This is a genomic window from Streptomyces sp. NPDC090445, from assembly GCF_044769385.1.
In the GTDB taxonomy this organism is placed as follows: domain Bacteria; phylum Actinomycetota; class Actinomycetes; order Streptomycetales; family Streptomycetaceae; genus Streptomyces.
On the sequence record NZ_JBIVXV010000006.1, the window covers coordinates 110,787 to 166,765 of the forward strand.

The 55,979-nt window shown below is 75.0% G+C and carries 49 protein-coding genes (2 of these 49 cut by a window edge); 31 read left to right on the plus strand and 18 right to left on the minus strand.

The genetic code is table 11. The annotated features are described in order from the left end of the window. The 5 genes in view from ACIQUT_RS15600 to ACIQUT_RS15620 are tightly spaced (each overlapping or abutting the next) and all read left to right on the plus strand, a layout consistent with a single transcriptional unit that may run on beyond the window. A protein-coding gene (locus ACIQUT_RS15600) for a DUF4132 domain-containing protein (RefSeq protein WP_403563376.1) crosses the window boundary here: on the plus strand, positions 1–1,005 show its final stretch. Its footprint begins 2,679 nt before the window's first position; 1,005 of the gene's 3,684 nt are visible here — the last part of the coding sequence; its start codon lies off the left edge, out of view; its stop codon occupies positions 1,003–1,005. Continuing rightward, on the plus strand, positions 1,002–2,150 hold the full coding sequence (locus tag ACIQUT_RS15605; protein ID WP_403563378.1) for an AAA family ATPase: 1,149 nt from the start codon (positions 1,002–1,004) through the stop codon (positions 2,148–2,150). Before ACIQUT_RS15600 ends, ACIQUT_RS15605 begins: the two co-directional genes overlap by 4 nt. Next, positions 2,147–4,585 (plus strand): DUF5682 family protein, encoded by a 2,439-nt coding sequence (locus ACIQUT_RS15610; protein ID WP_403563380.1) that lies wholly within the window; start codon positions 2,147–2,149, stop codon positions 4,583–4,585. Before ACIQUT_RS15605 ends, ACIQUT_RS15610 begins: the two co-directional genes overlap by 4 nt. Beyond that, on the plus strand, positions 4,582–5,730 hold the full coding sequence (locus ACIQUT_RS15615) for a VWA domain-containing protein (RefSeq protein ID WP_403563382.1): 1,149 nt from the start codon (positions 4,582–4,584) through the stop codon (positions 5,728–5,730). The genes ACIQUT_RS15610 and ACIQUT_RS15615 overlap by 4 nt, the downstream gene beginning before the upstream one ends. Then, entirely contained in the window at positions 5,727–7,895 is a 2,169-nt protein-coding gene (locus ACIQUT_RS15620) for a hypothetical protein (protein ID WP_403563384.1), read from the plus strand. Before ACIQUT_RS15615 ends, ACIQUT_RS15620 begins: the two co-directional genes overlap by 4 nt. A gap of 42 nt (positions 7,896–7,937) precedes the next feature. Here ACIQUT_RS15620 and ACIQUT_RS15625 read toward each other — a convergent pair whose 3' ends face one another. Together ACIQUT_RS15625 and ACIQUT_RS15630 are read right to left on the minus strand one after the other, a co-directional pair. Continuing rightward, positions 7,938–8,873 carry a 5'-nucleotidase gene (locus tag ACIQUT_RS15625; RefSeq protein WP_403563386.1) on the minus strand — a complete coding sequence of 312 codons (936 nt, stop codon included), beginning with the start codon at positions 8,871–8,873 and terminating at the stop codon, positions 7,938–7,940. A gap of 156 nt (positions 8,874–9,029) precedes the next feature. After that, positions 9,030–9,869: a class II glutamine amidotransferase gene (locus tag ACIQUT_RS15630; protein ID WP_403563388.1), complete on the minus strand. Its 840-nt coding sequence runs from the start codon at positions 9,867–9,869 to the stop codon at positions 9,030–9,032. Positions 9,870–10,245: 376 nt separating this feature from the next. Here ACIQUT_RS15630 and ACIQUT_RS15635 point away from each other — a divergent pair, with 376 nt between their 5' ends. The 6 genes from ACIQUT_RS15635 (at position 10,246) to ACIQUT_RS15660 (ending at position 16,534) form a co-directional block, all read left to right on the plus strand. Beyond that, the gene (locus ACIQUT_RS15635) at positions 10,246–10,698 is read left to right on the plus strand and encodes a DUF6325 family protein (RefSeq protein WP_403563390.1); all 453 of its coding nucleotides are present in this window, start codon (positions 10,246–10,248) and stop codon (positions 10,696–10,698) included. Between the two features lie 45 nt (positions 10,699–10,743). Continuing rightward, a complete protein-coding gene (locus ACIQUT_RS15640; protein WP_403563392.1) occupies positions 10,744–11,052 on the plus strand; it encodes an SHOCT domain-containing protein in 309 nt (102 codons plus the stop codon). 155 nt (positions 11,053–11,207) lie between these two features. After that, complete coding sequence (locus ACIQUT_RS15645; protein WP_403563394.1) at positions 11,208–12,191, plus strand: hypothetical protein; 984 nt, start codon at positions 11,208–11,210, stop codon at positions 12,189–12,191. A gap of 129 nt (positions 12,192–12,320) precedes the next feature. Further along, the gene (locus ACIQUT_RS15650) at positions 12,321–14,861 is read left to right on the plus strand and encodes a discoidin domain-containing protein (RefSeq protein ID WP_403563396.1); all 2,541 of its coding nucleotides are present in this window, start codon (positions 12,321–12,323) and stop codon (positions 14,859–14,861) included. Positions 14,862–15,018: 157 nt separating this feature from the next. Beyond that, entirely contained in the window at positions 15,019–15,876 is an 858-nt protein-coding gene (locus tag ACIQUT_RS15655; protein ID WP_403563398.1) for an RICIN domain-containing protein, read from the plus strand. A gap of 103 nt (positions 15,877–15,979) precedes the next feature. Continuing rightward, a complete protein-coding gene (locus ACIQUT_RS15660) occupies positions 15,980–16,534 on the plus strand; it encodes a YbaK/EbsC family protein (protein ID WP_403563400.1) in 555 nt (184 codons plus the stop codon). A gap of 35 nt (positions 16,535–16,569) precedes the next feature. Here the strand turns inward: ACIQUT_RS15660 and ACIQUT_RS15665 are convergent, their stop codons facing one another. Further along, positions 16,570–17,157 carry an alpha/beta fold hydrolase gene (locus ACIQUT_RS15665; RefSeq protein ID WP_403563670.1) on the minus strand — a complete coding sequence of 196 codons (588 nt, stop codon included), beginning with the start codon at positions 17,155–17,157 and terminating at the stop codon, positions 16,570–16,572. On the opposite strand from ACIQUT_RS15665, the gene ACIQUT_RS15670 reads away from it, so the two are divergent. Beyond that, complete coding sequence (locus ACIQUT_RS15670; protein ID WP_403563671.1) at positions 17,084–17,410, plus strand: GNAT family N-acetyltransferase; 327 nt, start codon at positions 17,084–17,086, stop codon at positions 17,408–17,410. The two genes, ACIQUT_RS15665 and ACIQUT_RS15670, sit on opposite strands and share 74 nt — an antisense overlap. A 620-nt stretch (positions 17,411–18,030) precedes the next feature. Here ACIQUT_RS15670 and ACIQUT_RS15675 read toward each other — a convergent pair. The 4 genes from ACIQUT_RS15675 to ACIQUT_RS15690 all read right to left on the minus strand — a co-directional run bounded on the left by ACIQUT_RS15675 (position 18,031) and on the right by ACIQUT_RS15690 (position 22,461). Then, positions 18,031–18,726 carry a hypothetical protein gene (locus ACIQUT_RS15675; RefSeq protein WP_403563402.1) on the minus strand — a complete coding sequence of 232 codons (696 nt, stop codon included), beginning with the start codon at positions 18,724–18,726 and terminating at the stop codon, positions 18,031–18,033. Positions 18,727–18,814: 88 nt separating this feature from the next. Beyond that, on the minus strand, positions 18,815–19,945 hold the full coding sequence (locus ACIQUT_RS15680; RefSeq protein WP_403563404.1) for an NAD(P)/FAD-dependent oxidoreductase: 1,131 nt from the start codon (positions 19,943–19,945) through the stop codon (positions 18,815–18,817). A 52-nt stretch (positions 19,946–19,997) separates the two neighbouring features. Then, complete coding sequence (locus tag ACIQUT_RS15685; protein WP_403563406.1) at positions 19,998–21,629, minus strand: LodA/GoxA family CTQ-dependent oxidase; 1,632 nt, start codon at positions 21,627–21,629, stop codon at positions 19,998–20,000. A gap of 55 nt (positions 21,630–21,684) precedes the next feature. Continuing rightward, positions 21,685–22,461: a hypothetical protein gene (locus tag ACIQUT_RS15690; RefSeq protein ID WP_403563408.1), complete on the minus strand. Its 777-nt coding sequence runs from the start codon at positions 22,459–22,461 to the stop codon at positions 21,685–21,687. 162 nt (positions 22,462–22,623) lie between these two features. Between ACIQUT_RS15690 and ACIQUT_RS15695 the strand changes: the two genes are divergently transcribed. The 4 genes from ACIQUT_RS15695 to ACIQUT_RS15710 all read left to right on the plus strand — a co-directional run bounded on the left by ACIQUT_RS15695 (position 22,624) and on the right by ACIQUT_RS15710 (position 26,057). After that, positions 22,624–23,442 carry a hypothetical protein gene (locus tag ACIQUT_RS15695; protein ID WP_403563410.1) on the plus strand — a complete coding sequence of 273 codons (819 nt, stop codon included), beginning with the start codon at positions 22,624–22,626 and terminating at the stop codon, positions 23,440–23,442. A 338-nt stretch (positions 23,443–23,780) separates the two neighbouring features. Then, positions 23,781–24,722, plus strand: a complete 942-nt coding sequence (locus ACIQUT_RS15700; protein WP_403563412.1) for an AEC family transporter — start codon at positions 23,781–23,783, stop codon at positions 24,720–24,722. Positions 24,723–24,777: 55 nt separating this feature from the next. After that, positions 24,778–25,215, plus strand: coding sequence for a tyrosinase family oxidase copper chaperone (locus ACIQUT_RS15705; RefSeq protein WP_403563414.1), 438 nt, complete (start codon positions 24,778–24,780; stop codon positions 25,213–25,215). Next, the gene (locus ACIQUT_RS15710) at positions 25,212–26,057 is read left to right on the plus strand and encodes a tyrosinase family protein (protein WP_403563416.1); all 846 of its coding nucleotides are present in this window, start codon (positions 25,212–25,214) and stop codon (positions 26,055–26,057) included. The genes ACIQUT_RS15705 and ACIQUT_RS15710 overlap by 4 nt, the downstream gene beginning before the upstream one ends. A gap of 122 nt (positions 26,058–26,179) precedes the next feature. On the opposite strand, the gene ACIQUT_RS15715 is transcribed toward ACIQUT_RS15710, so the two are convergent. The 4 genes from ACIQUT_RS15715 to ACIQUT_RS15730 all read right to left on the minus strand — a co-directional run bounded on the left by ACIQUT_RS15715 (position 26,180) and on the right by ACIQUT_RS15730 (position 29,480). Further along, the gene (locus tag ACIQUT_RS15715) at positions 26,180–27,124 is read right to left on the minus strand and encodes a YhjD/YihY/BrkB family envelope integrity protein (protein WP_403563418.1); all 945 of its coding nucleotides are present in this window, start codon (positions 27,122–27,124) and stop codon (positions 26,180–26,182) included. Positions 27,125–27,249: 125 nt separating this feature from the next. Beyond that, positions 27,250–28,059 carry a hypothetical protein gene (locus ACIQUT_RS15720; protein WP_403563420.1) on the minus strand — a complete coding sequence of 270 codons (810 nt, stop codon included), beginning with the start codon at positions 28,057–28,059 and terminating at the stop codon, positions 27,250–27,252. Next, positions 28,056–28,325, minus strand: coding sequence for a protealysin inhibitor emfourin (locus ACIQUT_RS15725; RefSeq protein WP_403563422.1), 270 nt, complete (start codon positions 28,323–28,325; stop codon positions 28,056–28,058). The genes ACIQUT_RS15720 and ACIQUT_RS15725 overlap by 4 nt, the downstream gene beginning before the upstream one ends. 57 nt (positions 28,326–28,382) lie before the next feature. Beyond that, the gene (locus ACIQUT_RS15730) at positions 28,383–29,480 is read right to left on the minus strand and encodes a M4 family metallopeptidase (protein ID WP_403563424.1); all 1,098 of its coding nucleotides are present in this window, start codon (positions 29,478–29,480) and stop codon (positions 28,383–28,385) included. A gap of 344 nt (positions 29,481–29,824) precedes the next feature. Between ACIQUT_RS15730 and ACIQUT_RS15735 the strand changes: the two genes are divergently transcribed. From ACIQUT_RS15735 to ACIQUT_RS15745, 3 genes are all read left to right on the plus strand, one after another. Next, entirely contained in the window at positions 29,825–30,385 is a 561-nt protein-coding gene (locus tag ACIQUT_RS15735) for a hypothetical protein (RefSeq protein ID WP_403563426.1), read from the plus strand. Further along, positions 30,346–31,110, plus strand: a complete 765-nt coding sequence (locus ACIQUT_RS15740; RefSeq protein ID WP_403563428.1) for a ricin-type beta-trefoil lectin domain protein — start codon at positions 30,346–30,348, stop codon at positions 31,108–31,110. The genes ACIQUT_RS15735 and ACIQUT_RS15740 overlap by 40 nt, the downstream gene beginning before the upstream one ends. Before the next feature lie 158 nt (positions 31,111–31,268). Then, complete coding sequence (locus ACIQUT_RS15745; RefSeq protein ID WP_403563430.1) at positions 31,269–31,691, plus strand: secondary thiamine-phosphate synthase enzyme YjbQ; 423 nt, start codon at positions 31,269–31,271, stop codon at positions 31,689–31,691. 21 nt (positions 31,692–31,712) lie between these two features. Here ACIQUT_RS15745 and ACIQUT_RS15750 read toward each other — a convergent pair whose 3' ends face one another. Beyond that, on the minus strand, positions 31,713–33,131 hold the full coding sequence (locus ACIQUT_RS15750) for a chloride channel protein (protein WP_403563432.1): 1,419 nt from the start codon (positions 33,129–33,131) through the stop codon (positions 31,713–31,715). A 269-nt stretch (positions 33,132–33,400) separates the two neighbouring features. Between ACIQUT_RS15750 and ACIQUT_RS15755 the strand changes: the two genes are divergently transcribed. Further along, complete coding sequence (locus tag ACIQUT_RS15755) at positions 33,401–34,144, plus strand: RDD family protein (RefSeq protein WP_403563434.1); 744 nt, start codon at positions 33,401–33,403, stop codon at positions 34,142–34,144. Positions 34,145–34,244: 100 nt separating this feature from the next. Here ACIQUT_RS15755 and ACIQUT_RS15760 read toward each other — a convergent pair whose 3' ends face one another. The 4 genes from ACIQUT_RS15760 to ACIQUT_RS15775 form a co-directional block, all read right to left on the minus strand. After that, positions 34,245–34,826 (minus strand): hypothetical protein, encoded by a 582-nt coding sequence (locus ACIQUT_RS15760; RefSeq protein WP_403563436.1) that lies wholly within the window; start codon positions 34,824–34,826, stop codon positions 34,245–34,247. A gap of 111 nt (positions 34,827–34,937) precedes the next feature. Next, on the minus strand, positions 34,938–35,954 hold the full coding sequence (locus ACIQUT_RS15765) for a zinc-binding alcohol dehydrogenase family protein (protein WP_403563438.1): 1,017 nt from the start codon (positions 35,952–35,954) through the stop codon (positions 34,938–34,940). 174 nt (positions 35,955–36,128) lie between these two features. After that, a complete protein-coding gene (locus ACIQUT_RS15770) occupies positions 36,129–37,169 on the minus strand; it encodes a hypothetical protein (protein ID WP_403563440.1) in 1,041 nt (346 codons plus the stop codon). After that, complete coding sequence (locus ACIQUT_RS15775; RefSeq protein WP_403563442.1) at positions 37,166–38,473, minus strand: FAD-dependent monooxygenase; 1,308 nt, start codon at positions 38,471–38,473, stop codon at positions 37,166–37,168. Before ACIQUT_RS15775 ends, ACIQUT_RS15770 begins: the two co-directional genes overlap by 4 nt. A gap of 190 nt (positions 38,474–38,663) precedes the next feature. On the opposite strand from ACIQUT_RS15775, the gene ACIQUT_RS15780 reads away from it, so the two are divergent. Further along, positions 38,664–39,449 (plus strand): hypothetical protein, encoded by a 786-nt coding sequence (locus ACIQUT_RS15780; protein ID WP_403563443.1) that lies wholly within the window; start codon positions 38,664–38,666, stop codon positions 39,447–39,449. A gap of 132 nt (positions 39,450–39,581) precedes the next feature. Here ACIQUT_RS15780 and ACIQUT_RS15785 read toward each other — a convergent pair whose 3' ends face one another. Beyond that, positions 39,582–40,775 (minus strand): cytochrome P450, encoded by a 1,194-nt coding sequence (locus ACIQUT_RS15785; protein WP_403563445.1) that lies wholly within the window; start codon positions 40,773–40,775, stop codon positions 39,582–39,584. Positions 40,776–40,938: 163 nt separating this feature from the next. Between ACIQUT_RS15785 and ACIQUT_RS15790 the strand changes: the two genes are divergently transcribed. The 6 genes from ACIQUT_RS15790 to ACIQUT_RS15815 all read left to right on the plus strand — a co-directional run bounded on the left by ACIQUT_RS15790 (position 40,939) and on the right by ACIQUT_RS15815 (position 49,840). Beyond that, positions 40,939–41,715, plus strand: coding sequence for a TetR/AcrR family transcriptional regulator (locus tag ACIQUT_RS15790; RefSeq protein WP_403563448.1), 777 nt, complete (start codon positions 40,939–40,941; stop codon positions 41,713–41,715). 36 nt (positions 41,716–41,751) lie between these two features. Beyond that, on the plus strand, positions 41,752–42,285 hold the full coding sequence (locus ACIQUT_RS15795; protein WP_403563450.1) for a hypothetical protein: 534 nt from the start codon (positions 41,752–41,754) through the stop codon (positions 42,283–42,285). A 111-nt stretch (positions 42,286–42,396) separates the two neighbouring features. After that, positions 42,397–43,173 (plus strand): MerR family transcriptional regulator, encoded by a 777-nt coding sequence (locus ACIQUT_RS15800; RefSeq protein ID WP_403563452.1) that lies wholly within the window; start codon positions 42,397–42,399, stop codon positions 43,171–43,173. Further along, positions 43,170–44,381, plus strand: coding sequence for a glycosyltransferase (locus tag ACIQUT_RS15805; RefSeq protein ID WP_403563454.1), 1,212 nt, complete (start codon positions 43,170–43,172; stop codon positions 44,379–44,381). Before ACIQUT_RS15800 ends, ACIQUT_RS15805 begins: the two co-directional genes overlap by 4 nt. A gap of 550 nt (positions 44,382–44,931) precedes the next feature. After that, a complete protein-coding gene (locus ACIQUT_RS15810) occupies positions 44,932–46,155 on the plus strand; it encodes a cytochrome P450 (RefSeq protein ID WP_403563456.1) in 1,224 nt (407 codons plus the stop codon). Positions 46,156–46,537: 382 nt separating this feature from the next. Beyond that, entirely contained in the window at positions 46,538–49,840 is a 3,303-nt protein-coding gene (locus tag ACIQUT_RS15815) for an amidohydrolase family protein (protein ID WP_403563457.1), read from the plus strand. Positions 49,841–49,963: 123 nt separating this feature from the next. Here the strand turns inward: ACIQUT_RS15815 and ACIQUT_RS15820 are convergent, their stop codons facing one another. After that, positions 49,964–51,085 (minus strand): ArsR family transcriptional regulator, encoded by a 1,122-nt coding sequence (locus ACIQUT_RS15820; protein ID WP_403563459.1) that lies wholly within the window; start codon positions 51,083–51,085, stop codon positions 49,964–49,966. Positions 51,086–51,194: 109 nt separating this feature from the next. Here ACIQUT_RS15820 and ACIQUT_RS15825 point away from each other — a divergent pair, with 109 nt between their 5' ends. From ACIQUT_RS15825 to ACIQUT_RS15840, 4 genes are all read left to right on the plus strand, one after another. Then, positions 51,195–52,421: an MFS transporter gene (locus tag ACIQUT_RS15825; RefSeq protein WP_403563461.1), complete on the plus strand. Its 1,227-nt coding sequence runs from the start codon at positions 51,195–51,197 to the stop codon at positions 52,419–52,421. Positions 52,422–52,524: 103 nt separating this feature from the next. Continuing rightward, positions 52,525–53,940 (plus strand): hypothetical protein, encoded by a 1,416-nt coding sequence (locus tag ACIQUT_RS15830; protein ID WP_403563463.1) that lies wholly within the window; start codon positions 52,525–52,527, stop codon positions 53,938–53,940. A gap of 437 nt (positions 53,941–54,377) precedes the next feature. Continuing rightward, positions 54,378–55,325 carry a virginiamycin B lyase gene (locus tag ACIQUT_RS15835; RefSeq protein ID WP_403563464.1) on the plus strand — a complete coding sequence of 316 codons (948 nt, stop codon included), beginning with the start codon at positions 54,378–54,380 and terminating at the stop codon, positions 55,323–55,325. A gap of 33 nt (positions 55,326–55,358) precedes the next feature. Further along, a protein-coding gene (locus tag ACIQUT_RS15840) for a hypothetical protein (RefSeq protein ID WP_403563466.1) crosses the window boundary here: on the plus strand, positions 55,359–55,979 show its 5' portion. Its footprint extends 105 nt past the window's final position; only the first 621 of its 726 coding nucleotides appear in the window; it begins with the start codon at positions 55,359–55,361; its stop codon lies off the right edge, out of view.

Genomic DNA, 55,979 nt, shown 5'->3' on the forward strand with positions numbered 1-55,979 from the left:
CTCAAGGCCCGCGCCGGCGAGAAGATAGCCGAGGTCGCCGCGGGTCTCGGCCTGACCGGCGAGCAGCTGTCCGACCGGCTGGTGCCCGACTTCGGGCTCGACGCGGACGGCACCACCACCGTCGACTACGGCAGCCGCCGCTTCATCGTCGGCTTCGACGAGCAGCTGAAGCCGTACGTGGCCGACACCGCCGGCAAGCGCCTCAAGGACCTGCCCAAGCCGGGCGTGAAGGACGACCCGGAGCTCGCCCCCGCCGAGCGCAAGCGGTTCGCCGCCCTGAAGAAGGACGTCCGCGCCATCGCCGCCGACCAGGTGCGCCGTCTGGAGGCCGCCATGGTCGACGGCCGCACCTGGACCGCCGAGGAGTTCCGGATGCTGTTCGCCGAGCACCCGCTGGTGTGGCACCTGGCCCGCCGCCTGGTGTGGCGGGCCGTCGACGGCGATGCGACCGCCGAGTTCCGGATCGCCGAGGACCGCAGCCTCGCCGACGCCGAAGACGACACGTTCACGCTCGGGGCGGACGCCGTCGTCAGCCTGCCACACCCGCTGCACCTGGGCACCGACACGGTCGCCGCCTGGTCGGAGCTGTTCGCCGACTACGAGATCCTCCAGCCGTTCCCGCAGCTCGGCCGGGCCGTGTACGCGGTCACCGAGGAGGAGGCCGCCGGACACCGACTCACCCGTTTCGAGGGCATCACCGTCCCCGTCGGCCGGCTCCTCGGCCTCACCAAGCGCGGCTGGGAGCGCGGCAGCCCCGAGGACAACGGGGTGGAGCGGTGGATCTCACGCCGTCTCGGCAGGCAGTGCTACCTCGTCATCGCCCCCGACGAGGGCATCGCGGTCGGCATGGTCGACACGTACCCCGACCAGACGCTGGAGACCGTCTGGCTCGACACGACGCCCGGCGACTACTGGTGCAGCCACAGCCACCCGCTGACGTTCGCCGACCTCGACCCGGTCACGGCCTCCGAAGTGCTCACCGACCTGACGGAGCTGACGGCATGACCGCCTCCCCCACCCATCCCGGTCAGGACATCTCCGGGGCGGAGCGGCACCGCATCCAGCGGCCGCCCGCCGAGGTCCGGTACGCCGAGGAGCTGGCCGCGCTCCGGGCCGCCGACGACGCGCCCCGCCCGCCCGGCTGGCAGCTCAGCCTGCGGGCCGCGCTCCGGTTCATCACCGGGGACCCGGAGACCGGCATCAGCCGCAAGTTCGTCGGCGACACCTCCCTCGTCGAACGGGCCCTGGTGGCCCTGGCCACCAACCGGGGCCTGATGCTCGTCGGGGAGCCCGGCACCGCCAAGTCGCTCCTGTCCGAGCTGATCGCCGCCGCCGTCAGCGGCGACTCCACCCTGGTCGTCCAGGGCGGCGCCGCGACCACCGAGGACCAGATCAAGTACTCCTGGAACTACGCCCTCCTGGTCTCCGAGGGCCCGTCCGAGCGCTCCCTGGTGCCCGCGCCGGTACTGCGCGGCATGCGGGAGGGCCGGCTCGTCCGCTTCGAGGAGATCACCCGCTGCCCGCCGGAGGTGCAGGACTCCCTGCTGTCCCTGCTCTCCGAGCGGGTCGTCACCATCCCCGAACTCCCCGGGGAGGCGGGGCTGTCCTTCGCCGCCCACGGGTTCAACGTGATCGCCACCGCCAACACCCGGGACCGCGGGGTCAACGAGATGAGCGCGGCTCTCAAGCGCCGCTTCAACTTCGAGACGGTGTTCCCGATCGCCGACCGCGATGCCGAGGCCGCCCTCGTCGAGGCCGAGGCCACCGCCCTGCTGCGCGCCTCCGGCGTGGCCGTCGCCCCCGACCCGGACATCGTGGACGTCCTCGTCACCACCTTCCGGGAACTGCGGGCCGGCGGCCCCGGAGGGGACGGCCCGCACCACCGCGGGCACGGCGCCGACCGGATGAGCGCGGTCATGAGCACCGCCGAGGCGGTCGCCGTCGCCCACGCGGTCGGCGTCCGCGGCTGGTTCCTGCGCGGCGAGCCGGGCAACGCCGCAGACCTGGTCACCTGCCTGGCCGGTACGGCGGCCAAGGACAACCCGGAGGACCTGGCCCGGCTGCGCCGCTACCTGGAGCAGCGCGCCGCCAAGCACACCGGGCCGGCCTGGCGGGAGCTGCACGCCGCCCGGCACCTGATCGCGGGGTGAGCACCCTGACGGCCCACTTCCTCGGCGTCCGCCACCACTCGCCCGCCTGCGCGCGGCTGGTCTCCCGCACCATCGCCGCGCTCCGGCCCAGCCACGTACTGGTGGAGGGACCGGCCGACCTCAACGACCGGCTCGGCGAGCTGCTGCTCGGCCACCGGCTGCCGATCGCCGTGTTCAGCCACTACCGCGACGCGGAACGCGCCGCCACCTCGTGGACCCCGTTCTGCGACTACTCCCCCGAGTGGGTGGCGCTCACCGAGGGCCGGGCGGCCGGCGCGCAGGTCCGCTTCATCGACCTGCCCTCGTGGCATCCCGCGTTCGCCGGCCGCAGCAACCGGTACGCGGACGCCGAGGCCCGCTACGAGCGGGCCACCGCCCGGCTGTGCGACCGGTTCGGCGTGGACTCGGCCGACGCCCTCTGGGACCGGATGTTCGAGGCGGCGGAGCCCGGCGGACAGGACGACCAGGCCCTCGCCGAACGGATCGCCCTGTACTTCGACGTGGTCCGCGGCGACACCGGGGCGGATGCCTCGGACCGGGCCCGCGAGGAGTACATGGCGTCCTGGGTCCGCGCCGCCCTGGCCGAACCCGGTGCGGGACCGGTCCTGGTCGTCACCGGCGGCTTCCACCGTCCCGCCCTCGTCTCCCTCACCGGGGCCGCGGACCGGCGGTCGACGGGCCCGGGGGCGGCGGGCCCCGAGACGGGCCCGGAGGCGGGGAGTTCCGTCTCCGCCTCCGCGGACGGGCCTCCGCCGGTGCCGCAGCCCGCCGCGGACGCGCTCGTCGGCAGCCATCTCGTCCCGTACTCCTTCCGCCAGCTCGACTCCTTCACCGGCTACCAGTCCGGCATGCCCTCCCCCGGCTTCCACCAGCACGTGTGGGAGCACGGCCCGGCCGCCGCCGGGGAGACGCTGGTGCAGGACATCACCGAGCGGCTCCGCAGCCGCGGCCTGCACGTGTCCACGGCCTCGCTCATCGCCGCCCGGGCCACCGCACAGGGCCTGGCCGCGCTCCGCGGACACCACCGGCCCGCCCGCCTCGACCTGCTCGACGGGCTCGCCGGCGCCCTCCTCGACGAAGCCGTCGACGAACCCCTGCCGTGGACCCGGCGCGGGCCGCTGCGCCCCGGCACCCACCCCGTCCTCGTCGAGATGGTGGCCGCCGGCCGCGGCGACCGGACCGGCCGGCTCCACCCGGACACCCCGGTTCCGCCGATCGTGCACGACGTCACCGCCCGGCTCGCCGCCCTCGGCCTGGACGGCACCCGAGCCGTCACCCTCCGCCTCACCGAACCCGGCGGCCTGGCCGCCAGCCGCGTCCTGCACTGCCTGCGGGTCCTCGGCATCCCCGGCTACGCCCGCACCCGCGGCCCCGCGGACGGCGCCGACCCCGAGGCCGTCGAGCGCTGGGCGCCGGACCCCGCCGCGGGCGCCCGGGAAGCCGCGCTGATCGAGGCCTCCGGCCACGGCAGAACCCTGGAGGACGCGACCGCCACCGCTCTCGGCGAACAGGTGCGGGCGGCCGGCGCCGCCCCCGACGCCCTCGCGCGGACCCTGTTCGACGCGGTGGCCTGCGGCACGACCGGGCTGCTCGGCCCGCTGCTCGCGGAGCTCCGGGCCGCCGTCGACCGGGCCGGCGACCCCGGCCCGCTCGGCGAGGCCCTGCACACCGCCCTCGGGCTGTGGCGGCACGACCGGGTGTACGGGGTCGCCGGCGACCCGCTGCTGGCCGGGTTCGTCGACGCCGCCGTCGCGCGGGTGCTGTGGCTGGCCGAGGGACTGCACGGTCCGGGCGACGTCGACCGGGGCCGGCTGCGCGCGCTGGCCGGCGTACGGGACGCCCTGCTGCACGCCGCACCGCTGCTCTCCCTGGACCGGGCGGCGGTGACCGCCGTCTGCGGCCGGATCAGCGCCGCCCCGGCGGCTCCCGCCGATCTGCGCGGCGCCGCGTTCGGGCTGTGCCGCACCCTCGGGCACGGCCCGGGCGGATCTGTTCCCGGCGGCCCGTCCGGGGCCGGCGACGCCGCGGCCGCGGTGCGGGCGGTCGCCGGCACCGCGGCCCTCGGCGACTGGCTGGCCGGGCTGTTCGCGCTGGCCCGCGACGAGCTGACCGCGCCCGCTGCCGGCCCGGCGGGCCCAGAGGGCCCGGAAGGCCGGGCCGACGGCCTGCTCGGCGTACTCGACGCCCTGGTCGCCGAGCAGCCGGAGGACGAGTTCCTCGCCGGCCTGCCCGCCCTCCGGCAGGCCTTCGCCTACTTCCCGCCCCGCGAACGCGAACGCATCGCAGCCCGCCTCATCGAACGTCGCGGGCTGCGCGGCTCCGCCGGCGGCCTGCTGCGGACCCCGGCCGACCCGCTGCTCATCGCCCGGGCCCGGCATCTGGAGGACGACGTGCGCCACCTGCTCGACCGCTACGGCCTGGGAGCCGCCCCATGACCGCCCCCGCCTCCGCCCCTGGCCCCGTGCCCTCCCCCGATCCCGGGCTGGAACGCTGGCGGCTCATCCTGGGCAGCCCCGCCGAACGCCACACCGGCTGCCTCGGCACCGCCGCCGCGGCCCGCGACTCCGCCCTGGAGTGGCTGTACGGCCGCGACCCCGAGCAGGGGGAGCGGGGCATCCGCCGGGCCGGCGACGGCCCTTCCGCGGTGACCGCGGTCGACTGGCTCGACGACGTCCACCGGCTCTTCCCCCGGGAGACCATCGAACGCCTCGAGCGGGACGCCGTCGAACGGTACGGGATCCACGAGATCGTCACCGACCCGGCCGTGCTGGAACGCGTCCAGCCCAGCCCCGCACTGCTGCGTGCCGTGCTGCGCACCAAACACCTGATGAACCCCCAGGTCCTGCGGCTGGCGCGACGGCTCGTCGAGGCCGTCGTCCGGCAGCTGATGGCCCGGCTCACCCCGGAGATCCGCCGCTCCTTCACCGGCACCCGGTCCCGCCGCCCCAGCCTCGTCCCGCACTCGCGGAACTTCGACTTCCATGCAACGGTCCGCGCCAACCTGGCCCACTACCAGCCCGAGCAGCGGCGGCTGCTGATCGAACGGCCCCGTTTCTCCTCCCGTACCCGGCCGCACCTGGAGCAGTGGCAGCTGATCCTGCTCGTGGACCAGTCCGGCTCCATGACCGGGTCCGTCATCCACTCCGCGGTCACCGCCGCAGCCCTGTGGGGGTTGCCCGGGCTGCGCACCCACCTGGTGGCCTTCGACACCTCCGTGGTCGACCTCACCGCCGATGTCACCGACCCCGTGGAGCTGCTGATGCGGGTCCAGTTGGGCGGCGGCACGGACATCGCCCGCGCGGTCGACTACGGCGCCGGGCTGATCGACAACCCCCGCAGGGCCATCGTCGTCCTGGTCACCGACTTCTACGAGGGCGGGGACCCCTACCGGCTGGTCCGCACCGTGCGGCAGCTCGTCGCGCAGGGCAGCACCGTACTCGGCCTGGCCGCCCTCGACGAGGACGCCGTGCCCGCCTACGACCGGGAGCTCGCCCAGGAGATCGCCGACGCCGGCGCCCACGTCGGCGCCATGACCCCCGGCATGCTCGCCGCCTTCGTCGCCGAAAGGCTCAGCAGGTGACCGCCGGCACCGCAGCCCGCCCCGATCTGCTGGCCCTCACCGACGCCGCCCTCGCTGCGCTCGCCAACCGGGGCCTGGTGAAACGCGCCGCGAAGGAACTCGCCTCGGGTACCGGAGCCGTGGTGGGCGCCGCCGCCGACGGCAGCCTCACCGGGCGCTACCCGGACGGCACCGAGAGCATGCTGCCGCCGGGGGCGGGGCTCGACCTCGGGACGTGCAGCTGCGCCGCCACCGGCGTGTGCCGCCACCTCCTCGGCCTGGTCCTCGCCTACCGGCAGCAGGCGGCGCCACAGCCGGCAGCCCCGGCCGCGGCCGCAGCGGGGCCCGGCCCCTCCGAACAGCCCGGCGGCTCCGGGGGATCCGGCTTCTCGACCGGTGACCGGGCCTCTGCGGTGGGCGGGGCCTGTGCGCCCGGCGGTCCGCGTGGCGAGCGGGCGGCACGCGCGGGCACCGGGCCGGCGGACCGAGGGCCCGACGCGGCCCGGGTGTGGTCGCCCGGGAGTGTCACCGACGAGGAGCTGACCGAGGCGCTCGGGGCACGGGCCGTCACCGCCGCCCGCCGCGCCCTGGCCCGCGGCTACTCCGCGCGGCTCACCCACCCCGCGCCGGGGGCGCCCGAGGCCCGGGCCGAACTGGCCACCGCGACCGTGCGGTTCACCGTCCCGCGTGCGCTCGGGTACGCCCTCACCGACGCCCGCCCCGAACACCGCGGCCCGGCTGTGGCCCTCGCCGTGTGGGCGTTCCGTGCCGCGCTCGCCGCCGACCCGGCGGACCCGCCGGCCGACGTCCGGGCCGGCGGGCCGCTCCAGCCGGCCCGGACCGCCGACGAGGCCGCCCGGGCGGCTGCCGGGCTCGCCACCGAACTCCTGTTGGACGGGGCGGCACACGCCGGGCCCGTGCTCGCCGCGGGCCTGCACCGGGTCCGGGGCGAACTGGCGGGCCACGGCATGCACTGGACCGCCGACGCTGCCGCCGACCTCGCCGAGCAGCTCGCGGAACACGCCTCCCGCAGTGCCCGCCACCGGCCCAAACGGTTCGCGGAGCTGCTGACCGAGGTGGCCGCCCGGCACCGGACCGGCAGCCACGGCACCGGCGAGCCCGGTACCACCCCGCTGCGCCGGGTCCGGCTCACCGGGCTCGGCTGCCGTGTCACCGGGGACCCCGCGTCCCGTACCGCCGAGGTGTACTTCGCCCACGCCCGCGCGGGCATCGCCCTCGTCCTGCGCCGCCGCTGGGAGCTGACCGAGGCGCAGGCCGCCGGCGACCAGCCGGCGCCGACCGGGCCGGACCTGGCGCGGCGGCGCACCGCCGGCAGCACCTTCGGCGCGCTGGCCGCCGGCAACGTGCTCAGCGAGGCCGCGTCCCGCACCCCGGGGCACATCGTCGCGTTCGGCGCTTCCCGGACCGGCGGTACCGGTGTCACGCCGGCCGGGAGGTCCTGGACGGACCTCCCCGAGCCCCTGCTCGTACGGGACTTCGCCGCGCTCGCGGAAAGAGTGCGGGCCCGCCCGCCCCGGCCGGTACGGGCGCGGGTGGCCGCGGACGACGTCCACGTGCTGGCCGTGCACGCCGTCGAGGGCCTCGGCTATGACCCTGCCGAGCAGCGCTTGGCGGCCGTCCTCCGGGATGTGCACGGCAACCGGGCCCTCCTCGCGGCGCCGTACAACCCATACGCGCCCGGCGGCCTGGACGCGCTCGCCGCGGCCCTCGACGGCGTCGGCGACAGCCCCTGCCACCTCAGCGGGTTCGTCCGGGCGGCCACCGGCTCCGGACCCGCGGCGTCCGCCGGGATCCTCATCGAACCCATCGCCGTGCTTGCCGGGTCCGCCGTCACCGTGCCCGACCTGGCACCGACCGGGCCGGCCACCGCCACGGCCCCGGCGGCGCACGCTGATGCGGATCCGGTCGCGGGGGCGCTGGCCGAGGCGCTCGCCGCGCTCGCGGACGCCGCCCACCGCGGCCTGCGCCACCTCGACCGGACCGGACCGGACCGGCTCGACCGGGCGGCGGCCACCCTGGACCGGACCGGGCTGGGCACTGCCGCGGCCCGGGTGCGCGCCGTCGCGGCCGCCCTCGCCGGGGGCGGCGCCGACACCGCCGTGGACCCGTGGACGGACGCCCAGCTGTTCCTGCTCACGGCTGCGGACCTGTACGGCTCCCGGTGACCGTGCGGGGCAGGCTGCTGCCCCGCCGGGCCGCGCACGGAATCAGGCGCCGGCGTTGGCGACTCCGAACGGCACGTGGACGCTCGGGGCGCTGGACGCCGTTCCGCCGAGGTGGCCGACCTGGTCGTCGAAGAATATGTGGGGCTGGAGGGTGGCGATGACGGCCGCCTTGTCTATGCCGCCGAGGAAGAACGCGTCGTCGACCCGCAGTCCCCACTTCTTGAGGCTGCGCACCGCCCTTTCGTGGGCGGGTGCGTTGCGCGCGGTGACCAGGGAGACACGCACCCGCGGCCGGTAGTCGGGGCGTTCGCGGTGTTCCTCCTCTTCCCGGCGCTGGATCCGGTTGATCCCGGCGAGGAAGTCCCGCAGCGGGCCGGGGTCGTGCGGGGTGGCCGCGTTGAGGACTTCGTGGGCCCGGAACCCGTCGATGCCGTCGGCCTGGAAGACGCGTTCGGAGCTGTCGTCGGCGAGGACCCCGTCGAAGTCGAAGGCGATCCGCAGCTCCGGGTCCTCCGGGTCGTCGGCCGAGGCCGAGGCCAGGACGTGTCCGGCGGGAAGGCCGGCGGCGACGGCCTCGCGGACGTCCTGCGCGTTGGCGGACAGGAACAGGGACATGTTGAGCGCCGGCATGAAGCGGTGCGAGGAGCGGCCCGGCCGGAAGATCGCGCGGGTGATCGGCAGGTCGTACGCCTCGACCGAGCGCATCACCCGCAGTCCGGTGTCCGGGTCGTTGCGGGAGAGGATGATCACCTCGACCAGCGGGTCCCCCGGCTGCATCGCGAGGTCGTTCAGCGACAGCAGGCGGCGTATGAAGGGGAAGGCGACGCCCTTGTCCAGGGTGTCCTCGCGGTGTTCCTCCTGGTAGGCGCGGTAGGCCTGTTCGCCCTGCTCGCGGAAGACGGCGTCGGACTCGGTCAGGTCGAACAGGGCGCTGGAGGCGATCCCGACGACCAGGCGCTGGGAGAGGTCGTACCTCATGCCTCTCCCCTTCCCTCACTGGTGCTCATACGCCGACAACGATCTCCCTCGAACGGGGGTTCCCCGCACCGGGTACCCGACCGGTGTTCGGGTCGCCCGGGCGGGTCGCCCGGGCGGGTCGCCCGGGCGGCCGGTGGAGGGCCGGCGGGGGGCGGGTCAGGCCGGGACCGGGGTGAACGTGTGGAGCGCGTCCGCGCCCGCCCGCACGACCCCGTACGCGCCCTCGGGCACCTCGTTCCAGGCTCCCGGCAGGTCGCCCAGCGGCTCCGACACCACCAGGCGGGTCTCGTCGGACACCTCCTGCAGGAGCTCCACTTCGGGGTGCAGGGACCGCAGCGACTCCACCTTGGAGCTGTAGAACAGCGACCGGGCGTTGCCCCCGCTGGCATAGCGGAACGCCCAGATCGCCGTCCCGTCCGTCACGGCGACGGTCATCTGCATGGGGTCGGCGATACCGTGCTCGCGGCCGACGCGCTCCACCAGGCCCACCATCCTGGCCACCGCGCCCGGAGGGTCGTCCTCCAGTCCGAAGGTGAGGGCGAGGAAGAACATCGTCTCCGAGTCCGTGGTCCCCTCGATGTCCAGGAAGAGGGTGGGGTCGACGGCCAGGCACAGGTCCCGGCGCATGCGGTGGAAATCGGCGATGGAGCCGTTGTGCATCCACATCCAGCGGCCGTGCCGGAAGGGATGGCAGTTCGTCTGCTGCACCGCCGTGCCCGTCGAGGCCCGGATGTGGGCGAAGAGCAGCGGGGACATGACGTGCCCGGCGATCTCCCGCAGGTTGCGGTTGTTCCAGGCGGGGCCGACGTCGCGGACGATCGCGGGCGTGCCGATGGCGCCCCCGTCCATGTACCAGCCGATGCCGAACCCGTCTCCGTTGGTCGTCTCGACGCCCATGCGCGCGTGGAGGCTCTGGTCGATCAGGGAGTGCTTGGGTCTGTAGAGGATGGTGTCGAGGAGCATGGGGCTTCCCGAGTACGCGAGCCACCTGCACATGATCGATCACCCTTTCTCGTGGCCGTCCGTCCGATCATGCGGGCGGCGGTGACGCGGTGCATCACCCGGGCGGGGTGAGCGCGGGGCGGGCTGGGCCCACGCCCGGGACCGGGCGTGCCGGACCCCGGGCGCCGCCGGGCGTGCCGGACCCCGGGCGCCGGGCGTGCCGGGCTCCCGTGCGCCGGGGCCTGCTCCTCCCCCGGGTGCCGGGGGTGCCGGGCCGGGTGGGCCGTGCCGCCGGGTCACCCCCGGCAGGTGATCCCCGGGCCCGGGGTGCGCGTTACGGTCGTGGCAAGGTGCCGGCGGCCCCGAGGCGGCGGCTCGGCCCACGCCCCGGCCCGTGACCGCGTCGCCGGGCCTTGCGACAGGAGCTGACGTGACCAGAGAAAACGACAAGCTGGATGAACTCGGCCCCATCGACTACCTGGTCGTCGAGTTCCCCGGCAGCCACCTGACCGGTGAGGGCATGCCCCTGCTGATGGACCTCGTCGAGCGCGGCATCATCCGCATCCTCGACCTCACCTTCTTCACGAAGCTGGAGGACGGCACGGTCGAGGGCATCGCCCTGGCCGACGTGAACGGCGACGGCGAGCTGGACCTCACGCTCTTCGAGGGCGTGTCCACGGGGCTGATCGGCGACGACGACATGGCCGAGGCCGGCTCCCTGCTCCAGCCCGGGGACTCCGCGGCCGTGCTGCTCTACGAGAACACCTGGGCCGCGCCCCTGGCGGCCGCCCTCCGCCGCGCCGACGCCCGGATGATCGCGAGCGGGCGCGTGCCGGTGCAGGACGTGATCGAGGCGCTGGACGGCCTCGATTCCGCGGCCTGAAGGCTCCGGACCCCCATCCACTCCCCCCACAAGAGGCAGGACACCATGCCCGGACTCCTTCGCGGCGTCGCACGGACCGCCGTCGTCGCCGGTACGGCCACCGCCGTCTCCAACCGCGTCTCGCGCCGCCAGGCCGGCCGCTGGGCCCAGCAGGACGCGGAGCAGGCCCAGGCCGCGTACGCACAGCAGGCACCCCCGCCGCCCCCGGCTCCGGCTCCGGCTCCGGCTCCGGCCGCCGACGTCGGCATGGACGACAAGATCAGCCAGCTCAAGGAGCTCTCGACCCTCAAGGAGCAGGGCGTCCTCACCGAGGAGGAGTTCGCTGCCCAGAAGGCCCGCATCCTGGGCTCCTGACCCGGATCCTGCAACCCCTGGCCCGGCGCGGCCCGGCCGGAGCCGGGTCGCGCACGGTGATGCGCACGCAACGCTCCGCAGCCGGACCGGGAGCCGCGGAAGGAAGGCGGCCCCCGGGCGGGCGGACGCTTCGGGTGCCGGAGGCGAGGTGAGCCGTGCCGGACATCCCCCGCGGGGGCAGGGATGCGGACCCGCTGCGGGACCGCGTCCTCACGCGGTCGCTGCTGAGGTCGGCGAGCGCGGACCCGCACCACCTGCCCGAGTTCCTCGCCGCCTTCGCCGTACGGCACATGGGCCCGGTCGCGGCGCGCTCGGTGGAGCGGATGCGCGAGGCGCACCCCGACGCCGACCCGGCCGGGCTGCGGTCCCGGGTCCTCACCCGGGGGAAGCGCCGGACCGTGACCGAAGGGGCCTTCGTCGGCGGCCCCTTCCTCGTCCTGATCCCGTTCGCCTTCTGCGTGGCCATCCTCAGCCAGGCGCAGGCCTGCCTGGAACTGGCCGCCCTCGACGGCCGGGACCCCACGGACCCGGAGCGGGCCGCCGAACTCCTCGTCCTGCAGGGCGTGTACGCGGACGTCGGCCGGGCGCGGGCCGTACTCGCGGACGTGTATCTCCCCGAGGACGGCGGCGCGCCTGCGGCCGCGCCGCCGCCGGGGCGCATGACGGCCGTGCACCGGCTGGTCATGCGGATGGCGCGGCTGCTGGGGCTGATCACACCGGGGGACGAGATGCCTGGCCGGCTGCCGCGGTGGCTGGTCCAGACGGGCCGGTACGTCCTGCTCGCCGCGGTGCTGCTGGTCGGGATGGCCGTCCCCCTGGTCTGGCTCCCGTACATGGCGCTGTCGTACGACCGGTCCACCGGCCAACTCCTGGCGCGGGCCACCGCCTTCTACTTCGGTGAGCCGCCTGCCGCCCGGCCGCGGCGGGCCGCGAGGATCGAGCCCGAGATGGTGGTGTCGGCGCTCAGGGCGCTGCTGTCGGTGCTGGTCCCGCTGGGGTTCGTCATCGGCGTCCTGGTCACCAACCTGCGTATCGCGGACCGGGGTTGGCCGGTGCTGGCCATCGCCCTGACGGTGGCGTCGATCGGGGTGGGAGCGGCCTGGCACTGGCGCCGGCGGCGGCGGAGCCCCGCCGACTGACGGCTCCGGCTTCGCTCCGGCAGGTTTCGGTACGCCGCACTTTCCCGCCAACTCCTTTGTGACTCTGCCGAGTTGCTGTGTCACTGGCCTATGTTCTGGGGACATGTCGGTTCGCCCCAGGAGGCCCGGTTGCAGTCCAGGCGCTTTCTCGCCCTCACCCGTGCGTTACGCCGCTCGTCTCTGCTCATCGCCTTCAGCCTCGGTTCCCTGCTGGTCGGCCTGACCCCCTGGCTGGGGGTCGCGAGCCCGGCCCGCCCGTCGCCCAAGCCGGCGCCCGTTCCCTTCGACCAGCAGACGGCGGTGGATTCCCCGCACCACCCCATCGCGCCCGCGAACGCCATGGAACCGACGGCTCCCGTTCTCGACCGGGCCGGATGGACGGCCACGGCGAGCGATGAGGAGACCACCGGCGAGAACGGCCGCGCCGCCAACGTCCTCGACGGCAACACCGCCACCCTCTGGCACAGCAAGTGGACGGGCACCCCCGCCCCGCTGCCGCACAGCATCACCGTCGACATGCACCGCACCGCGGTCGTCTCCGCGCTCGTCTACCTGCCGCGCAGCAACTCGGCCAACGGCCGCCCCGGCGAGTACAGCATCAGCCTGAGCGCGGACGGCCGGAACTGGGGCAGCCCGGTCGCCACCGGTACGCTCGCCGACGACGCCAGCGCCAAGACCCTCGGGTTCGCCCCGCAGGGGGCCCGGTTCGTGCGGCTGACCGGGCTCACCGAGGCCGGCGGCCGCGGGCCCTGGACCTCCGCCGCCGAGATCAACCTGCTGGGCGACCCCGGAACCCCGGCCGCCACCGTCGACCTGTCCCGCACCGGGTGGACGGCCACGGCCAGCGACGAGGAGACCACCGGCGAGAACGGCCGCGCCGCCAACGTCCTCGACGGCAATGACGCGACCCTCTGGCACAGCAAGTGGACGGGCACCCCCGCCGCGCTGCCGCACAGCATCACCATCGACATGCACCGCACCGCGGCCGTGTCGGCGCTCGTCTACCACCCCCGCCCCGACGGGGCCAACGGGCGTGCGGGCGCGTACACCGTCACCACCAGCACCGACGGCACCGCCTTCGGCGCGCCGGTCGCCTCGGGCACGTGGCGGGACGACGACACCGCCAAGACGGCCACCTTCACCCGCACCGAGAACGCCCGCTACGTACGCCTGACCGTGACCAGCGAGGCCGGCGGCCGCGGCCCGTGGACCTCGGCCGGCGAGATACGCCTGAGCGGTCCGGCCGACCCGGCGGTCCACGGCTCCTGGGACCGGATCACCGGCTTCCCGCTGGTGCCCGTGGCCACCGCCGTCCTGCCCGGCGACAAGCTGCTGGCCTGGTCGGCGTACGCGGTCGACCGCTTCGGCGGCAGCAACGGCTACACCCAGACCGCGATCCTGGACCTGAAGACGGGCAGGGTCACCCAGCGCCGCATCGACAACACCGGCCACGACATGTTCTGCCCGGGCATCGTGATGCTCGCCGACGGCCGGGTGCTGGTCACCGGCGGCAGCAACGCGGAGAAGGCCAGCATCTACGATCCGGCCACCGACGCCTGGTCCGCGACCACCAGCATGAACATCGCCCGCGGCTACCAGGCCATGACGCTGCTCTCCACCGGCGAGGCCTTCGTCCTCGGCGGGTCCTGGAGCGGCGCCGGCGGCGACAGGGCGGGCGAGGCCTGGTCGCCGGACACCCGCACCTGGCGCAAGCTGCCCGGCGTCCCCGCCGCGCCCGCGCAGACGGCCGACCCGGCGGGCCCGTACCGGTCCGACAACCACATGTGGCTGCACGCCACTTCGGGCGGCAAGGTCCTGCAGCTGGGCCCGAGCAAGCAGATGAACTGGATCACGACGGGCGGCAACGGCAGCATCACGGCCGCCGGAAACCGTTCCGACAGCCCGGACGCCATGACCGGCAACGCCGTGGCCTACGACATCGGCAAGCTCCTCACGCTCGGCGGCTCGCCCGCCTACGAGAGGACCCCCGCCACCCGGCTCGCGTACACCGTGGGCATCTCGGGCAACCAGGTCCAGTCCGCCCGCACGGGCGACTTGGAGCACGCCCGCGGCTTCAGCAACAGCGTGGTCCTGCCGGACGGCAAGGTGGCCGTCTTCGGCGGGCAGGCCTACCCGGTGCCGTTCAGCGACGCCACCTCGGTCCTGACCCCCGAGCTGTGGGACCCGGCGACGGGCGCCTTCACCCCGCTCGCCACCATGGCCATTCCGCGCAACTACCACAGCGTGGCGAACCTGCTGCCGGACGGGCGGATCTTCTCGGGCGGCGGCGGGCTGTGCGGTGACTGCGCCACCAACCACGCCGACGGGGCCGTGTTCACGCCGCCGTACCTGCTGAACGCGGACGGCTCGCCGAAGCCGCGTCCCGTCATCTCCGGCGGCGTGCCGCCGCGGGCCGCGCCCGGCGCGTCGCTGACGGTGAGCACCGAGGGCCAAGTGGCGTCGTTCGTCCTGATGCGGGCCGCTGCCGCGACCCATTCCACGGACAACGACCAGCGGCGGGTGCCGCTGGCGTCCGCGGCCGCGGGGAACGGCACGCACACGGTGTCCATCCCCTCCGACACGGGCGTGGTCCTGCCGGGGACGTACATGCTCTTCGCCCTCGACGCGCAGGGGGTGCCGAGCACCGCCAGGTTCGTGACCGTCGCCTGACCGTCGCCCGACCGTCCCCGAGCCCGCGACCGCCTCCCGGTCCCCCGGTCCCCCGGTCTCCCGGTCTCCCGGTCTCCCGGCGCCATCCGATGATCCGTCAGTGATACTGCTACGACGCAGAGTCGGCTGATGCGTTCGCATCGGGACGGGGGCGGTCGTGGCGCAGGAACCCGAGGCCGGGGACAGAGCGGACGACGGCGCACCGCCGGCCGGCGCCGCGGCGGGATACGTCCCGCCGCGGTGGGCCTGGTGGCTGGTGGGCGTCGGCGTCCCCGCGGTGGGCCTGGTGGCGACCCTGCTGATGGCGCAGCCGCGGCCGGGTCCGGCGGCGGCACCGCAGCCCACCGGCGTACGACCGGGCGGTCCGGGGAGCGGGACGCCCTCGCCCTCCGCCTCCCCGCCCGGTCCGGCCACTGCGACGCCGGCACCCTCCCCCTCCCCCTCGGCCTCCGCGGGCGGTGCGTCGCCGGGGTCCGGCACGGCAACGGCGACGGGCGGGGCCGGGCAGCCCTCCCCCTCGCCCTCCGCCGAGCGGAAGCAGGACGCCAAGGCGCCGGGGATCCCGGTGGGCGCGCCCGTGTGGATCGTGAACCAGAACAGTGGGCTGTGCCTGGCGGTTCCCGCGGCGAGCACCGAGGTGGTGGAGCTCAACCAGTTCGGCTGCGGGAACCACCCAGACCACCGCTGGCGCATCGAGCCCTGGGGAGACGGGGGCTCCGGCCCGCTCCACCGGGTGGTCAACGACAACAGCGGGCTGTGCGTGGCGGTACCCGCCGCGAACAAGGCCGCCGATGTCACCGTCAACCAGTTCCCGTGCGGTGACTATCCCGACCACCTGTGGCGGTTCGAGCACCAGGGCCCGGACCAGGCCGGGCGCCCGCTGTACCGCGTCGTCAACCACAACAGCGGGCTGTGCCTGTCCGTCGCCGGCGGGGACACCCGGCAGACCGCGGCGGTCGTCCAGTCCGTGTGCGGGAGCCGCCCCGAGCGGCAGTGGCGGCTGGTCGCCCGCTGACCCGCCCTCTCCGGACGCCCGGCCCGTCGCCCGCCCGGCGCCCCGCGCGTCCGGGCTGTGGACACCGCGGGGCCGGCTGCGGGATCTTTGTTACGGTGCCGGGATGCGCGCACCGATCGGCCCCTTCGAAGACGCCCGGCCCGCACCGCAGTGCCTCGCCGAACTCACCGCCCCCGTCGCGGAGGCGATCCGCGACTGGCAGGGCGGGACGCCCGCCGACCGGATCGTGTACGTGGACACCGACCCGGCGATCGCCGACACCGCGGCCTTCGTCGAGCACTACGGCCGCGAGCTGCTCGGCCAGTCCGCGAACTGCGTGGTCGTCGCCGCCAAGCGGGGCGGTGAAACCTCCCTCGCCGCCTGCCTCGTGCCCTCCGCGGGCCGGGTCGACGTGAACGGCGTCGTCCGGCGCCGGCTCGGGGCCCGCAAGGTGTCGTTCGCGCCGATGGCCACGGCCGTGGAGGCGACGGGCATGGAGTACGGCGGGATCACCCCGATCGGGCTGCCCGCCGACTGGCCGCTCCTGGTGGACGCGTCGATCGCGGGGATGCCGTACGTACTCGTCGGCAGCGGCCGGCGGCGCGGCAAGCTCATCGCCCCCGGCTCCCTCTTCGGGCTGCTGCCCGGGGCGGAGCCGGTCGAGGGCCTCGCCGTCTGAACCGGCCGCCGCAGCCCGGTCAGGCCCTTCGCGGATCAGCGCGGCGGCCTCCTTCGGCCGGGACACGGCGACGGCGTGCGAGGCGTCGGCCGGTTCGACGACCGTCGCCCCGGCGCGCTCGGCCGCGTAGCGCTGCACTTCCGGGTCGATCGCCCGGTCGGCGCCCGCCAACAGGGCCCAGGACGGCTCGGTCCGCCACGCCGCGGCGGAGGCCCTCTCGGCGAAGGCCGCCACGGCGAGGGGCCGTTGGGCCACGGCCAGGATGCCGGTGGCGTCCTCGGCCAGGTCGGCGGCGAAGACCTCGGGGAGGGCGTCCCGGGCGATGGTGACCTCGACACCGCGGCCGCCGTCCGGCAGCGGGTACGTCCACTGGTCGAGGCTGCCCGACAGCGGGGACGCGGGGAAGCGGCCCTGGAGTTCCCCGGGCTCTCGCCCTCCCCAAGGACGTACGCGGCGACGTACACGAGCCCGACGACGTTCTCCGCGGTGCCCGCGACCGTGATCAGGGCGCCGCCGCAGGAGTGGCCGACGAGGACGACGGGGCCGTCGATCCGGGCGGCCACGGAGGCGAGGTACGCGGCGTCCGCGGCGAGGCCGCGCAGCGGGTTCGGGGCCGCCACCACGGGGATGCCGTGGCGCTGCAGATCGGCGCAGCGGGTCTTCCACCACACGGAGGTCGACGCCGCCTTCGCCGGGCAGGGGCTGGCCTCGCTGCTGCTCCGGGAGGCGTTGGCCGATGTGCGCCGGTCGGGGATGCGCGTCGTGCCCGTCTGCCCCTACATGGCGGCGTACCTGGAGCGGCACCCGGAGTTCGGCGACCTCGCCGACCCGGTCACCCCGGAGGTCCTGCGCTGGCTGGATGCGGAGCTGGCCTGACGGCCGGCCCGGAATCCCAGGCGGCCGGGAACGCCTGCGCCCCGGCCGCGTTTCCGGCGCCGCCGAACAGATCGCGGGCCGCGGACACGGCCGTCCGGCCGCCCCTCCTCTCCCCGCGGTTCGCCGCGCGCTCGTCCCCGGAGGCCATCCGTGCCCGCCGTCCTCTCGACCACCGCCCTGTCGACCGCCCTGTCCGGGGCTGCGGCAGCAGCGCGGCGGTCGCGACCTGCCTGTGGTCCCTGGCCCGGGGCATGGGACGTGCGACGCGGCCGTCGGGCGGAGCCTCGGCGTGATCGCGACGGACCTGCCGGCGCTGCTCATCCGGGAGCGGTCGGGTCAACTGCTGCCGCAGGCACCGGAGTCGGCGCGGGCCGTGTTGGCGCTCGTCCGGCAGTACATCCTGCGGACCTGGCGCGGCCCGCCGGGGCCGCCGCCACCGTGGCGGCGGTCGCCCGGCGCTGGGGATTCGTCAGCCCCGGCCATTTCGGCCGCGCCTTCCGCTCCGCGTACGGCATGTCCCGCGCGCCTGGCAGACGGCGGGCCGGGCCGGGGCTGCCTGACCCGGCCGACCGCCCCGGTCCGGCACCGGTCCGGCACCGGTCCGGGGTCTCGGTGCCGGTTCAGGAGATCGCGTACCACTGGCTGCCCCAGCCGGTGTTGATGGTGCTGGTGGACTGCTCGGCCAGGTTCACCTTGGCGGGCAGGGAGGTCTGGCCGGTCAGCAGGTTGCTGTAGCGCAGCAGCGGCGGGTTGAGCCCGGCGTTGACGGAGATCCCGGCGCCGGTGGCCTTGAGCGTGAGGAGGTTGGTGGCCCAGGTGCCGTTGAGGAGCAGGGCGATGAAGTAGGTGCCGGGTTCGGCCGTGAACGGCTTGGCCAGCGCGAACGGCTTGGCGATCGGATCGGTCATCAGCTGCGGCGAGATGTCCGCGGTGGCCGCCCGCAGGGCGCCGGAGGCGTCGTACACGCCGAGGTAGCAGTCGGCCAGTTGGGCCTGCGGGTCGATCCCGGCCAGCCCCAGCCAGATGTTCGACCACGTGATCCGCTCGTGCAGGACGACACGGACGAGGGTGACCCGGCCGCCGACCCCGGCGGCGGACTGGGCGGTGACGTGGCCCGCGTCGTTGGGGTCGCCCGTCCAGGCCAGCAGGTTCTGGTCCTGGGGCAGCGGCGCCTGGACCACGCGGGGCCCCGGGGAGGCGGGCGCCGGCGAAGAGGCGGTGGCCGGGCGGCCGTCGGCGGGCGCGGTGGTGCAGCCGGTGAGGACGAAGAGCGCGGTGAGCGCGGCGCAGAGGCCGGCGAGGGTACGGGTGTGCATGGTCTCCCCTGGGTTCGGACGACCGAGTGTACGAGCGACCACCGCATCCGAACCACCGTTCCCCCAGGCCCCGTACGCACGAGCCGGCTCAGTCGGTCGTCCCGTGCCGGCGGCGCCAGAACGGGGTGTCCCAACGCTGTTCCCTCCGGTACTGCACGGCCCGCGCGCGCAGGTGTTCCTCGTGGAGGGCGGTGATGCGGCGCGCGTACGCGGCCAGGGCGCCGCTGTCCCCCGCGTGGTCGGCCAGGATCGCGCGCGCCCCCTCCATCCCGGTGGCCAGGGCCATGACGATGCCGCGGGCCGCGAGGGGGTCGGTGGCGGTGGCGGCGTCACCGACCGCCGCCCAGCCCGGTCCGGCAGCGGGGCGGGTGCAGGAGGGGCCGGCTGCGGCCACGGTGAGCTGCCGGGGCGGCTCCCGCCAGGAGGTGATCCGGTGCCGGATGTGGCCGGTGGCCTGTGCCCGGGCCCACCACACGGCCCGGTCGTGCAGGTGCGCTCCGGCGACGAGGTCGGCGTCCGTCATGGCCATCAGCACCCGCCCCCCGTCCGGCAGCGGCGCGGTGTACCACCAGCCCCAGAAGGTGGACTCCACCAGCGAGGTGCGCTCCGGCTCGACCGGCCTTCCGCCCGGCGCAGCGAGGATCCCGGCGACCGCGGTCAGCCGGTCGGAGGGGCAGGGGGTCGCGCCGAGGCGCCGGGCCAGTCGGGCGGGCCTGCCGGTGGCGTCGACGACGTAACGGGCGACGAGGGTGGCGGCGGTTCCGGGGGCTCCCGTCGCGACCCGCCAGTGTCCGGGCAGGCGCTCGACTGCCCGGATCCGCCCGGTCCGGCGGAGGGCGCCGGCGGCCTCGGCCGCCTCCAGGAGGGCGGCGTCGAACCGTGCACGGTCCAGATGCCGGCCCGGCCCGTAAGGCCCGAGGACGGAACTCACCTCCGCGGGGCCGTCCCCGCCCCAGACGGCGCGGCCTCCGTAGCAGGGAGTGTGTCCGTCGAGGGCGACCCGCTCAAGCACGCCCAGGCGTTCCAGGAGCGGCCCCGCCGCGGGGGCGAGGCTCTCCCCGACCCGAGGGCGGTCGGTCGTCGCGGGTGCTGTGAGGACGACGTCCGCCCCGGCCTGCGCGAGGGCCAGAGCCGCCGCGCAGCCGGCCGGTCCGGCGCCTGCGACCAGGACGTCGCAGCTCGCCTCGCAGCCGTCGCGGGACCTCTTCGCACCGCTCACCGCACGGCTCCCGGCCTGATCCACCCGACCGACCCGACCCGGGGACCCGGAGCTACTCGGGCTCGGGGGCGGAGCGTTCGGTCTCGACCAGGGCCTCGGTGCCGTCCGGTCCCGGGCGGGGGACGACGAAGCCGAGGGTGCTCCAGTGCGCGACCATCTCGTTCATGCCGAGGGCGTCGTCCTTGCCGTCGCCGATGCCCCGGTCCCATTCCCGGAACGCCCCGGCCGCGCCGCTCAGGAGCGCGTCGAGCTCCGTCTCGGGCAGCACCTCGTCCGGGCGGGCAGCCGGCCACCAGTAGTTCCGGCACAGGTAGAAGTCGGCCTGCCAGGGCACCGCCATGTACTTGGTGACGTCCCCGGCGGCCAGGTCCTCGCGCAGCCGGAACGGAGCGGACCAGGTGGCCGGGTCGTCGGCGATGAACGTCATCTCGATGCCGGGGAAGAACCCGCCGCCGCCGGCCGGCTCCAGCGCGGCCCGTACGAGGGTGTGCGGCTGCTCCGCGACCGGCAGGGCCTCCAGCGGGACCGGGGCCGGGACGGCGCCGGTCCAGTCGGCCGTGAAGTCGCCCGCGGCCCAGCGCCGCATCCGCTCGTACTGGCCCGGGAGCAGGGTCAGCCAGGTCTCCGGCTGCCTGTCCTCCAGGTGGCCTTCCGCCGAGAGGACCGGCATGAACTCCTTGTTGGCCTGGTCGACGTCCAACGCCCCGGGTGTGCGCAGCATGTCGAAGACGAACTGACGGGTCTTCTGTCCGTCCTCCGCATTGGAGGCCAGCAGGGCGAAGCGGGCGGGCTTGAAGAAGTTCCTCACGCGGCTGCCGTGGTGGGTACGCGCCTGGCTGTTGACCCATGCGAACGCCACCGGCCGCGCCAGCAGGGGGTAGATGTCGCGGGTGAAGGAGACGTCCCGGGGTGTGGGCAGCATGCCCGATGCCCGGGCGGTCTCCAGGGCGACGTCGTACAGCGTGATCAGGTTCTCCGTGTACGGGGCGAAGTCGGTCGGCGCCACCAGGCACCAGGCCTGCGTCACCGGTACCTGCCGGCCGGCCGGTCCCAGGCTCACGGACGCGCGGACCGGTCCGTCGGAGATGTCGTCGCACCAGAAGTCGTTGTTGGCGTAGTGGTCGACGGGATGGGCGGACTTGACCGAGAAGGACGTTCCGAATCCGCCGAGGACGAGCAGCCGGCCGGCCTCGTCCGTGCGCAGTTCGCCCAGCGGAACGGTCTCCCCGAGGAAGGTGCCGCTGTCGAACCGGGCGCCCCGACCGTCCTGGGAGGGGCCGGTCACGCTGCGGGGGCCGGGCCGGACGACCAGCTCGGCGCGGGCGGCGGTGTCGGCGGGGTCCTTGTGCAGGTTGCGTCGGTGGTCGTCGGAGGTGGACTGCCCGGAGCGGCCGTCGAACCGGAACCACGCGCCCTTGGCGTTCGCCAGTTCGGCGGTCCAGGTGATCCGGGCCTCGGCCGAGGTCAGTTCACCGAGAACGGCACCGGACCGGTCGTAGGCGTACACCCGGAACCGGGCGGCCTGCCGTTTGATCCGGCCGACGGCGTCCCTGAAGCCGCCGGCGGGGCGGGGCGGGATGCCCGGGGATTCCGGGCCGATGAAGAACTCGTCGGGGCTGTCGCCGACGCGGGCGAGCCCGATCGACGGGTGGATCTCGCAGTGGTCGATGTCGTCGAGGTGCACGGCCCCTCCAGGTCAGGGATGTGAACGGGCCCAGGTCAGGGGTGTGACGGGGCGGTCAGTGGCCGTGGCCGTGGCCGCCCCCGCCCCCGCCGCTGCCGCTGCCCGAGGCCAGTTCCCCCTCCTGGAAGTAGAACTCCCGCTTCAGCGTGAACCGCAGGTCGATGGTGCCCGGCCCGCCGGCTCCGCCGTCCAGGAGGCGGGCCGCCACCTGCTGTCCCTCGGCCAGCCTGTCCGGAATGCTGTCGGACCTGCCGGAGACGGCGAGCCGCGGCCCCTTCGCCAGGAGGTCGTCGGTGAGCGACACACCGGAGACGCTCCGGATGTCGCCGATCTGCAGCAAGTGGTCGAAATCGGGTGGCGTGACGATCCGGTGCGCGAGGAACCGTTCGCTTCCCTTCCCGAAGGCGAGGTACGTGAGCTCCGGCGGCCGGGCCTCCTGCTCGTCCAGGCGCCGGAAGTGCACCACGCGCCGGACGTTGACCCGCACCGCCTCGACGACGATCACTGTGCTGGTGTCGAAGTGGCCCCGCACCAGATCTCCCGTGAACGAGGTCAGCACGGGCTGCCCCGCGGGCGTGACCAGCTCGGTGATGCTGAACGGCTCGGGGGCGAGCGTGTAGAGGTCCGTTCCCGTCTGATGGCGGTCCTCGACATACAACTTCTGTGCGTTGCCCGCGTCGTTGTCCAGGGTCACTTCGAGCAGCACCTGGAAGGCATGGGCGGGCGGGGAGAACATCGGCAGGTGGGACAGGTAGACCGTCTCCTCACCCACCACTGCCATTCCGTGGAATTTCTTGGGTTCGCCGACCGGCATCGATCTCATCTCCAGCATGCGTCAGCTGTCGTGGCAGCTGTGGGAGGGATGCATCCGAGTCGCTTTCAAGCCTGGCACCTCGACGCGGAGATCGCCATCGCGGTGCGGGACGCTCGCGCCCACTCCGAGCCGGCGGTAATGCGGGTGTGTTCCCCCGTGCCGTACGCCTACGCTCGGCGCATGGATCCCGGCACCCTCGCCTGCGTCGTCGTGCCCGTCACAGCCGTGCTGTACGGGCAGCTCGGCCTGCTCCGACGGCGCCGGGAACGGGGGTACCGGGTCATGGCCGAGCGCTGCGCCGAGGTCCTGCGGGATCCCTACCGGGCCGCCGCCGGCCGGGGCTGGCTCCAGGACGATACGCAGGCGGCCGCCGCCCGGCTGCTGCTCGACGGGCTGGTCAGCGTCAACCACCGCGGCAACCTGAGCCTCACCGCGGCCGGCGCCGACCCCGCACGGACCGCCGGACATCCGCTGCCGGACGCCCTGCTCGCGGCGCTGCGCCGGCGCACCGCGCCCGCAGCCCTCGGCAGCATCAGGCTCCGGGACACCGGCTTCAACACCACCCGGGAGGCGTTCCACGCGGCCGGGCACGCCCGCGTGGAGCACGGGATTCCGGCGCTCGCGAGCGACCCTGCCGGTCGGCCGGCCCGCATCGGGAACCTGTCGGCCGCCGTGCTGGTGATGCTGTTCACCGCGGTCGCCCTGGCCGGCCTCCCGGCGCCCCGCGGTGCGGTGGAGTCGGCGGCGGTCGCCGTCTCCGCCATCGGGCTGGTCGCGCAGATCGCCTGGTTCAGCCCGTACGAACGCCTGCGCACCGTGTACGCCCGGCGCGACCCGTGGAAGGACCGGGCGGCCGGGCTCGACGTGCACCCGGCGCTCGCGGAACTGGCCCGCCTGGACCCGGAGGCCGCGGAGCGGCTGCGGGTCAGCCGGCTGCGGACACGCCGGGGACGCAACCGGGGCCGGCCCCGGCGCCGCCCGGCCCCGGCCGAGGCCTGACGCGGCCCCGTCCCCGCGGGACGAAGCCGTTCCCCAGCCCCGCCCCTTCCCGAAACCGGGCTCCGCCCGGACCCGGTGCGCTCAAACGCCGCGCGGGCTGGATTGTGCCGCTGCGCGGCAATTCCAGCCTCGCCGGCGTTTGAGGCGCTGGGGGTGCCCCCCAGCGGTAGCTGGGGGAGGGTCTGGGGGCGGAGCCCACACCACGCGGCGGAGCCGCATATCCGGTACGGCGGGAAGGGGCGGGGTGGGGAACGGCTCCGCGCAGCGGGGAGCGGCCTACGATCCGGTCGTCGGCAGGGTCCCGTCAGGGGGATCGGCGGGGAGCGGGGGGCGCACGCATGGGAGCGGTGGAGGCTCTGGAGAAGCTGGCACCGGTGGTGCTGGCCTTCGGCTGCGGGGTCGTCCTCGCCCGACGCAAGGTGGTTCCGGCCGGGAGTTCCAAGGTCTTCGCGGACTACGCGTTCCTCTTCGCCGTCCCGTGCTTCCTGTTCGGGAACATCTACCGCAGCGATCTGGGGGCCTTGTTCCACTGGCGGGCCGTCACGGGGTACGCGGCCGCCGCCTGTGCCGCGGCCGTGCTGACCGGTGTCACCGCACGGGCGTTGGGCGTGCGGGATCCGCGCGGGGTCGCGCTGCGCATCATGGCCGCCGTGCAGGTCAACACGGCCTACTTCGCCGTGCCGGTGTTCATCATGCTGTTCGGGGACGCGGCGCCGATCTTCCCGGTGCTGTTGTTCCAGGTCTGCGTGCTGTCGCTGGTCGTCATCTCGATCATGGAGTTGGGGCGTCCGGACCGCGCGGGGAGCCCGGTCCGGCGGCTCGGGTCGGCGGTCGCGGCCTCGCTGCTGACGCCGGTCGTGGTGGCGTGCAACGCGGGCATCGCGCTCAACGTCCTCTCCGTCCCGGTGCCCGGGGTCGTGCTCGACAGTTTCGCGTTCGTCGGTGACAGCGCCTCGCCCGTGGCGCTGTTCGCCCTCGGGCTGCATCTCGGGGGCAGCGGGTCGGCGGTCCGCGGCACCACGCTGGAGGAGGTGTGGCTCGTCGCCGCCAAGTGTGTCGGCCTCCCCCTGCTCACGTTCGCGGTGTGCCGGTACGCCTTCGGGGTGGAGGGCGAGCGGTTGAGCCAGCTGGTCCTGATCGCGGCGATGCCGGCGCCGCAGAACCTGTTCGTCTTCGCGCAGCGCTACGGCGTGGGCGTCGACACGTCCGCCGCGCTCGTCGTGAAGAGTTCGGTCGTCGCGCTGCTGTTGCTCCCGTTGTGGACCCAGTGGGCGGTGTGACCTGCGACGGGTCCGTGACGAGGCTGTCACGAGATCCGTGGTACATGTTCATGTCATGAAGAAGATCACTCGTAGACAGGCCCTGGGCACCGCCGCCGGCGCGGCGACCGCCCTCGGCCTGACTGTCCTCGTCATGTGGGACTCGGCCAAGCCCTCGCCGACCCCCGATCCGAAGGCGCAGCCCGGCGGCGTGAGCGCCTCGGGCCTTTCCATACCCGCCAACGGCATCGACGAGGTGTTCGAGGGGCGTCGCGTCCAGATTTCCCTCGGCAAGGGGGGCGGCGGCCACGAAGGGCACGGACTGCCCGCCTGGCCCAGCATCAAGATCGACGGCAATGAGCTGCACATCATGCGCAACGCCGACGGCACCTGGGTGAGCGTCATGAACCACTACGAGAGCTTCCCCGACCCCCTCGCGGCCGCACGCGCCGCCGTCCGCACCCTCCAGGGCGGCCACCTCGCCCCGTTCGCCCCCGAGGGGGCCGCGCAGTGACCGTCCGCAAGAGCCAGGCCACGCTCACCGCCGACGAGAAGCGCGCTTTCACCAACGCGCTGCTCGAACTCAAGCGCACCGGCGTCTACGACCGGTTCGTCACCACGCACAACGCCTTCCTCAGGTCCGACTCCGACTTCGGTGACCGGGTCGGCCACCGCGGCCCGTCGTTCCTGCCGTGGCACCGGCGCTTCCTGCTGGACTTCGAGGCCGAGCTGCAGAAGGTGGACCCGAAGGTCGCCCTCCCGTACTGGGACTGGACCGTGGACCGCACCCCCGCCTCCTCGTTGTGGGCCCCGGACTTCATGGGCGGCACCGGCCGGCCGCAGGACGGCCAGGTGCTCGACGGCCCGTTCGCGTACTCCGGGCGCAGGTGGAACATCACGGTGGGCGTGGACCGGTATCCGTTCCTGCGGCGTTCGCTCGGGGCGGGCGGCGCCCAGCTGCCGACCAAGGCCGAGGTGAACGCCGTACTGGACATGCCCGAGTACGACGCGGCTCCCTGGAACAGCTCCTCGGGCGGCTTCCGCAACCACCTGGAGGGGTGGCGCGGCGCCGGGCTGCACAACCGGGTCCACGTGTGGGTCGGCGGGCACATGCTCACCGCGGCCTCCCCCAACGACCCGGTGTTCTGGATGCACCACGCCTTCGTCGACATGCTCTGGGCCGAGTGGCAGCGGCGTCACCCGAAGTCCCCCTATCTGCCGGCCGCCGCCACGCCGAACGTGGTCGACCTGCGCCGGCCGATGCGGCCCTGGAACAACGTGACACCGGCCGACATGCTGGACCACCGCAGGTTCTACACCTTCGACACCGAGGGGGCCGCGCCGCGCCGACCGTAGTCCGGCCCGGCCGTGGTCCGGCCCGGCCGTGGTCCGGCCCGGCCGTGGTCCGGCCCGGCCGTGGGCGGCGGGCGGTGGCGGGCCGTGGGCGGCGGGTCCGCCCGCCGCAGGAGCACGGCCGGTCACGGCGGTGCGTGCCGCCAGGATCCCGGGTGGGCCCGGCGCCGGGGCGGACTGCCCAGACGCCGGGCCAGGTACGGTTCCTGGGCGATCGCGGCGCCCGCGGCCATGCTCACGGTGACCCCGACGCACACCACGATCAGCCACGACAGCAGGACGAACACCGGGCCCGTCGAACCGTAGGCGTCCAGTGCCCGGTTGAGGGCGCGCGGCATGTAGAAGCGGGCGGTGAAGGCCAGCCCGGTGACCACGACCGCGGTGAGCACCGCGCCGGGCAGCAGTGCCCGGGGGGCCAGCCGGCCGCCGAGCAGCAGGTGCTGGGTCCACCACCAGGCCGCCGTCTGCAGGGCCAGGGCGAGGGGGATGCCGAGCCACAGGCCGGCCCCGAAGCCCTGGCGCACGGGGCCCTGCACCAGCAGCACCACCATCCACGCCGCGAGCCAGGCGACCCACTTCCAGACCGCGATCCGGGCCTCCGTGCGCGGGATCTCCCAGGCGCGTTTGCACAGCCGCTGCATGGCCCGGCTCACGGCGGTCGCGGAGACGAGGACCATGAGCCCGCCGACGAGGCCGACCGCGCTGCGGAAGTCCTCGTCCTCGTCCCGGGAGCCCTTCCCGAGGAGGTCTCCCAGCTGCGCGGCGGTCGGCCCGGTCAGCCCGAACGTGGTCCGCACGGAGTCGATCATCTGCTCGCTCACGCCGTCCGGGGCGAGCGAGGCGACGACGAACAGCAGCGGCACCGCGGTCAGGAAGACCTGGGCGGCGAGCCGGGTGGCGGAGTCGAAGACGTTCACCGAGATGAGCCGTTCGATGACGTGGGTGATCACCGGGAAGCGGGTCTCGGCCCGCTCCTGCCGCCGCTTGGCCGCCGCGGCCAGCTTCCGGGACCGGGTACGCCACCGGGACGGGCGCCGGGCGCCGCGAGCGGAGGGATGTCGGCCGCGCATGGGGCCCAATCTCCCACTCCCGGCGCGCGGCAGCCGCGTCCCGCGCGTATGCGGCCTGCAGGATCCCCCGTCGGACCCAGACCCGGCCGCCGGGCCACCCCGGCCGCCCGGGCTCCGGCCGCCTGTTACGGCGCCAGGTCGCGGGCGAGGGCGGTCATGACCGCCCGGGTCTTGGTCTCACCGGTCTGCGGCGGGGTGATGCCGAGCTCGCGCAGGGCGTCGGCAAGCAGCCGCCCGGCCTCCGCCGCGTCGGACAGGTCCGCGCGGACCGACACCTCCAGGAAGCGCAGGCCGTGTCCGGTGGTAGCAGTGGTCGCGGTGGTCGTCGTGGTGGCGACGGTCCACTCCTCGATCGCCACGGCGCGGGGCAGACCGTCCCAGTCCTGCTTCCATTTGACGGCGTGCACCGGACCCAGTGCCGTGAGGCCCCCGAGGCCCTCCCCGGTCAGGCCGACGGCGCCGAGCAGTTCGCGGTGCCGGTCCGTGAGCATGCCGTCGAGCGAGCCGGACCGTTCCGCGTCGTGTGCCGCGCCGGCGTCCCGCTCGGCCTGGAGCGCGGCCGCCAGTACGGGGGTGAAGGCCGGGCCGGGCCGGTCCTCCTCGACGGTGAACTCCCAGTCGTCGCCCTCGCGGTCCTTCCGCCACGGGGCCGGCAGGGCGGGGCAGGGCCGCAGCTTGACGGTCATGTCGGCGTCGGGGCGGGAGCCGCGGCCGGTGTCGTCGCGGCGCAGGCGCAGGATGACGCCGCGGTCGAGGAGCGGCAGCGTGACGGCGGTGTCGGCCGCCGCCGCCGGCTGCGGGCGGTCCCAGAAGTGGATGGACCGGCGGCGCCCGTCGGAGCGGTCGAGTCCGAGGGCGTCGAGGGCCGCGGCGGCCTCCGCCCCGGCAAAGCTGATCTTGATTTCCGCGGCCTTGGCCTCGGGGGACCCGTTCATTGCGTTCCCTCCTGGAGTACGCGCTCGACCAGCTCTTCCAGGGCGTCGCCGGTGTCGGGGTCGGCGAATTCCACGGTGCGGCCGTCCACGGTCACGGTGTACCGGTAGCCGTCGGGGACCCCGGCCGGGGTCCCCGGCCCCGCTTCGGCGAGGACCTGGCGGGCGAGGCGTTCGAGTTCGGCCGCGTCGGGCCGGCCGGTCGTCTCCAGCACGGCCCGACGCGTGATTCCGGCGATGCCCCCGGTCCGGGTCACCTCGATGCGCATGGCACCGCTGCGACGGGGCCGGGCCGGGGGGCGGCTGTGCTGCGGGGCGGGTCCGGCTCAGCCATTGCCGTTGCCGTTGACGCCGACGTGCGCCCAGGCCTTGATGACCGCCTCGTACTCCATCCCCCGCCCGTAGCGCCGCTCGGTCGCCGTGACGGTGGCGCGGGCGAAGTCCTTGAAGTCGGCGCGCGGGGTCAGCTCCCCGGAGGTGAGGGTGTCGTACCAGATCTGGCCCGCCCGCTCCCAGGCGAAGCCGCCGATCTGGTTCGCGACCAGGTAGAACGCGTGGTTCGGGATACCGGAGTTGATGTGGACGCCGCCGTTGTCGAGGTCCGTCTCGACGTAGCGGTCCATGCTGTCCGGCTGGGGGTCCTTGCCGCCGAGCAGGCGGTCGTCGTAGGCCGTGCCCGGCGCCTTCATCGAGCGCAGGGCCTGGCCGCGCACCGTCGGTGTGAACAGTCCGGCGCCGATCAGCCAGTCGGCCTCCTCCGCCGTCTGGCGGCGGGCGTACTGCTTGACGAGGCTGCCGAAGACGTCCGACACCGACTCGTTGAGCGCGCCGGACTGGTCCTCGTACACGAGGTCGGCCGTGTACTGGGTGATGCCGTGGGTCATTTCGTGGGCGGGGATGTCGACGGCGATGGTGAAGTCGTTGAAGACGATGCCGTCGCCGTCACCGAAGATCATCTGGCGGCCGTTCCAGATGGCGTTGTTGTACTTCCGGCGGAAGTGGGCGGTCGCGTCGAGCCGGAGGTTCCGGTCGTCGATGGAGTGGCGGCCGTAGACCTCCTCGAAGAAGGCGAACGTGAGGCCGAGGCCGTCGTAGGCGCGGTTCACCGTGCCGTCGACCACGGGGTCGGAGCCCTCGGTCCGGACGACGTCGCCGGGGAGTTCGCGGGTCTCGTGGGTGTCGAAGACCGTCCGCTCCAGGACGCCCGCGGTGACGGGGGCACGCGTCACCTCCCTCGGTGCGGCGGCGCGGACCTCGCGGAGCCGGGCGTCGACCTCCAGCGTCTTCTCGGCGGCTTCGCGGATCCTCGGGTCGTCCGCTTCGGCGAGGTTCTCGAGGATGTAGGGGGGAAGGACGGCGCAGTGGCAGGTGCCGGACGCGGACGGGCGGTGCGCACCGTCGCCGGCGGAGTGAGTGGGATGCACAGGGCCAGACTCCCGCCGGTCGCGGCGCGGGACCGGCGCCACCCCGGGGATCTCACCCGGGGAACCGTTCCGGCTCGTCCGAACAGCCTCGCGGCGCACACCCACACGGCGGCGTGTCCGGGCCCGGCGCCGCCGTCGCCCCGCCCGCCGTACGCCTGGCCGTCCCACCGGGCCGGGGCGGGTCAACTCCTGTGCTCAGTAGGGCGCTTGAGATCCCTCACCTATCATGCGTTCGATTCCGGATGCCTGTGTGCGATTCCGTGCCCGGGGTCCGGAGCGAACCACGAGAGAGGCAACGGGGACGTGGGATTCAGATCCGGAAAACGGGCTTCGGTGGTCGCGGTGTGCACCGCCGCGGCAATCGTGGGCGGCCTGCAGATGTCGTACAGCGCCTCGGCACCGAGGACGACGGCAGCGGGCCGGCGGCCGCCGCCACCCCGGGCATACCGGCGCTCGAAGAAGCGCCCGACGCGCACGCGGAGGACACCGCCGCCTCCACCAGCGACCACACCGCGTTCAGGAACGGCGTCATGGCGCTCAGCGCCGGAAGCGCGCAGTCCGCGGCGGCGCGGGCGGCCGCGGCCGCCGGCCCGCCCCAGGGCGAGGGGTGGAAGATCCACCAGGCGACGAAGTGGCTGCCGACCGGCTACACGGTCAAGTTCTACGACCAGAAGTCCGCGGACTGGCTGGCTCCCTATGTGAAGGCGTCGGCGGCGGACCTCCAGCGCGTCACGAACCTGCCCGTCACCGTCGACACGCGGCCGGTGGGCTGGGATTACGTGAGGCCCAAGGGCGAGGTGGTCATGGGTGTGCTGCACCACCCGTGCAAGCCGCCCGCGGGCGAGGGCAGCATGGGCAGCACGGGGTGGACGGTGGTCCGGGACGGTCCGGGACGGCCAACCTGAGCTGCGGCCTCACCAGCTCCTCCGCGCCGGACACCGCGACCAGCGGACACGCCTACATCGACGACGCGTTCTTCACCCCGCAGGGCAAGCCGACCGCCTCCATGGGCGAGACGTACATGAAGAACCACATCAGCCACGAGCTCGGCCACACCCTGGGCCTCGCCCACGCGAACCGCAGCATGGAGAAGGGCGACTGCGCCAAGGGCTCCGACTCCGGCCAGTTCCCGGTGATGTGCTCGCCCGCGTACGCCTACCAGGACAAGCGGGCCGGCACGTACGTCCAGCAGTTCGACGTACAGGGCCTGCGCCGGCTCGCCGCCGGGGGCGGGGCCGCGCTGCCGTCGCAGGGCAAGGTGGCCGGCCTGGGCGGCAAGTGCCTGGACGCCGAGGGCGGCAAGGCCGACAACGGCACCCGGATCCAGCTGTACACCTGCAACGGCACCGTGGCGCAGTCCTGGATCCTCTACAAGGACGGCACGTTCCGGGCCCTGGGCAAGTGCCTCGACAACTCCCGCAACGCCGACACCAACGGCAACAAGATCCAGCTCTGGGACTGCAACGGCTCCGCCGCCCAGCGCTGGTCGGTCAACACCAAGGGCCAGATCGTGAACGCCGGAACGGGCAAGGTGCTCGACGTGAAGGGCGGCGCGACCGCCAACGGCACCCCGGTCCAGCTGTACGCGGCGAACGCCGACAAGCGGCAGGTCCGGGTGGCTCCCCAGTAGCACCCGGCCGGGCCGGCGGGCCGCTCCGGCACACGGGGGCGGGCCCGCCGGCCACCGGGCCACCGGGCCACCGGGCCACCGGGCCACCGGGCCACCGGGCCACCGGGCCACCGGGCGGGTGTGCCCTCCGCGCGCCGTGATGGTCCACCATGGTGCCCATGTCCGACCGATTCACCACCCGGGTGCTCGACCTGGCCACCGGCCGTTCCGAGACCGTCACCGACCTCACCCGCCACTGCGAGCGGTTCCTGTCCGAAGCCGCGGCCGGCCGCGACGGACTGCTCAACGTGTTCGTGCCCCACGCCACCGCGGGCATCGCCGTCATCGAGACCGGCGCCGGCAGCGATCACGACCTGCTGGCCGCCCTCCGCACCCTGCTGCCCGCGGACGACCGCTGGCAGCACCGCCACGGCTCCCCCGGCCACGGCCGCGACCACGTCCTGCCCGCCTTCGTCCCGCCCCACGCGACCCTGCCGGTCCTCGGCGGGCGCCTCCAGCTCGGCACCTGGCAGTCCGTCTGCCTGGTCGACACGAACAAGGACAACCCCGACCGCCAGGTCCGCCTGTCGTTCCTCGGCTAGCTGCCGGGGTCGGTCGGGGCGTCAGGTCGACTCCGGGCGGGCGAGGACCGGGCCGGGCGGGCGGCGGCGGTACACGACGAAGCGGCTGGTGATGAACGCCACGACGGAGGCGATGACGACGAGCGGCACCTGGTTCTGGGCGTCGGGGCCGAGCAGCAGGGCCCCGAGCACCGCGCTGGTCAGGGGCAGGCCGCTGACCACCGCGGTCGCGGCGGCGATGCCGACGCCGAGCGCCGGGGTGGCGCCGAAGCCCGGCAGCCCCGCGCAGGCGATGGCCAGCGCGGCGCCGATCAGCACGGCCGGGAAGATGGGACCGCCGCGCAGGGCGCCCAGGCAGATGCCCCAGGCCAGGCCCTTGAAGAGGACCAGGGCGAGCAGTGCGCCCACGGGCCAGGCGGCGTAGTTCCCGGCGAGTTCGCCCAGGGTGATCTGGCCGGAGAGCGCCGCCTCCTCCGGGGAGCGGCCGGTGGTCAGCGCGTAGGCGGTGATGCAGACCCCTACGGCGAGGGCGGCCAGCACGGTGTTGCGTGCCGTGTTGCGCCGGGTCCAGGCGAGGACCGGCCGGCCGAATTCGTGCGCGACGCTGACCACGACCGCGACGGCGACCGCGACGGGGATGCCCCACAGGAAGTCCCCCGCGTCGGGGTGGGTGTCGGGCGGGACCTGCGGCAGGGTCAGGCCGCCGATGGGCAGGCCGGTCCACTCGCCGAGGCTGTCGAAGACGACGGCTCCGGCGGCGCTGGCCACGAGGCAGGGCAGCAGCAGGACGACGAGCTGGGGCCCGGCCAGTCCGGCCGCCTCGACGACCATCAGGGCGGCGACGATCGGCCCGCCGAGGATGGTGGAGATGGCGGCGGTCGATCCGGTGGTGGCGACGATCGCCTGGATCTTCGGTTCCACCGGGCGTTTCGCGGCGTGCAGCCACAGCAGGGCGAGGCCGCTGCCGAGGGCCATCAGCGGGGCCTCGGGGCCCAGGGCGGCGCCGAGCGGGAGGACGGTGAGGGCCGAGAGCACGACGCCGGGCAGTTCGCGGGGCCCCATGGGGGCTCCGCGGAGGCCGTTGACCGGTACGTGGCCGCCGCCGCCCGGCATCCGGGTGATGATCGGGGCCGCGATCAGCCCGGCCAGCAGCAGGGCGGGCAGGGCCCACCACCAGGGTGCCCGGTCGAAGCCGAGGCTCTGGGGGAGGGACTCCCACAGGAGGTGTTGCAGGTAGTGCTGGAAGCTGACGAAGAAGAAGCAGGCCGCGGCGACGGGCACGCCGATGAGGACGGAGAGCAGCATCAGGCGGGCGTAGCCGCGGCTGAGCATGATCGCGCGGAGTGCGGGCTCGGCGTCGGCGGGCGAGACGTGGGGGTCGGCCTGCAGGCCGGGCGCGGTCGCGATCGACGACGGGGGCGGGGGCGGTGGTGGCGGCGACGGCCGGTCGGACGGGGTCACGGCCGCTCCCGGGCGTCGGTGCGGAGGTCCGCGAGGGGGCGGCGGACGGTGGATTCGTCAGCGGTGTCGTCACCCTGCATGTGTGACCTCCTGGTGGCCCTGGTCCAGGCAAACCCGGGCGGTCGGCTGCGGCGAGGCGGGAGGCACCGGTCGGGTGACGCGGCCGCGGCCGCCTGACGGGTTCTCGACCCCGCATCCCGCCGAACACGCTGCCGAAAACCGTCGCGTGCCTGGTCGGATCGGCTCGCGGGGTGCCGCATGATATGGGCATGAACACGCCACCCGGTCATCCGCAGCACCAGTACGACCAGCAGTACCCACCGCAGTACCCAAATCCCCAGCAGTACCCGCATCCCCAGCAGGCGCAGCAGCCCCAACCGCCGTACGGCCGGCAGCCGTACGCCCAGGCTCCCTACGGCCAGGCCCCTCAGCAGCCCTACGCCCAGGCCCCCTACGGCCACGCCCCCGGGCAGCAGCCGTACGCCGCCCCGTACGCACCGCAGCCGCCGTACGGGCAGCAGGGCCCGTACGGGCAGCAGCCCCCGTACGGTCAGGCGCCGCGGCCGCGCGTGCCGGGGCCTGCCGGGGACGCGCGGCGCGGGGTCGCCGCCACGCTGGACGTCTTCGTCGCCGTCGCCGTCCCGTACCTGATGGCGCGCGGGCACGAGGGCCGGCCGCTGACCGCCCTGGCGACGCTGCTCGGCATGTCCTTCGTCAACCAGGTCCTGCTGACGTTCCTGTTCCGGGCGACCGTGGGCAAGCTGATCACCGGGATCCGGGTGATCCGGGCCTCCGACGGCGGGCGCGCCGGGTTCTGGCGCCTCGTGTACCGGTGGCTGTGCGGCCTGTGCTGGCTGCCGCTGCAGCCGTACTACTGGGTGCGGGCGTTCTTCCGCGGCCTGTGCGGCGGCGGGGCGGCGCGCGGCACCGTCAGGGACAACGACGACGGCGAGATGTACCACGCCGACCTGGCCGGGCTCCGCTACGCCCGGCGCCGGGACCTCGCGGCCTGACGGACCAGTGCCCTGCGCGCCGTGCGGGCGTCCGGGTGCGCGGTGCACGCCTCGTCCGCGGACGGGCAGGACGTGATGGCCTCGGCCGGCCCGGGGTGGCTCAGGAGAAGGCGGGCGGTTCGGCGGCCAGGGCCTTCTCGTGGCCGTCCAGCCACTTGGCGAGCTCCACGCAGCTCACCTTCCCGTGGTCGGGGTAGTCCACCTGGTAGCCGCCGTCGTTGCCCGGCAGGCCCGTCTCCAGGCAGCGTGCGGCGTAGGGGAGGGTGTAGGCGATCTTTTGGGCGTTCTCGCGCACGGACTTGCTGGGGTGGCTGCCGAGGATGACGGCCGCGGACGCCGCCCTGGCGGCGAGGTCCTCGTTGCCCTGCCGCAGGCCCGCGATGACGGCGGGATCGCGTTTGGACTGCTCGTCGAGCCGTTCGAAGCGCTGCATCAGGAAGCGGACCCGGTTGGAGGCCTGGATCAGTTCCCCGTAGCGGGTGATCTGCTCGGTGGTGCGGGCGGTCGACTGCTGGCCGGCCGCCTGGGTCCGCGCGGCCTCCACGGTGCTGCGGGCCTGCGCCCGGCCGGTCTCCAGGACGCTGCCGGCCTGGAGGTAACCCGCGATGACGGTGCCGACCACGGCCGCGAGGCCGACGTAGGACGGCGCGTGCCGCTGCATGTGCTCACCGAAGCTCGCCATGCGCCCGATCCTGCCAGCCGGACGGATTCCCACCGCCGGACTGGCCGGATCGTTGCCCTACCCGGGCCGGATTCGGGCACACGGCCGGGCCGGGGAGCCGCGGAGCCCGGGTCAGACCGCCTCGCGGTCCTTGCGGAGCTGCGCCGCGCCGGAGTGGTGGTCCTCGCCGCCGGCGGGCACGAAGACGATGCGCGTGCCGGAGCGCAGCGGCGTGTCCCACGCCGTGTGCACCTCGGCCAGCGGTACGGGGACGATCTCGCCGGTGGGCGCCAGCGACGGCAGCCGGGTGAGCAGTTCGCGCAGGCAGGCGCTGCGGCGTGCGGCCGAGATCGAGCCGAGTCCGCTGCCGCAGATGTCCACGTCGGCCTTGCGCAGCCACGCGGACGGCAGCGTCATGTCGGGCCCGGCGGCAGAGCCGACCTGTACCCACCGCAGTGTGCGGGTCGGGTCGGCGCGGTGGCGCAGGATGCCGTCGAGGGCCAGCTCCGCGGGCCGGCCCCACAGGTAGTCCAGCACGATGTCGGTGTCGGCGGCCGCGGCGCCGAAGGCGTCGGCGACCTCCCCGTCGGGGCCTTCGAGCAGGACCGTGCGGGCGGCGCCCAGCGCGGACGCGGCCTGCAGGGCCAGCGGATCGCGGCCGGCGGCCACGACCTGCCCCGCGCCCTGGTCGAGGGCCAGCCGGACGGCGGCCCGTCCGGCGTTCCCGGTGGCGCCGAGGACGAGCACCGACTCCCCGCCCCGCAGCCGGCCCCGTTCGCGCAGGGCGATCCAGGCGGACGAGGCGGGGTTCATGGCGGCGGCGACCACGGCCGGGTCGAGGCCGTCCGGTACGGGCATGAGCGAGGCGGCCGGGACGGCGACGCGTTCGGCCATCGTCCCGCGGGGCGGTTCGAGCCCCGGGATGTAGACGAGTGCACCCTCCGTGGTCCGGCCGACCCCGTCGAACCCGGGTACCAGCGGGAGTGCGTCACCGCCCGTGTAGTGGCCGCCCGACGCGAACGAGCGCACCAGCGGGTACAGCGCGGCCGCCAGCATCTCGACGACGACCTCGCCGGCCGCGGGGGCGGGTTCGGGCACGGACTCGTACCGGGGCGGCTGACCCAGGGCGTGGACCACGGCTGCGTACATCGGCTGGCCCCCAAAACGGGTGGTGAGGCGGGAACGGTGGCGGTACGGGTCTGATTGTGGCGGTTCCGGGCGGGGCGCGGCGGCTGCGCCACGCGGGCTGGGGCGACTGCCGAGGTGGGGTGACCGCCGGGCAAGACGACCCGCCGGGCAGGGCGACCGCCGGGGCGCGGCGCCTCAGCTGCCCGTGCCGACGAGCCGGGGTGACCCCGTCGCGGGGACGAAGTCCGTCAGGGAGACGGTGTAGTCGCCCTGGCCGGGCCGGTACGCGGTGCAGTACCGGGTGGGGTACCAGCCGGACTTCTGCCAGGCCGCCGGCTGGGGGATGGCCTCGCAGGTGCGGTGGCCGCCGGCGGGGTCGCGGTGGCGTTGCAGGAAGTCCTTGGTGAGCATGGGCTCCATGAAGATGAGGCCGCCCGCGTACGCGCCGTAGATGAAGGTCTGGCCGGTGAGGGTGCCGGTGGTCGGCGGCCGGCTGTCCAGGTGGGCCCCCATGGCCCCTTCGGCGGTCTGCGGGCTGCTCGCGGGATAGCCGGCGGGCAGGTAGGCGGCCGGTACCGGCCGGGCAGCGGTGGCGAGTTGGTCGCAGGCGATGAGCAGGGCGCACCCGCCGGTCCGGATGCCGGCGCGGACTTCCTTGGGCACGAGGTAGAAGTGGACGTCGAAGTGGGGGACGTCGTAGCGGCCGTGCGGGTTGTGGCCGTGCGGGTTCCAGTTGAACAGGGCCCAGTGGAAGGGCAGTCCGGCCGCGCCGGCCGGTGTGCCGGGCAGGGCGAGCTCCAGGCTGTGGCCGCCGACGCATTCGTGGGCGCGGTCGGTGGTGCCGTCGCCGTCCGTGTCGTGGCAGTGCTTGCCGTCGGTGGGGGCGGCGGGCAGGGCGGTGAGGGCGGAGGCGGTGAGGGAGATGCCCACCGCCTGGGGGACACCGTCGCGGTATTCGCTGTACGTCCGTACCGTGCCGCGGCCGAGTGCGGCGGCCGGGCCGAGGCTGAGGCAGGCCGCGGCGTCGGTGCGGGCGCCGCAGGCGGGCAGCCGGGCGGCGGAGCCGGAGCGCGGCCGGGGGTCCGGGGGCTGCCAGATCGAGGGCAGGAGCGCGGCCAGCAGGGCGACGCAGGCCAGTCCGGCGGCGGTGGTGGCGGGGCGGGGGAAGCGAGGGGTGCGAGGGATCCGGGTGCTGCGGGGGAAACGGGGGATGCGGGGGATGCGGGGGCTGTTCATACCGCGACGCTCCAGGAAGTACGGGAGTTGAGTGCTGCGGCGTCCGTGCCGGTGACCTGGAGGGTGCAGGACCTGATGCCGTCGAGGCTGTCCTCGGGCAGGACGTGGCGGATGTCGGTGAAGCCGTCGGGGGCGAGGGCCTCCACCTCGCGGAGCACGGGGTCGGGTTCCAGGCGGCGGTGGGCCGCGAGGAGGCGGGTGGTCTGCGGCAGGCGGGCGGCCTCGTACCGGTCCAGGGCCTCGTCCACGTCGTGGTGGGCGAGTTCGTACGCGAGGACCCGGGCGTCGACGATGGCCTGGGAGGCGCCGTTGGAGCCGGTCGGGTAGACGGGGTGGGCGGCGTCGCCGAGGAGGACGACGCGGCCGTCGCGCCAGGTCGGCAGCGGGTCGCGGTCGATCATCGGGTAGCGGGCGATGCGGGGCGCCGCGGCGACGACCGCGTGGAGGTCGAGGAAGTCGCTGCGCCAGCCGTCGAGATGGGCCAGCACGGTCTCGGGCGGCACGGTGTCGCGTTCCCAGTCGGGGCCGCCCCGCGCGGGGTCGGTGTCCCCGTCGTCGCCGGTGCGGCTCTCCACGACCCAGTTGACGAGGCACCGGCCGTGCCGGTCCGGCCGGGAGACCGCGTAGGCGACGGCCTTCACCCTGCTGTTGCAGCCGATGATGACCATGGTGCGGCCGTCGAGGAACGGGGCGGTCTCGGTGATGCCGCGCCACATGCATATCCCGTTGCGCAGCGGCGGCCCCTCGTCCGGGTACATGGCGGCGCGCACGGCCGAGTTGATGCCGTCCGCGCCGATGAGGAGGTCGCACGGGACCGGGTCGGGCAGGCCTTCGAGTCGGGCCCGTACAGGGCCGCCGCCGCTGCCCCGACCGCGGCCGGTGCCGTAGTCGGCCAGGCGGCGCCCGGTGAGCAGGGCGTCCGGGCCGAGGCGGTCCCGTACGGCGCCGAGCAGCAGCTCCTGGAGGCGGGCCCGGTGCACCGAGTACTGCGGCCAGTTGTAGCCGGCGGCGCGGCCGCGGGGCTCGCCCCAGATCAGGCCGCCGTAGCGGTGGTGGTATTCCAGCCGGGCGGTCGCCACGGCGACGCCGTCGAGCGCGTCGCCCAGGCCCAGTTCGGTCAGTTCGCGAACGGCGGCGGGCTGCAGGTTGATTCCGGCGCCGACGGGGAGCAGCCGCGGGCAGGATTCCACGATCAGTACGTCGTCCAGCCCCGCCGCGTGAAGACTGAGGGCGGTCGTCAGTCCGCCGATTCCGGCACCGGCTATCAGGATGCGCGGAGGATTCCTTCTGCCGTACCGAGACATTCTCGCTACCTCCAGGGACGACCTCTTCAGCCCAAAAATGCGGCAGTTCGGCGAGGAGCACAACCCCGGGACCGGCAAAAGGCGAGATGTGCAGGTCAACGAGGACCGGTCACCCGATCAGAGTACGGCCGAATGCCGCCTGATGGGTGACATGGCTTTAATCAGGTGTCGGCAACAGAAAGGCTGCGACATGCATCACGAGACGTTCGAACCATGCGACGTCCAGCGCCTCCAACATGCTGTTGACTACGCCCTCCACGCCTCCAGCAAATCGCTGGAGTATCTCCTGCCTCCCTGGATACCCGGCGATCTCAAACGGGAAATAGGGAGCGGCTGCGTTGTTTCACACTGCGCGACGCTGCTGTTCCCGGAGACCGTGGAATCCGCCCTCGACTACTTCGAGGAAAACGGCTGGACCGCCTCGCCCACGATACCGAGCGTGCTCGTGAAGCGCCGTCTGGTGGAGCGCCATTGGCTGCCCGAGGATGCGGACATACGGGTGACGCGGCTGCGCGTCACCGCGGGCCCGGCGCCCGATGTCGAGGTCTTCCTCTTCCCCCGGTCCAGCCCCGCCTACGAGGAGGACGTGGGCACGAAGGAGCGTGTGCACGGCTTCGAGAACCATGTGGGACTCTTCATGGAGCGGGCCGAGGAGAGCACCCTGACCCGTCTCGCCGACCGTCTGGAGACGAGCGGCCGAATGGTGTACGAGGGTTCGGCCCACAACCCGCACGAGAACACGACCATGCTGTACTTCGCCCCCAGCGCCCCGGTGGCGCGGGTGCGCCGCCGCTTCCCCCGGTGGGAGCTGCAGTGCTCGGGTGACCTGACGGCGTCCGCCGGCAGCCGGCCGGTGCGGACGCAGGCGCTGTGCCGTGCGTACGCGGCGCTCAAGGCGAACCACATGCCCGTGGACGTCGTCATGACGCGGGCCGCCGCCCTGCGGCCCGAGCCCGTGGCGGCGCCCAAGGCCTGACCCGCCGCGCCCCCTTTCGGGCTCCCCGCCTCCGGACTGCGGTCCGGGGCGGGGAGCCCGTGCTTCCGGTCGCCGCGTCCCGTCACGCGGGGCATCCCGTCACGCGGGGCATCCCTCACGCGAGGCGTCCCGTCACACGAGGGCGACCGGGAGCCGGTGCACTCCGTGGATGTTCATGCCGGTGCGCAGCGGGACGTCGGCGGCCGGCACGGCCAGGCGCAGCGCCGGGAAGCGGTTCACGAGGGCCGGCAGGGCGACGCACATCTCGACGCGGGCGAGTTGGGCGCCGAGGCACTGGTGGACGCCGTGGCCGAAGCCGAGCTGTCCGGTGGCCTTGCGGCGGATGTCGAGGGCGTCGGGGGCGGGGAAGCGCTCCGGGTCGCGGTTGGCGGCCTCGACGGACAGCGTGACGCTCTCCCCCGCCTTGATGGTGCAGCCGTACAGCTCGATGTCCTCCAGGGCCACCCGGACCGTGGTGTGGGCGACGCTGAGGTAGCGCATCAGCTCCTCGACGGCGCTGTCGGCGAGGCTCGGATCGGCGCGCAGGGCGGCGAGTTGCTCCGGATGGGTGAGCAGGGCGAACGTGCCGTGGGCGAGCATGTTGGCGGTGGTGTCGAGTCCGGCGCCGAGCAGGAAACCGCCGAGGCCCGCGAGTTCCTCCTCGGTGAGGTCACTGGCGGTGAGGTCGCTGAGCAGGTCGTCGGCCGGGGCGGCCCGCTTGGTGCGGACCAGGGCGAGCATGTACTGCTGCAGCCCCGCGACGGCCGCGAACCGGTCCTCGGGGCTCACGTCCAGGCTCATCAGGGTGTGGACGTGGCGCTGGAAGGTGTCGCGGTCGGCGAACGGGACCCCGAGCAGTTCGCAGATCACAAGGGCGGGAACGGGCTGGGCGAACGCCGTGACGAGGTCGGCCTCCGTGCCGCCGTGCGCCATGGCGTCCAGGCGTCCGGCGGTGATCTCCTCGACCCGTTCGGTGAGCAGGCGCATGCGGCGGGCGGTGAACCGGCCGGCGAGCAGCCGCCGGTAGCGGGTGTGCCCGGGGGCGTCCATACCGGTCATGTCGCCGATCGGCGCCGGGGGCAGCGTGCCCGCGGGGCCGCCCGGCATCGGGAGGTGCATCAGCTCGTACCGCGAGCTGAACCGGGGGTCGGCGAGGACCTCCCGGGCCGGGCCGTATCCGGTGACCAGCCAGCCTTCGTGGCCGTCGGGATAGGTCATCCGGCTGACGGGGTGCCGTTCGCGCAGCCCGGCGAGTTCGCGGGGCGGGTCGAAGGGGCAGCCGGCGGGGCGGGCGGTGGGCAGGGCGGTCAGCAGTGGCTCGGTCACGGTCTCCCCCGGTGTGCGGATGGACGGCGGCCTGCGGTGCGGGCGCGCCGCCGACGAATTGCACGGTGTGCAACTTCGGGTCGCAGCCCACCGTAGGACAGGACTTGCACGGTGTGCAAGAGAGGGATTGAACGGCGTGAAAGTCCTGGACTACGCTGCGCCCATGCCCCGTGAGACCTTGAGCCGCGACCAGATCGTCCAGGCCGCCATCGACCTGCTCGACACCGAGGGGATCGACGGCCTGAGCATGCGCAAGCTGGGCCGACTGCTCGGGTCGGCGCCCACCGCCATGTACTGGCACGTGGGGAACAAGGAGAACCTCGTCGTCCTCGCCGCCGACCGCGTGTGGGGGGAGATCGAGCGGCTGGACCCGGGCGAGGTCGGCTGGCGGGCCGCCGCGCGGGCCCTGGTCCACGAGGCCCACGGCACGACCCTGCGGCACCCGTGGCTCATCACCGCCGCCAGCACGCACTTCGTCTACGGCCACGGCATGGCCGGGCTCCAGGACCACAGCTACGCGATCTACGAGGCCGCCGGCTTCAGCGGGCCGGACCTCGACTGGGCGGTCAACACCGCGTTCACCTTCCTGGCGGGTGCGGCCATCGACGACGCGGTCAAGGCGGCGATGGCGCGGGCGCGGATCCGCCCGGGCCGGGGCGAGGAGGGCGGTCCCGTCGAGGACGTCGTCACGTGGGCGACCGGGATCGCGGCCCAGTACCCGCGGCTGCGGGCCCGCCTGGAGGCGCAGGTGGACGAGGACCCGGCCGAGGTGGCCCGCCGGAAGTTCGAGTTCGGGGTGGAGGCCATCCTCGACGGCCTCGAAGCCCGCCTCGCCGCCACCGGCACCACAGCCGGCGAACGGGGCGGGGATGACCGGAACGGCCTGGATGACCGGGACTGCGCGGGCAGCCCGGACGGCGGTGACCTGCGGTCCGCCTAGCATGGGCGGGGGCATGAGGGGCTGTCAGGGGGATGCGTGGACATCGGTGCGGTGGTCATCGCGGTGGCGGGCATGGCCGGCACGCTGGGGGGAGCCTTGGTCACCCAGCGCGCTGCCGAACGGGCGAAGCGCCGGGAGCTGGACCTGGTCCGCGACCAGGAGCAGACCCGCGACGACCTGCTCCTGCGGCGCACCTGCTACGTGGAGCTCAACCGGGACGCACGCCAGTTCACCACGGCGCTCAACCACCACCTGCACCGCATCCTCGAAGGCACCGTCGAGGATGCCGACCGGCAGGCCCTCGACGAGGCGAAACGGGCCCATCGCGACCGGTACTCCGAGGCGCAGATGATCGCCCCCGACGCGGTGCTCGCCCGGGCGAGCGCGGTCAACCAGGCGCTGAACGCGGTCTACGGCCGGGTCAAGCGCCTCGACCGCGACCGCACGGCCGGGCCCGCGGCCGGGGACGCGTTCGACGCCGTGGCCGCGGCCCGGGAGGAGATATGGGACCTGCTCCGGGACATGCGGGCCGCGATGCGCCGCGACCTCGGGGTGTCACCCGACGGGTGACGCCGCGCCGGCCCCCGGGACCCCGCTCGCGCCCACGCCGTACGGACTGCGCTTGACCCTCCCCTTACGTCAGGCCACAGGCTCGGTCCGACGGAACGGAAAGGTTATTTCATGAGTTATTCAGTCGGACAGGTGTCCGGATTCGCCGGGGTCACGGTGCGCACCCTGCATCACTACGACAAGGCGCAGCTGCTGTCGCCCAGCGAGCGCAGCCTCGCCGGCTACCGGCTCTACAGCGACGCGGATCTGGCGCGTCTCCAGCAGATCCTCTTCTACCGCGAGCTCGGTTTCCCGCTCGACGAGATCCGTACGATCATGGCCGATCCCGAGGCGGACGCCCTCGGCCACCTGCGGGAGCGCCACCGGTCGCTGAAGGAGCAGATCACCCGCCTGCAGAGCCTGGTGGAGGTCGCCGAGCGGGCCATCGAGGTGCAGCAGACGGGCGTACGGCTCACCCCGCAGGAGCGGTTCGAGGTGTTCGGCGACGTCGCGTTCGACCTGAGCTACGCGACCGACGCGCACCTGAAGTGGGGTGAGAGCGAGGGCCACCAGCAATCCATGGCCCGGGCGGCCGCCCACACCAAGGAGGACTGGCGCGCCCTCATGACCGAGGCGGCGGGCTGGCGGCGGTCGCTCATCGCGGCCTTCGAGGCCGGGACGGCCTCCGACAGCCCCCGCGCCATGGACCTCGCCGAGGAGCACCGCGGGCACATCGGCCGCTGGTTCACGCCGTGCCCGCCGGAGATGCACTGCCGGATCGCGGACGAGTACATCGAGGACGCGCGGGCCTTCGCCCTCGTCGTGCCCGCCCCCGAGCAGCGGCCGGGGCTCGACAGCTGGCTGCGGGACGCCGTCCACGCCAACGCGGGGCGGGTGCGGTCGCGGTGAGGGTACTGATCGCGGCGGCGGGCTCGTACGGCGACGTCGCCCCGTACACCGGCCTGGGCTGCCGGCTGCGGGACGCCGGATTCCATGTCGCGGTGGCGGCGCCCGAGCAGTTCGCGGACCTGGTGACGAGGGCCGGGCTGGAGTTCCGGGGGATCGCCGCCGACCCGGGCGGGGGGCCCGCCGGCGGCGGGGGGATGATGCGCCGGGCCGCCGTCTTCATGCGGGAGCTCGGGCAGGGCATGGCGGCCCTGGCCGCGTCCGGCGGGGCGGACGTCCTGCTGCTGTCGACCACGACGGCGCCGCTGGGCTGGCACCTGGCCGAGGCCCTCGGGATACCGGCCCTGGGGGTGTACCTGCAGCCGGTGGCGCCCACGGGCGGCTTCCCTCCGGTCGTGGCCGCCGGACGTTCCCTCGGACCGTGGGGGAACCGGGCCGCGGGCCGCCTCGCGCTGCGCGTGGTCGACCGGATGCACGCCGGGGCCGCACGGGAGCTGCGCGACACCCTCGGCCTGCCGCCGGTCGCCCAGCCGGTGGTGCGCAAGCGGCAGGACCGGGCCGGCTGGACCGTCCTGCACGGCTTCAGCTCCGCCCTCCTCCCCCGCCCCGACGACTGGCGGGCGGGCCTGGAGGTCGTCGGCAACTGGTGGCCGCACTGCCCGGAGGACGCCCGGCTTCCGCAGGAACTGGCCGACTTCCTGGACGCCGGACCGCCGCCGGTCTTCATCGGCTTCGGCAGCATGGCGGCAGGCGAGGGCGAGCGGCTCGGCGACATCGCGGTACGGGCCCTGCGGGAAGCCGGACTCCGGGGCGTCCTCCAGGCCGGGGCGGCAGGCCTGCACGCCACCGGGGACGACGTCCTGGCCGTCGGCGAGGTGCCGCACCGGCTGCTCTTCCCGCGTACCGCGGCCGTGGTGCACCACGGGGGTGCCGGTACGACGGCCGCCGCGCTGCGGGCGGGGGTGCCCGCGGTGCCCGTCCCCGTCACGGCCGACCAGCCGTTCTGGGCCGGCCGGGTCGCCGGCCTGGGCGCCGCCACAGGACCGCTGCCGCTCAAGGAGCTGTCCGCGCCCGCCCTGGCACGGGCGCTCCGCGCAGCCGTCGGGGACCCGGCGCCCCGCGCGCGGGCCGCAGCCGCCGCCCGGCGGATGGCCGCGGAGGACGGTGCGGGCCACGTCGTACGCGAGGTGGAGCGCCTGCTCTCCCGATGACACCCCGGCCGGGCACCGAGGCCCGGAACCCTGGCGGGCACGGGCGGCAACTCATGCTGCACACACCGAAGTTGCCGCCACGGGCACGACACCCCTCCGGTACCGGCCGACGCGGCCGGGCCGGGCGACCCGGAGGGGCGCATCCGGCGTCCGCGGCCCGCACAACAGGGCCGACTGCCGCCGGTGGCCGTCGCCGGCGCCGTACGGGCCCAGGCACTGCCCGCCCAGGCCCGCGCGTCCGCAGCCGCGGGGCCGCCGGAACGCCGGTCGTGCCCGCGGGGGGTGCCCCGCCGCAGCCGTACATCGCGCGGGCGGGAGGCGGGCCGGGCGGTGCTCCGGCTCGCCTCACCGGGTCCGCGGAGGGACGGTCCGGTGTTCGACAGCCGGGCGTGCACCGGCCGGGCGGTGGCTCGGACAGGCCACGGCAGGCCGGTCGGCGGCGAGGCGGTCTTCCGGGTGGGCCCGGTGTCGGGCAGGATGCCGACGCACCGGAACCCCGTCCGGCCCGCCGGGCGCGGCGGCCGGCCCCGACCGCAATCCGGAGGCCCGTGTGGCACGGCACGACCAGGCGAGGCGGGACGAGTTCTACCGCGACCCCTATCCCCGCTACACCCGCGCCCGCCGGGCCGAAGGCCTGCTGTACGTACCGGAGGCCGACGCCTGGCTAGTGGCGCGCGACCGGGACGTGCGGGAGGTGCTCCGCCGTGCGGAGGACTTCTCCTCGGCGCACGCCCTGCTGCCGGACGTGCCTCCGTCGCCGGAGGCGCTCGGCGTGCTCGCGGGCGGCTTCGCGCCGCGACCCACCGTCGTCTCCTCGGACGGGGCCGCCCACCGCCGGCTCCGGGCCCCGCTGAGCCGGGGCCTGTCCGCCACCCGGGTCGCGGCGGTCGTCCCGTACGCCCTGACCTGCGCGGAGGGCCTGGTGGACGCCTTCGCCACCGACGGGGCCGCGGAGCTGGTGGCGGCGTACGCCCGGCGGCTGCCCGGGCAGGTGATCGGGCGGCTGATCGGGCTGGACCCGGCGGACGTGCGCGCGGCCGTGCACGGCGGATACCGGGCCGAGGAGATGGCCTTCCGCCCGCTGTCGCCGTCGGCCCAGGCGGCCGCGGCCGAGGACGTGGTCGCCCTCCAGCACCTGCTGGACCGCCTCGCCCGCGACCGGCGCACCCGCCCCCGCGACGACCTGTGCTCGGAGCTGGTGGCCGCGCTGGCCCCCGGGGACGGGGAACTGAGCCTCGAACAGCGCCACGAGCTGGTCGCGGCCCTCCAGAACCTGCTGATCGCCGGCTTCCTCACGACGAGCGCGCTCATCGCGACCACCCTGCTGCACCTGCTGGCCGACCGGGAGCAGTGGCGGATGCTGTGCGCCGACCCGGGCCTGATCCCGGCCGCGGTGGAGGAGGGCGCCCGCTTCGACGCAGCCGTCCAGGCCTTCCGTCGGACCACCACCCGGCCGGTGACCCTCGCCGGGACCGCACTGCCCGCCGGAGCCACCCTGCTCGTGGCGTACGGCTCCGCCAACCGCGACGGGCAACGGTACGAGCGGCCGCGGGAGTTCGACATCCGGCGACCCGCGGACCGGGGCCACCTCGCGTTCGGGCACGGCCCCCACGGCTGCCCGGGATCCCGGCTGGCCCGGGAGCAACTGCGCCTGACGTTGGCGCTGTTGACCCGGAGGCTGCCGGATCTCCGGCTGGACGGGGACCGGCCGCCGCCGCGGATGCTCCCAACGCTGATCCACCGCTCACCGGAGGTGCTGCACGTGGCCTGGTAGGCCCGGGGCGGGGGTGAACCGGGCGGCCCGGCGGCCTCCGCGTGGTGTCGGCCTCGCCGTTGCGGACGTCGAGACAGTGCAGCTCGGCCAGGTTGCACAGTCTGCCGGCGTCCCAGTACCAGAGCTGGTTGCCGGGTGCCGCGGCAGGTCTGCAAGGCGGGAGGTGACCCACCCGGACGGGCGAACGGCTTCACCGCGGAAACGGTCACGCACCCGCATCCCCGGGGCAGCACGCCCCGGGGCAGCACGCCCCGGGGCAGCACGCCCCGGGGCAGCCGGTGGGCACGGGCCCGCGGCCCGTGCCGTTGCCTCCCGGCCCCCTTGATCGTTCAGCGGCTGACGGGCGGTGATCGGCGGAGCGGGACGAGGGGTTGTGGTGCGGATGCGGCGCAGGGCGGTTCTGAAGGCGGTCTCCGGCGGCGTGCTGACGGTCCTGCCGGCCGCGGTCGCGGCGGAGGCCGCGGAGGCCGCCGTGGCAGCGGCCGGCGGAGCATCGGATGCCCCGGGGGCCGCGGCCGGCGATCGGGTCAGGCTCCGGTTCACGGCCGCGACCAACGGCGCGGCGACGGCCACCGCCTCGGGCGACCGCGTCATCGCCGAGGTGCAGAACGTCCTCTGGTCGGTGCCCCCGGACGGCGGTACCGCGACCCCGCTCACCCCGCCGGACCTGGAGCCGTGCCGCCCGGTGTTCTCCCCCGACGGCCGCAGTGTCGCGATGAGCGCCTACCGGGGCGGGGCCTTCCACATCTGGGTCATGCGGCCCGACGGTTCGGGCCTGCGGCAGCTGACCGACGGCATGTTCGACCACCGGACTCCCGCCTGGTCCCCCGACGGGCAGACCCTCGCCTTCTGCTCCGAGCGCGGGGGCGATCCGGTGGCGGGCAGCCCGTACCGGATCTGGACGGTCGGCGTCCGGGACGGGCGGCTGCGCCGACTGACCGGGCTGCCCGGCCAGAACGGCCCCGGCCAGGGTGTCCCCACCACGGGCGCCGCCGGCACGGGCGTCCCCGGAACGACTGTCCCCGGCACAGTGGCGGAGTGGGAGGACTACGACCCCGCCTGGTCCGCGGACGGCACCCGGGTGCTCTTCGTGCGTGGCACCGTCGACGGGGACGTCCTCACCGCGCGGACCCTCGTCTCCGTCGCGGCCGGGGGCGAGGACGAGGGCCCCGTACGGGTCGAACACACCGCCGCAGCAGGGAAGCTGCTCGCCCCGGCGGTGTCCCCGGCCGGGCGGACCGCGTGGCTGTGCGCGCTGCCCGGACCCCGCCGGGCCGAGACGATGACCCTGTTCGTGGACGGCCGGCTCGTCCCCCTCGACGGCGATCTCGCCCCCGCTCCCCCGCGCTGGATCGGCGACGACGACCTGCTCGTCACGCTCGACGGCCGGTTCCGGGTGATCCGCCCCCACCGGGACCACACCGGCCGCGAGATCGCCCTCGACGCCGTACTGGAGGTGCACCGGCCCCGGCCGCGGTTCAAGGAGTACGTCCTGGAGGCGGAGCGAAAAAGGCCGGTCCGCGGGGTGCACCTGCCCTGCCTTTCACCCGACGGCCGCAGCGTGGCCTTCGCCGCCCTCAACGCCCTGTGGACCGTGCCCGTCGGCGGCGGAACGCCCCGCCGGATCCTGCAGTCCCCCGCGACCGCCTACGTGCAATGCCCCGTGTGGACCGCGGACGGCACGGCCCTCGTCTACACCGACGACCGGTCCGGCCTGAACGCGGTGCGCCGCCTGGACCCGGCGACCGGCCGGGACACCGTGCTCGCCGCCGGCGGCCGCGTCTACGGTGTCCTCTCCCCGGACGGCACCCGGCTCGCGGCGCTGGACCTGGCCGGCCGGCTCCTCGTCCGCGACCTCGCCTCCGGCACCGACACCCCGCTCGTCGCGGCGCTCGGCGGGGGCGGCCTGCCCGGCCGGCCCAGCTGGTCGCCCGACGGCCGGTACCTCGCACTGTGCGACCGCAACCGGCTGAGCAGGCGCTTCCGCGAGGGGTACAACCTCATCCGGATCGTCGACACGCACACCGGAGCGGACCGGCTGCACGCGCTCGCCCCGCACGCCTCGCTCTCCGACCGGTACGCCAGCGGGCCCGTCTGGTCGCCCGACGGCCGCCACCTCGCCTGTGTCGGCGAATCGGCCCTGTGGCTGCTGCCGGTGCACCCGAACGGCACTCCCTCCGGCCCGGCCCGCCGCATGACCGACGAACCCGCCGACCATCCCTCCTGGTCGGCGGACTCCCGCACCCTGCTGTACCAGTCGGGGGCCCGGCTGCGGCTGCTCGCCCTGGACGGGGACGGCCGGGCCGCCGCCGAGCCGCGCACCGTTCCGGTCGTGCTGTCGTACCGGCGGCCCGCCCCCGTCGACACGGTCGTGCACGCCGGACTGCTGTGGGACGGCACCGGTTCGGTGCCCCGCGCCGACGCCGACGTGATCGTCAGCGGCGGGCGGATCACCGCCGTCGAACCGCACCGGCCGGCGCGGACCCGGCGGGCCGGCCGGTTCGTCGACGCGTCCGCCGCGACGGTGCTGCCCGGCCTGTGGGACGCGCACGTGCACTCGTACCCGTACACCTACGGGGCCCGCCAGGGGCTGCTGCAGCTCGCGTACGGCGTCACCACCACGGTCTCGCTCGGCGGCTCCGCCCACGAACAGGCCCGGCTGCGCGAGGACATCCGGGCCGGACTGCTCACGGCCCCCCGCCTGCTGGCCGGCGGGGAGCTGCTCGACGGGCCGCGCGTGGCCTACAGCATGGGCCGCGCCCACCGCACCCGCGAGGGCTTCGCCCGGACCCTGGAGCGCGCCGCCGAGCTGGACTGGGACCTCGTCAAGACGTACGTGCGCGCCCCCTACCGGCAGATGGAGGAGGCGGCGGCCTTCGCCCGCGAGCGGCTGGGCGTCCTGGCCGGATCGCACCTGTGCGCGGCGGGGATCCAGTCCGGGCAGGACCTGACCACGCACCTGGTGGCCACCGAGCGCGCCGAGTACGGGCACGGCGCCACCCCGGGAGGGCTCACCCACCAGGACACGGTGGCGGTCTACGCGCAGGGCGGCTTCGACCTGATCGCCACGCCGTTCACGGCCCTCCCGCTGCTCGGCGCCGACCCGGCGACGGCGGCGGACCCGCGGGTGACGGCGCTGATGCCGCCCTGGGACGTCGAGGTCGTACGGGCGGCCGCGGCGCAGCCGCCGACCGCCGAGCAGCTCACCGTCCTGGAGCGGGAGGTCGACACGTACAGGCGGGTGCTGCGGGACGGCGGCCGGGTGGCGCTCGGCACGGACGCCCCGCTCGTCCCGGTCGGCCTCCACCTGCACCTGGGCCTGCGGGCGCTGGTCCGGTACGGGCTGACCCCGGCCGAGGCGCTGACGACGGCGACGCGCACCCCGGCCCGCGTGTTCGGGGTGGCGGACCACCTCGGCACGGTGGAGCCGGGCAGGCTGGCAGACCTCACCCTCGTGGACGGCGACCCGTTCACCGACTTCGCCGACCTGATCCGCATCCGGGCGGCACTGCGGGGCGGGATGCTGTTCGAACGCCGTTCCCTGGAGACCGCGTTCACGGGAACCGCCGGCCCGGCGACCCGCGACGCCTGGACCGCGGACGCGGGTCCGGAGGGGGATGCGGGGCCGGAGGACTGGCGCGCGGTGACCCGGCAGATGCTGCGGGACGGCTGCTGCCACCTGTGACGGGCTCACACGCTCCCGGGGACGGGCGAGGACGCCGGGCCAGCACATGCCGGGCCGGCACATGCCGAGCAAGCGCACGCCGAGCACGCGCACGGTGGTGCGCACCGCGGGCCGGGCGTGCCGCTAGGGGCGTCCGGCGGCGAGTTGCTCGCCGAGTGTGCTGCGCCGGTACAGGACCTGCCGGCCGTGGCGGGCCCGGGTGACCAGCCCGGCCCCGTACAGCACGCGCAGGTGCTGGGACACGGCGCTCGGCGTGACCCGCAGGCGGCGGGCCAGTTCCACCGTGGCCAGCGGCTCCGCGAGCAGTCCGAGCAGCCGGGCCCTGGGCGCGCCGAGGAGCGGTACGAGAGCCGGCGCGACCCCCGGCCCGGCGGCACCGGCAGGCCGGGCAGGACCGGCAGCACCGGCAGGACCGCCGGGACCCGCGAGGCCGGCGGCCGGGACGGGACCGGGTCCGGGACCGGATGCGGGACCGGGTCCGGGTCCGGGGGGCCAGAGAGTCGCCACCCCGCGGCTCGGATAGAGCAGCCAGAGCGGTTCCTCCCGGCTGACGGGCGGCGCCGGCTTGTGCGCGAACACGCAGGGCACCAGCAGCAGGCCCCGGCCGGACGCCTGCGCCTCATACCCGCCGATGGTGCGGTGGATGCGCAGGACGCCCCGCGATCCGCCGTCCTCCCAGCGCAGTTGGGGGTGCATGTCGGCGAAGAGCAGCCGGGCGCCGCCCCGGGCCAGCTGCCGGGCCCGGTAGGTCATGTCCGCCTCGGCGACCAGCCGCAGCTGCGGCCACACCGGCTGGACGGCGATCTCCCAGTACCGGTGCAGGAGTTCGCAGATGCGGTCGCGGAGGGCGATGACCGGCGCGTCCCCGCGGGCGGGCGGCGCGTCCACGGCCGCCCGCAGCGCGTCGGGGAGCGGGTCCGGCGCGTGCGCGGCCAGCAGATCGCGGCGGACCCGCTCCGGCGGGGTCCGGCGGACGGCGGCCAGCTCGTCCTCGAACGCGGGCTCGAAGGCGGCGGGCCGCGGGGTCAGGAAGTCGGGGAGGGTGAGGCGGTCCGCGACCAGGGACATCAGGAGGGCGGTGTCCAGGGCCCCGAGCCGGCCGAGGACGGACCTGCGCCACGGCAGGTGCAGCGCGGACACGCCCGGATCGCGCAGGACGCGCAGGCTCAGGACGGTCTCGCCCAGGGGCGAGACGGCGAACCGCGTGTCCGCGAGGTCCTCGACACCGAGTTCGAAGCTGATCATTAAGCCGTACGCTACATCAGTTGGCAGGGCGCTCCCGGTGCCGTGGACTTCCCTCCATGACCTCCCCGATCCCGAACCCCCTGCCGGGCGCGGCCCCCGGGGCGGCCGGATGAGCCGCCGCCTGGTGCTGATCCTGGCCGTGACCTGTGCCGTGGCCGTAGGCAACCTGTACTTCCCGCAGGCCGTCGGCCCGCTGATCGCCGCCGGGCTGGACGCCCCGCCCGACGAGGCCACGCTGGTGGTGACCGCCACCCAGATCGGCTACACCGCCGGTATGGTCCTGCTGGTGCCGCTCGGCGACCGGATCCGGCACCGCTCGCTCCTCGTCGTCCTGCTCTCCCTCACCGGTCTGGCCCTGCTGGGCGCGGGCTGCGCCCCCGCCCTGCCGCCGCTGGTCGCGGCGAGCGCCCTGGTCGGGCTGACGACCGTGGCCGCGCAGGTCATCGGCCCGCTGGCGGCCGGGCTGGTGGCTCCCGACCGGCGGGGGGCGGTGCTCGGCACGCTGCTGAGCGGGTCGACCGGGGGCATGCTGCTCGCCCGTACGTTCAGCGGGGTGCTGGGCGAATGGCTGGGCTGGCGGGCCCCGTACCTGGTGGCCGCGGTCGTCACCCTCGTGCTGGCCGCCGTCATGCGGTACGCGGTGCCGGACACGGTCCCGGCCGCCTCCGCCACCGGCCGCCCGTACGCCGCGTTCCTGGCGGAGCCGCTGCAGCTGCTGCGTGCCGAACCGGAGCTGCGCCGCTCCTGCTTCTACCAGGCCGCCGTCTTCGGCGGGTTCTCGGCCGTCTGGACGAGCCTGGCCCTGCTGCTGACCGGGCCCGCGTACGGGATGGGGGCGCAGGCCGTCGGGCTCCTGGCGCTGGTCGGCGGGGTCACCATGCTGTGCACCCCGTTCGCGGGGCGCCTGGTGGACCGGCACGGTTCGGACCGGGTGAACCTGGTCTCCCTGACCGGGGTCCTCGTATCGGCTGCCGTCCTCGCGGGCGGCGCGCTCGGCGGCCCGGCCGGCCTGGCCGCGCTGATCGCGGGCACCCTGCTGCTGGACACCGCCATGCAGTCCGGCATGGTCGCCAACCAGGGGCGGGTGTACGCGCTGCGGCCGGACGCCCGCAGCCGGCTCAACACCGCCTACATGACCTGCGCCTATTCGGGCGGCACCGCCGGTTCCTGGCTCGGCGTCCGCGCCTACACGCGGTTCGGCTGGCCCGCGGTCTGCGCGCTGCTCGCCCTGCTCGCCGGGGCCGCCCTGGTCCGCCACCTGTGCGCCGCGCGCCGCGGCCGGCCCGGACCTCCGGTCGGTGCGGCCGCGCAGACCGACCGGGCACGCGGCAGGTGAGGCGGCCGCCCCGCGGAACTCCCCCGCTCCGGCCTCTTGTTATCCTCGCGCGCCGCCCCGGTCGGGTCGGGCGGACAGGGCGTGGAGACAACGGGTGGGGTGGATGGTCGGGGAAGGTGTGCCCGCCGGGCTCGCGACGGTGGCGTGCTCGGCCGATGAGCTGATCCGCGGCGACGGCGGCAGCGTGACGGCGTACGAGGAGCTGCTCGACGCGGTGGTCCGCCGGGCCGGACGGGACCGGGCCGGGCTCGCCGGGGCGCTGCGCCCGGTCGCGGACCGCTGGAGCGGGGTCCACCGGCCCCGGGCGTACGCGGCGCAGCGGCTGCTGGCCGTCGTACGGGCTGCCGTGCGGCCCGTCGACGCGGAGCCGCAGACCGGTCAGGATGACGGGCGGGGCTGGCTGGAGACGTGTCAGCACGAGGCCGTCCACCTGGTGATGGGCGAGCGCATCGCCGAGGTCTGCGGGTGGCTGCGGGCCGGGGTGACCATGCCCATGCTGCTGGCCACGCCGAGCCGGGCCGACGGCGCCGTGGACGCGCGCGACCTGGTCATGCGGCTCACCGAGTACGAACAGGCGGGCGCCCGGCCCGGGCCCGCCGACCTCGGGCAGGCGCTGCTGCGGTGCGGCGGCGGCCCCGCCGACGCGGACGTGCTGCGGGCGGCGGCCGAGTTGACGCTGCCCGAGGGGGAGCGGGTCACCGCATGGCTGCGGCAGGGCGGTCTGCCGCAGCCGGAGTGGACGGTGGAACAGGAGCCGGGACCGCCGCAGCCGCCGAGCCGGCGACGGGGCGCCCGGGTGGGGCGCCGGATCCTGGTCGGCACCGGGGGCCTGCCCGGGCGGGGCGACTTCCCCAGGACGTTCTGGCCGCTCTTCCGCCGGTTCGAGCCGCTGATCGGCTGCCGGCACCTGCTGCTCGGCCACCGGGAGCGGCACGCCGCGGCCGTACTCCCCTGGCATCCGGAGATCGTCGCGGCGCGGATGCTGGCGGAGGTCGCGGCGACGGCCGACCAGGACGGCGAGAGCGGCCCGGAGTTCCTGCCCGCGCTGGCGGCGGGCGACGGGCCGCCCGGCCCGGCCGTGCACCTGGCCCTGGCGTACGGGCTCGGCGCCCGCCCCGACGCCGACCGGGAAGCGGCCGTGGCGGCGCTGGCCGCCCTGGCCGCGCGGGACCGCCTCGACGGCGCCCTGCTGGGCGGCGAGCTGGCCCGGCTGGTGCTGCTCGGCACCCTCAGGCTGCCGGCCGTGACGGAATCCCTCCGGACCGCCGCCGGAACGGCGGGCGGCGCCGCCGCGGTGTGGCCGGTGCTGGCCGCGGCGCTCCCCGGGCTGCTGGCGGCGGCCGGGGCGGGCACCCCGCCGCGGCCGCTCCCGCCGCTGCTGGCCCTGGCCGCGGACTGCGCCCGCGACTGCGGGGCACGCGGGACGGTGGCCGGAGTCGAGGAGCTCGCCGGGCGCCCCGGCTCGTCGCAGTCCGTACGGGAGGCCCGCCGCCTGCGGAACACCCTGGCGGGCACGTAACACCCGGCCCGTCGGGCGAAACCGCCGTCCGGACGGCGGACGGCGGTCCCGCGCCCGACACCGCACGAGCGGGAGCAGGAGCAGGAGCAGCGGACCGGCGAGGAGGACATGGGCCGGCTGGAGCCGATCGCCGACCCGGCACGCGCACACGCACACGCACACGCACGACCTCGTACTGCACGTACCGGGCCGACGCGTGTCCCGCAGGGGCCGTCATCCCGCCACGCCCCGGAGCTCCGGGGCGTGGCGGGATGACGCCGCCGGGCCGGGCGGCGTGGGGTCGGGGGCGGTGCGCGGCTGGAGCACTTCGTGGTAGAGCGGACGGCGGTGAATGCGAGCGGGCTCGGGGCACCGCGTCCCCGCGGCCGCCCGCGCCCGCCCGTGCCTGCCCGTGCGCCCGTGCGCCCGCGCCCCGGACGAAGGGAGCCTTTCCCCGCATGTCTTCCCCGCGTATCCGCACCTTTGCCTTGGGCGACCCCGCCTCCGGGCCGTACGCGCTGGCCGTCGGGCCGGACGGTGCGCTGTGGTGCACCCTCGTGCACGCAGGCCGCATCGCCCGGCTGGCCCCCGGGGGCCGGCTCGACGAGTTCGCGCTGGACTCCGCCGGCTGCGGGCCCGCGCTCATCACCCCGGGGCCGGACGGCGCGCTGTGGTTCACCCGGATGCGGGACGACCGCATCGGCCGGATCGACACCTCCGGGCAGTCCCGCTCCTACGCCCTCCCCGGCACCGCGGCCGGAAGCGGGGCCGCCACCCCGTACGGCATCACGGCCGGGCCGGACGGCGCGCTGTGGTTCACCCGGGCCGGCGCCGACCGGATCGGCCGGATCGGCATCGGCGGCGAGGTGGACGAGTTCCCGCTGCCGGAGGCGGGTGGTTTCCCGGCCTTCATCACGGCGGCGGACGACGCGCTCTGGTTCACCCTGAACCGGGCCGGAGCCCTCGGCCGGATCACCCTCGACGGCCGGATCACCCTGTACCCGCTGCCGGGTCCGGAGTGCGGGCCCGTGGGTCTGACGGCGGGCGCCGACGGGGCCCTGTGGTTCACCGAGATCACCGCGGGCCGGATCGGCCGGATCACCACCGGCGGCGCGATCACCGAGTTCCCGCTGCCCGATCCGGGCTGCCGCCCGCACGCGATCGCGGCAGGCCCCGACGGCGCCTGCTGGTTCACCCAGTGGGCCACCGGCCGGGTGGCGTGCCTCTCCCCCGACGGCCGGGTCACCGACATCCCGCTGCCGCACCCCGGCAGCGAACCCCACGGTCTCGTCTTCGGACCCGACGGCGCCCTCTACACGGCGCTGGAACACGGCTTCATCGCCCGGATCGAGCCGGCCGGGCCCGCGTCCCCCGACTGCGCCCTCCGTCCACCCGGCCTACGCTGATCGGGTGATGCGTTCCTCCTCGGAGGTGAGGCGATGTCCGGGTTCCGGAGAGTGGCCGCCGTCCTGGCCGCCGGGGCGGCGAGCACGCTGCTGGCGGGGTTCGCGGCGCCCGCCGGCAACGGCATCGAGGACGAGAGTGCGCGGGTGATCGTCGACCGGGCGCGGGCGGAACTGGCCGGCGCGCGGTCGGTGCACATGGTGGCGCAGGTCCAGGACGCGGCGGGTGCCACCACCCTGGACCTCCGCCTCGACGTGAACGGCAACTGCGCCGGCCGCGTCGGACTGCCCAAGGGCGGCGGCAGCGCGGAGATGGTCAAGCGGGGACAGGACATCTGGCTGAAGCCGGACACGGCCTTCCTCACGTCCCAGGTCCCGGGGCCGGCCGGGAAGGACGCGGCCGCCCTGATCAACGACCGCTGGATCCACGGCAGTGCCGAGAACGTCCTGCTGCGCGGACTCACCCAGGTCTGCGACCTGTCCGAGTTCCAGCGCAAGTACGCCGCGCAGCCCGCCTCGGAGAACCTGACGAAGGGCGGGACGGCCACCGTCGACGGGGCGCCGGCGATCACGGTCACCGGCCGGGACGGCGCCGACACGGCCACCTACTACGTCGCCACCGAGGGAAAGCCGTACCTGCTGCGGGTCGAGGGCGTC

What these genes read in the sequence shown, in the direction of transcription:
- ACIQUT_RS15605 (WP_403563378.1), top strand. Translation starts at nt 1,002, where the DNA reads ATGACCGCCTCCCCCACCCATCCCGGTCAGGACATCTCCGGGGCGGAG.
- ACIQUT_RS15615 (WP_403563382.1), top strand. Translation starts at nt 4,582, where the DNA reads ATGACCGCCCCCGCCTCCGCCCCTGGCCCCGTGCCCTCCCCCGATCCC.
- ACIQUT_RS15625 (WP_403563386.1), bottom strand. Translation starts at nt 8,873, where the DNA reads ATGAGGTACGACCTCTCCCAGCGCCTGGTCGTCGGGATCGCCTCCAGC.
- ACIQUT_RS15630 (WP_403563388.1), bottom strand. Translation starts at nt 9,869, where the DNA reads ATGTGCAGGTGGCTCGCGTACTCGGGAAGCCCCATGCTCCTCGACACC.
- ACIQUT_RS15640 (WP_403563392.1), top strand. Translation starts at nt 10,744, where the DNA reads ATGCCCGGACTCCTTCGCGGCGTCGCACGGACCGCCGTCGTCGCCGGT.
- ACIQUT_RS15660 (WP_403563400.1), top strand. Translation starts at nt 15,980, where the DNA reads ATGCGCGCACCGATCGGCCCCTTCGAAGACGCCCGGCCCGCACCGCAG.
- ACIQUT_RS15675 (WP_403563402.1), bottom strand. Translation starts at nt 18,726, where the DNA reads ATGCACACCCGTACCCTCGCCGGCCTCTGCGCCGCGCTCACCGCGCTC.
- ACIQUT_RS15690 (WP_403563408.1), bottom strand. Translation starts at nt 22,461, where the DNA reads ATGCTGGAGATGAGATCGATGCCGGTCGGCGAACCCAAGAAATTCCAC.
- ACIQUT_RS15695 (WP_403563410.1), top strand. Translation starts at nt 22,624, where the DNA reads ATGGATCCCGGCACCCTCGCCTGCGTCGTCGTGCCCGTCACAGCCGTG.
- ACIQUT_RS15700 (WP_403563412.1), top strand. Translation starts at nt 23,781, where the DNA reads ATGGGAGCGGTGGAGGCTCTGGAGAAGCTGGCACCGGTGGTGCTGGCC.
- ACIQUT_RS15705 (WP_403563414.1), top strand. Translation starts at nt 24,778, where the DNA reads ATGAAGAAGATCACTCGTAGACAGGCCCTGGGCACCGCCGCCGGCGCG.
- ACIQUT_RS15715 (WP_403563418.1), bottom strand. Translation starts at nt 27,124, where the DNA reads ATGCGCGGCCGACATCCCTCCGCTCGCGGCGCCCGGCGCCCGTCCCGG.
- ACIQUT_RS15720 (WP_403563420.1), bottom strand. Translation starts at nt 28,059, where the DNA reads ATGAACGGGTCCCCCGAGGCCAAGGCCGCGGAAATCAAGATCAGCTTT.
- ACIQUT_RS15725 (WP_403563422.1), bottom strand. Translation starts at nt 28,325, where the DNA reads ATGCGCATCGAGGTGACCCGGACCGGGGGCATCGCCGGAATCACGCGT.
- ACIQUT_RS15745 (WP_403563430.1), top strand. Translation starts at nt 31,269, where the DNA reads ATGTCCGACCGATTCACCACCCGGGTGCTCGACCTGGCCACCGGCCGT.
- ACIQUT_RS15755 (WP_403563434.1), top strand. Translation starts at nt 33,401, where the DNA reads ATGAACACGCCACCCGGTCATCCGCAGCACCAGTACGACCAGCAGTAC.
- ACIQUT_RS15760 (WP_403563436.1), bottom strand. Translation starts at nt 34,826, where the DNA reads ATGGCGAGCTTCGGTGAGCACATGCAGCGGCACGCGCCGTCCTACGTC.
- ACIQUT_RS15765 (WP_403563438.1), bottom strand. Translation starts at nt 35,954, where the DNA reads ATGTACGCAGCCGTGGTCCACGCCCTGGGTCAGCCGCCCCGGTACGAG.
- ACIQUT_RS15770 (WP_403563440.1), bottom strand. Translation starts at nt 37,169, where the DNA reads ATGAACAGCCCCCGCATCCCCCGCATCCCCCGTTTCCCCCGCAGCACC.
- ACIQUT_RS15775 (WP_403563442.1), bottom strand. Translation starts at nt 38,473, where the DNA reads ATGTCTCGGTACGGCAGAAGGAATCCTCCGCGCATCCTGATAGCCGGT.
- ACIQUT_RS15780 (WP_403563443.1), top strand. Translation starts at nt 38,664, where the DNA reads ATGCATCACGAGACGTTCGAACCATGCGACGTCCAGCGCCTCCAACAT.
- ACIQUT_RS15790 (WP_403563448.1), top strand. Translation starts at nt 40,939, where the DNA reads ATGCCCCGTGAGACCTTGAGCCGCGACCAGATCGTCCAGGCCGCCATC.
- ACIQUT_RS15800 (WP_403563452.1), top strand. Translation starts at nt 42,397, where the DNA reads ATGAGTTATTCAGTCGGACAGGTGTCCGGATTCGCCGGGGTCACGGTG.
- ACIQUT_RS15815 (WP_403563457.1), top strand. Translation starts at nt 46,538, where the DNA reads ATGCGGCGCAGGGCGGTTCTGAAGGCGGTCTCCGGCGGCGTGCTGACG.
- ACIQUT_RS15820 (WP_403563459.1), bottom strand. Translation starts at nt 51,085, where the DNA reads ATGATCAGCTTCGAACTCGGTGTCGAGGACCTCGCGGACACGCGGTTC.
- ACIQUT_RS15825 (WP_403563461.1), top strand. Translation starts at nt 51,195, where the DNA reads ATGAGCCGCCGCCTGGTGCTGATCCTGGCCGTGACCTGTGCCGTGGCC.
- ACIQUT_RS15830 (WP_403563463.1), top strand. Translation starts at nt 52,525, where the DNA reads ATGGTCGGGGAAGGTGTGCCCGCCGGGCTCGCGACGGTGGCGTGCTCG.
- ACIQUT_RS15835 (WP_403563464.1), top strand. Translation starts at nt 54,378, where the DNA reads ATGTCTTCCCCGCGTATCCGCACCTTTGCCTTGGGCGACCCCGCCTCC.